Here is a 57671-nt window from a genome sequence, read left to right on the forward strand (position 1 = left end):
AGGCTTGAGAATGCCCTCTTCTTTAAGCAAAGCCATAGAAGAACCCGCAAGACCCCATACTACTTCTGCACGAGGGTTGTTTTTCTCAGCCAATAATTTCGCCGTCATGATCCCGGTAGAATCACGCACCCATTTGATGTTGATGTCTGGGTTTTCACTTTCAAATGCGTTTTTGTACTTCGCTAAAATGTCAGTTTCAAAAGCGGTGTAAACCGTCACTTCCTGTGCTGCATAAGCATTACCAGCTAATAGAGTAACTAATGCTGCAAGTGATCCTTTCATAAAACGGTTTTTCATCATTTTCTCCAGTCAGGCTCAATGCCAAGGTTAGAAGTTAGAAGCCTTAAAAAGCACCTATATCCATAAATTCATTTAGGTTGTTAGCACACACTCTCAACTTGGTATGTACCAGATAACGAGTATTAACCTAATCGACTTTTGTGACGGTTAAATGAACAAAAAATGGCAGTTTCAAGATCGAAAGCTTTCTCAAGATAAGTGACAGATTTGAATATGAAGCTTTTGTGAAAATGATGTTTAGGCTATTTACGACCGTTTAAATTGGTTGTTAAAGTAGCCCTGAATATTGGTATAGTCCAAAATGACAATCACGAGAATTGAACATGAGAAACGAATACTTACTACTGACACCGGGTCCTCTATCTACTTCTGAAACCGTTCGCCAAGCGATGCTAAAAGACTGGTGTACTTGGGATGATGAATACAACAAAGACGTTGTTGAAGTGATTCGTAGCAAGCTAGTGACTTTAGCCACCAAGCAACCGGGCTACACAAGCGTATTAATGCAAGGTAGCGGTACGGCTTCAGTTGAAGCAACGATTGGTAGTGTTATCTCTAACAGCGGTAAGCTTCTGGTTGTTGATAACGGCGCGTATGGTGCTCGTATTGCTCAAATCACAGAATATTTAAACATTCCATGCCATGTCGTTTCTCCAGGTGAAACATCACAGCCTGACTTGAACGAAATGGAAACGGCATTGGCCATGGATTCAGACATTACTCACGTGGCGATTGTGCACTGTGAGACCACCACTGGCATGCTGAATCCAATTGAAGAGATTGCCAAATTGGCAAAACAACACAACAAAACCGTCATTCTTGACGCGATGTCGAGCTTTGGCGGTATTCCTATGGATATTGCTGACTTAGGTATCGATTACATGATCAGCTCAGCAAACAAGTGCATTCAAGGTGTACCTGGATTCGGCTTTGTTATTGCTAAACAATCGGATCTCGAGAAGTGTAAAGGCCAAGCTCGATCATTAAGCCTTGATTTGTTTGACCAATGGCACTGCATGGAAAGCAACCATGGTAAATGGCGCTTCACCTCTCCGACTCACACGGTACGTGCTTTCTACCAAGCCCTACTTGAACTAGAACAAGAAGGCGGCATTGAAGCTCGTCACAATCGCTACCAAACCAATCAAACCACATTGGTTACTGGCATGCGCTCTCTTGGTTTTGAACCACTGCTTAATGATGACCTTCATTCACCTATCATCACCTCTTTCTACTCTCCAACTCATAGTGATTACCAATTCAAGGAATTCTATGATCGTTTGAAAGAACAAGGTTTTGTGATTTATCCGGGCAAGGTTTCAAACGCAAACTGCTTCCGTATCGGCAACATCGGTGAGGTTTACCCGTCAGACATTGAAGCCCTCATTGGTGCGGTGAAAAACGCTATGTACTGGGACATCAAATAATGACGACGACCAATCAAGAGCCAGTTCTGAAAGCGACGCACTTTCGAAGCGAAGGCGATGTGAACACCACGCCAGCGCGTGAGAAATGGAATGAGTCGCTAAACGATGATGCGACACAAGTGATGTTAAAGCGTGACTCTGACGTGTTTCTTCATCAAGCGATGTCAACGCCTTGTCTAGACACACTTGAAGCCGCTGAAGGCATCTATATTCAAGATGCGACGGGCAAGAAATACATGGACTTTCACGGCAACAATGTCCATCAGTTAGGTTATGGCCACCCACACATCATCAATAAAGTGACTCAGCAAATGGCGTCATTGCCGTTTTCACCGCGTCGCTTTACCAATGAAACTGCCGTTCAATGCGCAGAAAAGCTTACGCAGATCTGTGGTGGCGATTTAAACCGTGTTTTGTTTGCGCCAGGTGGTACATCGGTTATCGGTATGGCACTCAAACTGGCTCGACATGTCACCAACAACTTCAAAGTCGTTTCATTGTGGGATTCCTTCCATGGTGCGTCGCTGGATGCAATTTCAGTGGGTGGTGAAGCCTGTTTCCGCGAAGGTATGGGGCCGTTAATGGCTGGCGTAGAACGTATCCCACCAGCAGTCTCTTATCGTGGTGCTTTCCCCCTTAATGGCTCTATATCGCTTCACGGGCAAAGCGCAGGCGATAACAATGAGACTGCATGTGATGTGCACTATGCCGATTACCTTGAGTACGTCATTGAAAAAGAAGGTGGCATTGGAGCCTTCATTGCTGAAGCAGTTCGCAACACCGACGTTCAAGTGCCAAGTAAGGCTTATTGGAAGCGCATTCGTGAGATCTGTGACAAACACAACGTCATGTTGATCATCGACGACATCCCAAATGGCATGGGGCGTAGCGGCGAGTGGTTCACTCACCAATCGTTTGATATCGAACCTGACATCCTATGTATCGGTAAAGGTTTTGGCGGCGGCTTGGTTCCAATTGCAGCCATGGTCACCAAAGATAAATACAACACGGCAGCGCAAGTATCACTGGGTCACTACACCCATGAGAAAAGCCCTATTGGCTGCGCGGCAGCACTGGCCACCATGGAAGTGATTGAACAAGAAAATCTACTTGAAAAAGTGCAAGCAGACAGCGTATTCGTGCGTGAACAACTGCTTCTAATGAAAGAGAAATACCCAGTCATTGGTGACGTGCGCGGCATCGGGCTGCTATGGGGGGTTGAGTTGGTCACCGACCATATCACCAAAACCCGAGCGTTCGATGAAGCAGAAGCCGTACTTTACCAATGCCTGAACGATGGCCTGAACTTTAAGGTGTCACAAGGTAACGTGATTCAGTTGAGCCCACCATTGATCATCAGCCGCAGCGAACTAGAAGTCGCTCTGTCTGTCTTCGAAAAAGCGATAGCAAAAGTCTGCAAAGATTTTGAATATCTTTAATTCATTCTCTAAATCAACATTTTAACCAATAACCTAAAACAATCATTCGTCCTTCCAATAACTTGAACTGGGAAGTGACACACAATAGGACACGATTATGAACACAACATCACCTATCCAAGCGGTTATCTTTGACTGGGCTGGCACTATCGTTGATTTCGGCTCGTTTGCTCCAACCAGTATTTTTGTTGAAGCATTCAAGCAAGGTTTCGACTTTGATATTGTTCTAGCAGAAGCACGTGAACCTATGGGTATCGGCAAATGGGATCACATCCAAGCGGTGGGTCGAATTCCAGCTGTTGACGCTCGTTGGAATGCTCAATTCGGGCGCTCAATGACCAGTGAAGACGTTGATGCGATCTACGCGGCATTCATGCCTCTTCAGAAAGCAAAAGTAGCAGACCACGCAGCACCAATTTTAAACGCCATTGAAGTGGTAAATAACCTAAAAGAGAAGAATGTAAAAATCGGCTCTTGTTCTGGTTACCCACGTGAAGTGATGGACGTACTGATTCCAGCTGCAGCAGATTACGGTTATCTTCCTGACAACGTAGTAGCGACTGATGACTTACCGCAAGGCGGTCGCCCCGCTCCATTCATGGCGCTTAAAAACGCCATTGACTTAGGTGTGACGAACGTCGCTGCGTGTGTGAAAGTGGATGACGCTGCTCCAGGTATCGATGAAGGCCACAACGCAGGCATGTGGACAGTAGGCCTTGTACTATCGGGCAACGAAGCAGGCTTAACCTACCAAGAATATGTGGATGCCGACGAAGCGACACTTGCAGCTGCACGAGAAAAAGCAAGCATTAAGCTAAACAAATCAAACCCGCACTACCTGATCGATACTATTGCCGACTTACCTAGCGTGATCGCCGATATCGAGAAACGTTTACTATCGGGTGAGCGTCCATAAACAAAGTCGAGCTACTCGCATGATGTAAAGTGCGCGAAAAACATCTCTGATCGTTCTAATTCAAATCCCTATCCAATCATGTACTCATTCGAGTTAAACATATTGGGTGGGGATTTTTGCTTTATAAGCATGATAAAGAGCAAGTTTTTGACCTATTCCCCTTTGAGCCACTGGTAAATGGACGAGGCTAGGCTATAGCTTAAATATAAGCATTCCAACAAATGATAAAATCAACAATAAAGGCATCTTAAATATATAATTTTTAACAATTTCATTGACTCCAATACGCAATCAGATTAACAATATAAGTACTGAGAAAGAAATAGGTTCACCTGAACCAACACCTTGATTTACTTATTATAAGCAGTGTCGTAACTCAATAAGTGATCGTTTTACTGGTAAGTTCAGATAAAAATAAGAGTTAATCCAAGGAAAAGATTATGAAAAAATTGTCAAAAATCATGTGTGCTGTTGTAGCCGCTTCAGGCTTAGCAGCAGCTCCTTCTATTGCTGCAACGACTTACGTGGGTGCAAAAGTGGGCGTGGGCTGGCTAGACAGCGCATGCGTAAGCGGTGAAAAGTGTGATGATGATGCAATTGGTGCTGGCATCTACTCTGGTTACAATTTTAATGACAAGTTTGGTATTGAGCTAAGCTCAGACTTCCTTGGCGACTACAAGACAAGCTTTTCAAAGAACGGCACAACAGCTGCGTTCAGCGATCCACTGATCGCAATCTCTCTAACTCCAATGTACCGTCTACCAGTACAACAAGAGTTTGACGTATTCTTCAAAGCGGGGCCTGCATACATTTCACACGGTGGCGAAGATGACGTTGTTCTTTCTGCTGGTATCGGTGTAGAGAAGCAACTGTCTTCTGATTGGGCATTACGTGTTGAATACCAATACTTTGATGATTTCGACGACAACTTCGTTCAAGACCTAAACTCGAACCTACTTTCTGTTGGTGTTAGCTACAACTTCGGTACAGGTAACACAACTGCATCAGCGGCTGCAGCAGCAGCTTCTGCAGTAGCAGTGACTCAAGCGCCATCTGAGTCAATCACAGAGCCAGCAGTTGTTGTTGAAGAGAAAACAACAGTCGTTGTGACTAAAGCGCAAACAGAGAGCTACTCTCAAGAAATGTTCGCGACTAACAGCACTGAACTGTCTACAGACGGTAAGATTGCACTACAACCATTGGTTGAAGTACTTAAAGCTCACCCTCAATCAAACGTTGTTGTTGTTGGTCACACTGACTCAACAGGTGCAGCTGAATACAACATGATGATCTCTAAGAAACGTGCTGCTGCAGTCGCTGCACACATCGAAGAGCAAGGCATTGCTGCTGACCGCATCACTGCAACAGGTGAAGGCGAAGAAAACCCAGTTGCATCGAATGATACAGCTGAAGGCCGTGCTCAAAACCGTCGTGTTGACGCAACGATCCCTGGTTTTGAATACCAGCAAGAAGTGAAAGTTGAAGAAGTTATCGTAGAAGCTGCCGAATAATAGCACTCTACCTTAGCTAAAATAATAAGGGCGGAGCACTTGAAAGTGCTCCGCCCTTTTCTTCATCTGGCTCTGCCTATAAACCGTAAGCATTAAGCCTTAAGCCGCAAAAATCAGCCTCATACCTGCTGTACAATCAGCAGACTAGATGATTTCCCAGCTGTGGGTCATCTCTACGCCCGCGCCCAGCATTAGGCATACTGAACAGTATTTCTCTAACGAATCCGCACAGACCTTAGCAACCAACTCAGGATCAAGGTTGTCACCAGATACTTCAAAATGAATATTAATCACAGTGAAGATTTTTGGCGCCGTTTCACGACGTGTGGTTTCAAGTTTTGCATTACAGCCTGTGATGTTCTGGCCTGCCGATTTCAAACCATCTACGACATCAACAGAGCTACAACCACCAGCGGCCATCAGCACCATCTCCATAGGGCTTGGCGCTGTAGCACCACCGCTTCCGTCCATAACGATAGAATGGCCTGATTGAGATTGACCTAGGAATTTAAAGCCTTCGACCCATTTAACTTCTGCTTGCATGTTGTTCCTTAGATGTACGAAAACCGTCATCATTATTTGGTATTTTAATCAATGCCTACACCCTACTACTGGCAGCATTTATGAGCAAGATTTCTGTTTGAGATATTTATTTCATGAATTGTGCAATTTTTTCCATCTAAAACCTGTCTCTATTCGTACATTCAAAATCGAATGAAAAGAACGTCAAGATGAGGTATCTATGAATAAATTATCTAAAATATTGGTATCACTCGTGGTTGCGCTACCACTGATTTCGCTGTTTGTGAGCCAGACTGGCACTGCCAATACAATGGATAAAACGGCGAATTCAGGCAAAAGTGAAATCGCGACACTGGCCGGTGGTTGTTTTTGGTGTACAGAATCCGATCTGGAGAAGTTGACTGGCGTCACCGATGTTATCTCTGGGTATTCTGGTGGTGAATTAGAAAATCCAACCTACAAACAAGTTTCATCAGGTAAGTCTGGTCACATCGAAGTGATCAACGTGACTTATAACCCTGATGTGGTGAGTTACGAACAGGTGCTTGACCAATTCTTCAGACACATGGACCCAACTGATGACAAAGGTTCATTCGTTGACAGAGGCCCACAATATCGACCTGCGGTTTTCTATCATAACCAAGAGCAAAAAGACGTCGCTCAGAGCTTCATGATGGAAATCGATAAGGCTCAGATCTTTGGTGAACCACTAAAAACTGAACTGATTAAGTTTGAAAAGTTCTGGCCAGCAGAGGATTACCATCAAGATTATTACAAGAAGAGCAAGGTTCGTTACAACTACTACCGCTACGCTTCTGGTCGTGATCAGTACCTAGATAAAGTCTTCGGTGATGATAGAAAAGAAAACCCGAAAACGATCCGTCAGATCATCGATGGTAAGAATGCGACAGCCAATGCTAAGACATACAGCAAGCCGTCTGATGCAGAGATCAAAGCGTCTCTAACTTCACTGCAATACGATGTGACACAAGACGACGCAACAGAGCGCCCGTTTGACAACAAATACTGGGATAACAAGCAAGAAGGTATTTACGTCGACATCGTAACAGGTGAGCCTTTGTTCTCTTCAAAAGACAAATACAAATCAGGTACAGGTTGGCCGAGCTTTACACAGCCAATTAGCGAGGCTTATGTCGTAACGACTACTGACTACAAGCTGCTTTACCCAAGAACAGAGGTTCGCAGTAAATTTGGTGACTCTCATCTAGGACATGTCTTTAAAGATGGTCCAAAGCCAACAGGTTTACGCTACTGCATGAACTCAGCCGCTATGCGCTTTATCCCAGCAGATAAATTGGCTGAAGAAGGCTACGAAGAATATATTGAAATGTTCGAAGGCTAAGAGCTAGCAGCTAACAGCTAACAGCTAACAGCTAACAGCTAAGAAATTAGAGCTACACCTATAACAACAAAGCCAGCATATCGCTGGCTTTGTTATTACTGACAAAATGTGATTCATTAACCTGTTAACGTTATTTAACCCGTTAGCACAGTATCTTCGGGATATTTCAACAAGGAAGGTTCTGGACGAGCCAACATGTACGCCAAAGTCAAAGGACCAATACGCCCGATTACCATCACGACAATCATGATGTATTTACCCGGTTCCGTTAGGTTTGCTGTTAGTCCTGCCGTTAGTCCGACGGTTGCAAAGGCAGAAATCACCTCAAACATCACTCGGTCAAATGCGGCTTTTTCAGTAAGCATTAACAAAAACATTGCGGTGGTTAATAATGCTCCACTAACCACAATAATCGCCAATGACTTTGTTACCGCTTGCCAAGTAACGGTGCGCTTAAACATCACGACATGCTTTTTCTGACGCAGGAAGGTCCAAGTCGCGACAAATGCAACCGCAAAGGTCGAGACCTTAATACCACCACCAGTCGAAGTTGAACCAGCACCAATCAACATCAGTACAATCATCACCAACAATGCAGGTTGCGTATACTGAGACAAATCGACACTGTTGAAACCGGCAGTACGAGCACTCGCCGATTGGAAAAATGCCGCTAACCACTGGCCTTGGATAGAAAGTCCTTCCATCGTTGCAGAGTTATTTCTCTCCAATAACCAAAACATAACCGTACCCACCAACAACAAAGTTGGTGTCGCGGTCAGCATGATCTTGGTGTGTAAGTGCAGGTGTTGGAAGCCTTTACGCCAGTTACTCGATAAATCGCCGACTACCGTGAAACCTAATCCACCAAAGATGAACAAGCCCGCTAAGGTAAAGATCACCAATGGATCATCAACAAAACTCATCATACTGTCTGAGAATAGCGCAAAGCCTGCGTTATTGAATGCAGATATAGCGTGGAAGAGTGCATAAAAGCTTCCCGTTGCCCATCCCATTTCTGGAACCCAACGGAAACAGAGCAACACAAAACCGACAAACTCCGCCACCAATGCAAAGATGATGATCTTCTTCACTAACTTACGCAGGTTAATCTTACGATCTTGCCCAAGCGCTTCTTTCGCCAATGCTTGTTGTTTAAGACTTAATCGGACACCAAACATATAGAGCAGTACCGCAGACAGGGTCATTTGACCTAACCCACCGACTTGCATCAAAAACATCAGCAAGATTTTGCCCGCCAAAGTGAAGTGATCACCCGTGTCGACAACGCCCAAGCCTGTCACACTGATTGCAGATGTGGCAGTAAACAACGCATCTGTAAAGCTAAGACCTGTCACAGAGAAGACTGGCAGCGTCAGCAAGATTGCAGAAGGGATAAGAACACCTAGGAAACTCGTAAGGATAATCTTCGGCTCAGAGCCTTTGCGTGGCTTTTTATCTGTATTGAGCGTGTAGAAAGTACCTTTTCGTTTCAACGAATTCATACGGTTACCTTATTACCAGTTACGTAACTTTCTAGACAAGGTATCTTTCGGACCAGCGATGATCACCACATCACCGATCTCTAAACTGACATCAAGTTCAGGGGCTTTGGTTAGGTTCGGGCCGCGCTTGAAGCCAAGTACTTCAACCCCTACCTCTTTGCACAACTTTAGGTCGCGAAGTTGCTTACCTAATAACTTTGAGCCAATAACAATTTCTGTCATCGCTAAGCCACTACCTAGGTCGATAAATTCAAGAACGCGTCGGTCCAACATCTTACGCGCAACTCGGATCCCCATATCTCGCTCTGGCATTATGATATGGTCAGCGCCAATCTTAGCTAAGATCTTGCCGTGAAACTTATCGTTCGCCTTCACCCAAACAGCCTTAGCGCCAGACTCTTTCACTACCAACGTCGTTAGAATGCTTGAGTTAACATCAGAGCCAATCGACACCATTACCATGTCGTAATCGTCAAGCCTTAACTCTTTTACCGTTTCTTCGCTCGTGCAGTTCGCAACAATCGCTTGTGAAACAAAAGCCGCCGCTTCTTTCACTCGCTCTTCATCAATATCGACGGCTAATACTTGCGCCCCTGAGCTTTGCAGCTCTTTGCAGACAGATAGACCAAAACGCCCCAAGCCGATAACTGCATATTGTTTGTCGCTCATTTGAAATCCTGTTTAGAAATTTTAATTACACGGGATAGCCAAAGCTACATTAGTTTCTATCTCAAAAAAAGTTAGTTTTTCGATAATAAGGTTATACTAGTGTCATAATCGCTTGATTTATAAAGGTAGAGAACAACTCCAATTTCTGCTAATTTCCAATTCATAATTTCTGCGGCAGCACACACAATGAATGAATTCATCACCCAAGTACAAACCTACATCAACCAGAGCCATAGTGATTGGGGCAACAGCGTCCTGTTCATCACTATTGCAAGCTTTTTCGCTTGGGTTGCTTGGCGAATTATCCATAATCGCCTAGAAATCTTAGTCAAAAGAACCCCATTTCATTGGGATGACCTTTTATTAGAAGCCTTAAAAACGCCAGTTAGTACACTACTTTGGTGTTGGCCTGGTACTGTGTCGCTCGGGTTGATTCTTCAAGACCAATTTGGCAATGAAATCAACTGGCTAAGAACACTTAAGCATATTCTGATTATATGTACCTTTGTTTGGTTCACTCTGAGAATGATCACGAACTCAGAGGCCTATGTTTTAAAGCAGAAGACCAGAGACGAAACCACCGTTCAGGCTATCGCGAAAGTCGCTCGCTTGTTCTTCATGGTGATGGGTGGCCTCACAATCATGCAGGCATTCGGCCTCAGCCTTTCAGGTTTGCTGACATTCGGTGGCGTGGGTGGCTTAATCGTCGGTTTGGCGGCTAAAGACTTACTGTCGAACTTCTTTGGTGGGATGATGATTTACTTCGACCGTCCTTTTAAAGTCGGAGATTGGATTCGCTCACCAGATCGTCAAATTGAAGGAACTGTTGAACGTATTGGCTGGCGCATGACCATCATTCGTACCTTTGATAAGCGCCCTTTGTACGTGCCAAATTCCGTGTTCAGTAACATTGTGGTAGAAAACCCATCAAGAATGCTGAACCGCAGAATCAATGAAACTTTTGGGCTTCGCTATCAAGATGCAAACAAACTGGCTCTGATTGTGAATGACGTAAAAGCCATGCTCGAAACGCACCCTGACATTGATGCTAAGCAGACGTTGATCGTTAACTTTGATAAGTTTGGCCCATCAACGCTCAACTTCTTTATCTACACCTTCACAAAAACGGTCAATTGGGTGAGATACCACGAAGTTAAACAGGACGTTCTATTACAAGTGTTAGCGATTATTCATAAGCACAATGCTGATATCGCCTTCCCAACACAAACACTTAAGATCGATCCTCAAGGTTTTAACGAAGCTCAAGCTATCGTCACTTCCAATCCAGAAGCTCATCAATAACTGCGCCGATATTGCTTATCGTTGAATCAATTTCTTGTTCATAAGTAAATTGGTTTGCGGTAAGTAAACTGGTTATCGATAAGCAAACAAGGTGAAGCGTGGTAACATAGTGCCAGTATTTTAATGCACCCAATTACCACTCTATGATTTTACCTGTCATTCTAGCTGGCGGCTCTGGTAGCCGCCTCTGGCCACTGTCTCGAGAGCTCTACCCTAAGCAGTTCCTCAACATTGCTGGCGAACAGTCAATGCTTCAGCAGACCCTTCAACGCCTGCAAGGCCTTGAAGGTCACCTAAATAGTAGTGAATGTGCTGATCCTTTAATCATCTGCAATGAAGAGCATCGCTTTATTGCTGCGGAACAAGCTCGATCGGCTAACATCCAACACAGTGGTATTTTGCTAGAGCCTGTCGGTCGAAACACGGCTCCAGCCATTGCATTAGCGGCATTACAAGCTTTAGGTAAATCAACCCATAATGAGCAAAATTCATCAGACCCGATCTTATTAGTACTGGCTGCTGATCATCACATCGCTAACACCTCTGAATTCCAACAAGTGATCAGTCGCGGTGTTGATTACGCGAAGCAAGGCAAACTGGTGACATTCGGCATCACACCCAACGCTCCAGAAACGGGTTATGGCTATATCAAACAAGGGGAACCTCTTTCCCCTCTCGTGCAAACTGATACCAATGCTAAAGAGCAGTCTGCGCATCATGCTTACGCTATTGAATGCTTCGTTGAGAAACCCGATCAAGCGACAGCAGCAGAGTACATTCGCTCAGAGCTGTACTTATGGAACAGTGGCATGTTCATGTTTAAAGCATCTCGCTACCTTGAAGAACTTGCTGAACATCACCCAGATATCTTAGCCGCTTGCAAACTCGCTCTTTCAAAGCAAAATACCGACCTCGACTTCATCCGTATCGACGCTGACGCGTTTAAAAACAGCCCAAGCGATTCTATCGATTATGCCGTGATGGAAAAGACCTCACACGCCGCAGTGATCCCGATGGATGTTGGTTGGAATGATATTGGCTCGTGGTCAGCTATCTGGGATGTCAGTGATAAAGATGAGCATAACAACGTCATTGAAGGTGATGTGTTAACCGTCGATTCTCAACACAACTACATTCATGCAGAAAATAAGCTGGTCGCGACGGTAGGCGTCGAAAACCTCATTATTGTCGAAACCAAAGATGCAATATTGGTTGCGAGTAAAGATAAAGTGCAGGGCGTGAAATCGATTGTTAGCCAACTGAATCAAGCAGGTCGAACTGAACACATTTACCACCGAGAAGTCTTTAGGCCTTGGGGTAAATACGATGTGATCGATCTAGGCAAGCGCGACAAAGTGAAGCGCATTACAGTCAACGCTGGTCATAGGCTTTCGCTGCAAATGCATCACCATAGGGCTGAACATTGGGTGGTAGTGGCAGGTACTGCGAAGGTAACCAACGACGATAAAACATATCTAATCGAAGAAGACCAATCGACTTACATTCCGCTAGGTCATATTCACAGCCTAGAGAACCCCGGAGAAGTACCTCTCGAGATGATCGAAGTACAAACCGGTAGCCATTTAAGTGAAGACGATATCATTCGATATCAAGACAGCTATGGGCGAGACGTTCGAAACCAAGAAACTGATTCATCTCAAAACAACAAATCGAAATAAAGCGGCGACAATCAAGTGAAACCAACATTAGACCTTAGCTGCTTTAAGAACAACGATATTCGCGGCCTCATTGGTGAGCAAATCAATGGGTATTTTGCCTACCTGCTCGGCAAAGCATTTGGCGAATACGTCCTATCCGCGACACCTGAAACTTCATTCGATGGCTTGGCTCAAGTGGTGATTGGCCGTGATAACCGAGAAACGTCCCTTTCATTACAAGAAGCCATGACCAAAGGCTTAATCGAGTCTGGGATCGCCGTCATAGACCTAGGTACGACTGGCACTGAAGAGATCTACTTTGCAACTCGCCACCTAGAAGCGGTTGGTGGAGTCCAAATTACGGCAAGCCATAATCCAATCAATTACAACGGAATGAAATTAGTTGGTTTGGACGCTAGTCCGATAAGTAAAAACAGTGGTTTAGATAAAGTCAAACAACGTATTGCAGATCTAGATCAAGAGTTGAACAACGACTTACCTATCAGTCATGTACAACCAAATAACTCTAGTAGATCGACCAGCATTATCGCCCCTTATGTAGATCACCTACTCTCGTATTTTAACCCGTCAAAGTTATCACCAATGAAGATTGTAGTTAATTCTGGCAACGGTGTTGCAGGGCATGTTATCGATGCTTTAGAGAGTCGTTTCAGCGAATTCAGTGTTCCTATCACCTTCATCAAGGTTCACCATGCTCCAGACGGAAAATTTCCCAATGGCATTCCCAACCCATTGATTAAAGAAAACCAAACAGCGACTCGAAATGCAATCTTAGAGCATTCCGCTGATCTAGGCATTGCCTGGGATGGTGATTTTGACCGCTGTTTTTTCTTTGACGAAAAAGGCAATTACATTGAGGGTTATTATATTGTCGGATTGCTTGCTGAAGCGTTCTTACTAAAAGAACCGAATGCAACCGTATTACACGATATGCGTATGACATGGAACACGATTGAAGTCGCCAACAAACTTGGTGGGAAGGCTATTGCTGTCAAAGCTGGACATGCTCTCATCAAAGAGAAGATGAGAGAATTAAATGCGGTGTACGGTGGTGAAATGAGTGCGCACCATTATTTCCGTGATTTTGGGTATTGCGATTCAGGAATGATTCCTTGGCTCTTAGTGATTGAACTGATCAGCGAGACTCAACAATCTCTTCATCAATTGACCAGCTCGAGTATGGATAGATTCCCTTCTTCAGGAGAGATCAATCGTAAGGTTTCAGAACCAGAACAAGTCATGGCTTATGTGTTGTCACACTATCAAGTTGATGCCGTTGAGATCGATCACACAGACGGGCTCAGCATGAATATGGGCACGTGGCGCTTTAACTTAAGAAAGTCCAATACAGAGCCGCTGATACGCCTCAACGTAGAAACCAAGCAAGATAGAACTTTGCTGTCACAAAAAGTGGAAGAGCTACTTAACCTAATCTGTACTAATTCAGGCCTAATCAAATAAACTTGTGTTGTCATTTACTAGGTAAACAAAAGCCGCAAATAATTGCGGCTTTCTCATGTCAGTAAACTGTACTATTTGAGCTGTCGAGCGGTATAGCTTTCACTGGTGACTCCAGAGCCTTTACGCTTTTTCATTGTGACTTTGACTGAACGCTTAGCATCAGCAACATCATAGCGAATAGCTTGCCCTAAGAACTTGTCGTTGCGCTTGAGTTCTCTGGCTTCTAACTTAATCGTTTTGTTACCGCGGTTCACATCACAACGGTAATCCCAATCGTTATTGCCATCTTTCAAACTAAGTAGAATACGCTGATTGCTTTTTCCTGACGTCGCTTTAATACCACGAGGTTGCTTGTCAATCGCTAGAGCAAGACCAGCTTTACATAGTTGCTCAGCGTTAAAGCCAGTTGCGGCTTGTACATTTGATATAGAAAACGTGTTTACTGCAATTAATACGACACTCGCCAATACTGCTTTCATTGATACGACTCTTCAGTTTATGGAACACCACACCATTTAACCATTCACTATACGATAAGTAAATAAACTTATAGTATGACAACCCTTAAATTTGCAAGTCCACAAAGAAGCCCTTACTAGCAACGGCTAATAAGGGCTTGGAATTTTCAGTCGCTTAGTCGCTGACTGTAATTAGTCTATTTGTTGCGGCGAGCTTCAACAGCGTCTGCCAACTGGCGAAGTACTGTTTCAGTATCTTCCCAACCAATACATGCATCAGTAACAGATTGGCCGTAAGTTGCAGCTTTACCATCAACAAGATCTTGGCGACCTTCAACAAGGTGAGATTCAATCATCACACCAAAGATAGCTTTGTCGCCGCCAGAGATTTGAGCACTAACGTCATCAGATACATTCATTTGACGCTTAAACTGCTTAGAGCTGTTTGCGTGGCTGAAATCAATCATTACCTTTTGTGGAAGGCCTGACGCCGCTAGTTCTTCTTTGATTTTACCTACATGCTCAGCGCTGTAGTTTGGCTCTTTACCGCCACGTAAAATGATATGACAGTCAGGGTTACCCACTGTTTCAATAATTGCTGAGTGTCCGTACTTAGTTACAGATAAGAAGTGGTGCGAAGCACTTGCCGAACGAATCGCGTCTGTTGCGATCTTGATGTTGCCATCAGTACCGTTCTTAAAGCCAACTGGGCAAGATAAGCCAGAAGCCAATTCACGGTGAACTTGAGATTCTGTCGTACGTGCGCCGATTGCACCCCAGCTGATTAGGTCTGCTACGTATTGAGGTGTGATCATATCTAGGAATTCACTTGCCGTAGGCATTCCCATATCAGTTAGGTCAAGCAGAAGCTTACGTCCAAGACGAAGACCGTCATTTAGCTTGAACGTATCGTTCATGTACGGGTCGTTGATTAGGCCTTTCCAACCAACAGTTGTACGTGGTTTTTCAAAGTAAACACGCATTACGATTTCAAGGTTATCGCCTAGTTCGTCGCGTAGTACTTTCAAACGTTTACCATACTCAAGCGCAGCTTCTGTGTCATGAATAGAACATGGGCCAACAATAACAAGCAAGCGGTCGTCGCTTTCTTCTAGAATATTGTGGATCGCTTTGCGGCTTTCAAAGGTTGTAGAAGAAGCAACTTCTGTCGCTGGAAACTTTTCTAAAACAGCAACAGGTGGTAATAACTCTTTTACTTTGTTAATTCTTACATCATCAGTCTGGAACATTGCTTACTTCTTCCTTTTTTCTATCCTTGAGCTGAATGTACGTTGTCTCACGTAACTTTCTATCAGCACTAATCTTCTTGTTCCCTGTAACTTAACTAGTAAAAACTCTAGTTTCAATCACTAATTGAAAATAAACGCAATTTTTTTTGTGTTTTATATTTAAAACACCCTGTATACCATTGTTTACACGCTATCGATTGCGTAATTTATGACAGGTTAAGAACGGTTATACTTCAAGCTTCACCATACATGTAAATTTGCAGAACTTGAAAATAAAAAAGCTCACGTGATTAACATGAGCTTTTAACTAATTACATTCTTTTCAATGGCTTGACAACGCTATCAAGCCCTTCAATTTTTAATGCTAAACACAGCTTGAGTAAGTCACCTAACTCGCCAGAGGGAAAGCCTTTCTTATCAAACCACAGTAAGTATTCCTCCGGCAGATCGATCAATATACGACCAGCGTATTTACCAAATGGCATATGCATTCTAGCAAGTTTAATTAGGTTCTCTTTCTCTAGCATTACAGGCTCTTTCTAGGCTTTTTCTATTCTTTGTAGAGTATCACCTAAACGCTCAACCCAATAGTTGATTGCATCTTTGGCATCATCCAGTGAATCAATCATTGTCGAGAAATCTTTATTGCCGGCTTCACGGTCGATGGCTGCAAACAATGGCGTGCCCTCTTGAGCATCACTTACCAAGAGCTCAACACTGGCGCTTCCCACATTGGTATGCTCACCGGTCGTGACCTTAGATATGGTAGACATCGCAAGGCCAAACGGCAGTACACTACTGGTCACGGCTAAGATGGGGTTGGGTGTTTCAACGTTGCTCAACGCGATACTTAGGCGCAGCGTATTCCCGGTAGGCTCATCGACAATCGTTTTATGGGGCGATATTTTCTCTTCCAAACGCGCAACCATGTGATCAGTGAGTTCCTGAATGTCTTCCTGCTCTAACGACCCCTCTTCTGCCAGTACAAAGATTTGGTCGATCACCACTGAATCATACTCATCGAGTTTGGCTTTCAGGCGTTGTGAATCACGTAACCCTATCCTTGCCCATACTAGATCGACGCCTCCATCAGGACCGGCGCTAAAATCTTCATAGCTGGTGAATTTGGTTGCGGTTTTAATTGGGCCGCCTGCACAACCAAACAAAAAGATGCTGGTTGCAACAAGCAAGAGAAGTTTTAAAGGTGTCATAGCGCACTTCGGTTAAATTTAGGACTCTAAATAAGTATGCCATACCCTATGTGAAAAGGTTGTAGAAAAAAGGGTTAAAACTCAGAGCTATCTCTAAAATTAGTCATGTTGCACAGTGTGGGCATACTCGACAATCACTTGATTACCTTCAATGTAAGCATTTTGAATCTCACCATCCACACTCATTCGGCTTTTCAAATACACCACTTTAGGACCATTCTCTCGACCTTCTTTCAACGACGGGAAGACATTCCTTGGTTCTAAATGAAGTAAACGACAAAAGTGACTAATGAAAGACATCGTTAATGGCGTCTCGCCTCTCAACACTCTAGAGAAATCAAGCTGGTTCATTCCAAGCTTTTTTGAAAACTCCATCTGCGTAATTCGCATTCGCGATTTTTGTGACATCCAAGTTTGATACAGCGCGTCTCTATCTTGTTCTGTGAATTCCATACTGCTTCCTTTATATAACTTATACCAATCAATTGTCCGGCTTTTCATACATGGCGTGTCAGGGTTTGGTTAGTGGAAACCAAAGGTTTGGTTTTGATATGCGCGCAATTGTCGTACAGAACAAAACACAACAGCTAAAATCATTCACAAAAACGATTAGAGCAAATACTTTCTTCATTTATATCAATAATTTATACGTTGACGAACTAAACATATAGCAAGTTAATTTGTATTAAGAATTAAAAGTTCGAGATTAGCATTCCACATTTCAATCGATTGATTCGCATTTATAAAACTGGTTGGCTACATTCCGCTTGCTTAAACGCACTTCTGGCAAACTATTTGAAAGAATAGGACGCAAAGCCACCGGTCTGTCGACAAATATTCTGTCTATGATAGCGGGGCCGCCACTTAATAGGATTTAAGTGTCAATGCATGCCCGAGTGTTCTCTTTTTTGTCGGCCAAATACAGTAAGGACAAATAATGAAACAACTCCCTAAAAAATCACTCATAGCTCTATCACTACTTAGCGTAAGCGGTGCAAGCTTCGGTCACGGTTATGTTTCGGCATACGATAATGGCGTAGCAGAAAGCCGTGTCGCGCTATGTAAATTCCCCGCGAGTGATACACAAGAGAAAAACACCAACTGTGGCGGTATCCAATACGAGCCACAAAGTGTGGAAGGCCCTGAAGGCTTCCCTGAAGTCGGCCCTGCCGATGGAAAGATCGCCAGTGCGCAATCGTCTTTAGCGGCAGCGCTTGACGAGCAGACGGCAGATCGCTGGGTTAAACGTCCTATCAAATCGGGCTCTCAATATTTTGAGTGGACGTTCACAGCGAACCACAAGACTAACGACTGGAAGTACTACATTACTCAACCAGACTGGAATCCAAACCAACCTTTGGCACGCAGTTCTTTTGATTTAACGCCATTCTGTGTTGTTGAAGGCAACATGGAACAACCACCTATGCAAGTAAGCCACTTGTGTAATGTACCGGAACGCGAAGGTTATCACGTGATCCTTGCGGTATGGGATGTGGGTGACACTGCTGCAGCTTTCTACAACGTTATCGACGTGAAATTTGATGGCGACGGCCCTATCATCCCGGATTGGGATCAAGGCGGTCAAATCAACCCAACTCAAGACCTCAACATTGGTGATGCGGTTTACACTCGTGTCTTCGATCAATCTGGTGAGAACGCTTCATACAGTACTGAGCTTGTCATTGAGAGCAACGAGCAAGGCAAAGCAAATAACTGGTCTTACGCGCTTGCGGCTAAGATCAACAAAGAACAAACGCAAATCAAAGCAGGTCAGCTGAACAACCAAGGCGATTTCGCACCCATTTACGGCGCGAACCCTGTGTACCTAAAAGCAGGTTCAGGCTTTAATAGCGTAGAGATCGGTTACAAGATTGATACTCCAGAACCGGATCATGAGCTAGCAGTGACAGGCCTAGAGTCTGAATACATTATTGATGAAAGCCAGCCTACGCAGCTTGATCTGACATTGGCGGCCACTGGCGATATTCAAGCAGAACTGACGGTGTACAACCATCACCGCGAAGCACTTGCCTCTCAGAAATCTGAATTAGCAGACGGACAAGTGGAAGATGTTCAACTAACGTTGTCTAAATCAGAAGCTGGCCACCACATGCTTGTGGTTGTGACGAAAGATGACCAAGGTAACTTAGTGGATCAGAACACGCTTGATTTCCATCTAATGGACGAGCAAACACCTCCACCTGCTGGCGATTACGACTTCGTATTCCCTGAAAGCATTGAGTCTTACACTGCAGGAACTAAAGTGCTGAGCAGCGATGGTAGCGTTTATCAGTGTAAAGAGTTCCCATACTCTGGTTACTGTGTTCAATGGGCACCAACAGCAACTCAGTACGAACCAGGTGTAGGTTCACACTGGCAAGATGCTTGGAACAAAGTGGACTAATTACTAGCCAGTTACTTACTTTCTAGTAGGTAGGTTCTAGTAATCAGCAAAACAAAAACGGATGCCTAGAGCATCCGTTTTCTTATTCTGTAACAGCAGAGCATCAGTTATCAAAGTAGGTAGTGGTCCGCCAACAAAGCGACAAACAAAATCATAAGATGATAAATGGAGAACTTGAATGTCTTCATCGCCATATTAGGCTCGTCACGATACTTAAGTACCCAAGCGTGATAAACAAAACCACCGTTTAACACCAAAGAAGCGCTCAAATATATCCAGCTACTCATACCGACCAACACAGGCAATATACATACGATGCTTAGCAGCAAGGTATAGAGCAGAATCGATGTTTTGGTGTAGGCAATACCATGAGTCACAGGCAACATCGGAATGTTCACCTTAGCGTATTCATCACGACGATGAATCGCCAATGCCCAGAAGTGCGGAGGCGTCCAGATAAAGATGATCATCACCAACAACCAAGCGTTTGAATGCAGTTCATTAGTGACCGCAGTCCAGCCCAATAACGGAGGCATTGCCCCAGCGATTCCTGCAATTACGATGTTTTGCGGCGTAGCCCGCTTCAGGTACATGGTATAAATCACCGCATACCCTAATAAGCTCGCAAAGGTTAACCAAGCTGTCAGTTGGTTAACCCACACCACTAACGTGACAAAGCCAAGCAAGCCAATACCAGCAGCAAAGCTAAACACACGCACGCTGCTGAGTTCTCCTGACGGCAATGGACGTCGGTTTGTTCGAGTCATCTGCCCATCGATCTTTTTATCGATCAAATGGTTAAACGCAGCCGCTGAGCCCGCCATTAATCCTATTCCGATCATTCCAAACAGAGTTTGCTGTAAAGGTAATCCGTTAGGCACCGCCAAACACATCCCAACTAGTGCGGTCAGCAACATCAAAGCCACGACCTTAGGTTTAGTCAACGTTAAATAGACCTTCCAAGTGGCTTTGTTTTTCGAGACCAGCTCATTTTTTAGAGCAGTTTCACCGTTGGTTGCTATCTCTTGACTGGCAGCTATCTCTTGGCTAGCAACTACCTCCTGGCCTGAAGCTGCACCTTGAAGCACCACTCTATGTTGTGTTGATGTTCTAGTGACCATGATTACCTCCTTGTAATACATCGTTCTTCATCAAGTACTCACTCGATTGACGTTGCCAAACCACAAAGTTTGTAACAACCATGGTGACAAGTAACAAAGCGGCCACCAAATTATGCAAAACGGCTACCGAGATCGGTAGGTGAAACCATACATTGCTGATCCCTAAACTGACCTGAGCAAACAACACTATCGCCAAAGTGAGAGCCAGCTTTTTTTGCGGTCCTTTTTCAAGCTTCCAAAGCTGATAAACAATCATCAACACCGTAAGTGTTGCGACGATCGCTCCGAACCGGTGCATGACATGTATGGTTAATCTCGCAGGATATTCCAACACACCAAACTCATAGTTATCATGGCCGTGTTGAGCAAAATCGAAGGCGTTCTTGAAATCTAAATAGCTTGTCCAATTCCCTTCGCAGATCGGTAATTGGGTACACACCAAAGCGGCATAATTAGACGACGTCCATCCACCAAGTAATATCTGGCCAACCACAACGATTAACCCAAACAATGCCCAAGCTTTGAGAGATGAATGAGAAATAGACTCACTAAAGTGATGTTGGACATTAGACAGGCGACAATAGAGTAAACAGAGTAGTGACAGTAGCGTGAACCCGCCCATAAGGTGTGCCATTACCACAACAGGCATCAGCTTTAGAGTAACCGTCCACATACCTAACAGGGCCTGAAAAATCACAGTGGCAGAAATAACCAGAGGAAGTCCAACAGAGGTGATGTTCTTTTTGATACACCAAGCGACAACAACGAAGATAAGTAACCCGAGCGAGCCAGCAAAGTAGCGATGTATCATCTCTATCCATGCTTTGTCTGCTTCAAGAGCTCGTTCTGGGAATTGGAGATTAGCTTCACTGATTGCTGTGGCATTGGATGGTACGGCAAGATTGCCATAACATCCTGGCCAATCAGGGCAGCCAAGACCAGCATCCGACAAACGAGTATAAGCGCCAAGCACAATAACGGTGAGTGTCAGTAAAATAGTCAGCCTCATGATTACCATGAGTACTTTGGGCGCTCCATTTTGCATCGCTTATCTCCCTTCTCGAATCACTGACAACGAATCATCACATCTTCGCTAATCCCAATATTTGTCTATTTAGTCAGCATTACCACTGATTAACCCACACGTGATAATTTGAGTAACTTCCTTAGGTCGTGGATCATCCCTTTGGATTGGCTAACTAGCTGAGACGGTTCAGAAACGCTCTTATACTCCATAACAAGCTGACCCAGTGGGTCAATAATCACAATCGATGCAGGAGCAAATTCGCCTCTCAATTGATCTCCACCAGCGAGAAACTCTAAATCAGGCTTGTTAATGGTTCCCTTCAGAGAAACTCCCTCAGCCACAAAAACCACCGCAGTGACTCGCTCTTTGTTCTTACCCAAAGCCAAGTAACTTTGATTGAGATAATGTAGTTGTTGTTCGCATAAGCTTTCGCAATCTGTCGGGGCGATATATCCGACCAACCAACCTTCTTCAGCCACAGGCAACGTGATACCAAAATCTTGCAAGGTCACCCTTGGTTCAACGAGTTCTCCGGAATTGGTAACACCTGCTGTGTACCAATGCTGATCCAGCACGGTTTTAGCAATAATGGCGGGCAAAGCAAAAATCAGAATCAGCCCTATCAACATCAGACGACCTTTCGAGCGACGCTTTTGCAATAACCGCGTTTCTTCTTCTGTTTTGCTTAAAGCTTGAGGTTTATTCATGTTAGTCCCTTACCTTGGGTGTCCCTTTCATATACCGATAACCAATTAACACCATCAAAAACAAAAGTACCGCTGCCATTACAAACCATTGAAATGAGTAACCGAAGTGCTTCTCAGGTTTCATTGCCGTCGGTCGCCATAACAACTCATAAGGCCACGATTCTAAGCTTTGCGGTTGGAAGACAAAGGGCAAAACGTCTTGTCCTGTGTACTCTGATAACGCTGTTATGTTGATGTTTTGAATTCTTTTAGGCATTGTGTTTTCTAAACCCAACTCATGACTTAGAGGATTCACTGAACGAGTGTACAAACGCCCTGACATATTGGTTGGTAGTGTTATGTTTCCTAGTTGTGGAAGCTCTCTTCTGTCATTACTTGCCGCAACGAACCCCAGATCGATCAATAACTGCTTTTCGGCCACTAAAGACTCGTTTTCATCTTTAAAGCGAACCTCACCCAACATGTAAATCACATACCCCACCGCTCCTTGGTTAACCTGATTGTCTAACAAGACCACTAAACCACTTGGTGTTTCCAATTCCACATCAACCTTCAAACCATTTAAAGACAGCTGTTCAGATGCACCTTGCGCTTGTATACGCGAGTCCTTCCATTCAGAGATAACCGTGTCCAATGACCTAGATGATTGCTGCGCTCTTTCTGATAGCTGTTGTTCATAACGCAATTTCTCGTTACCACGATCTAACTGCCACAAACCCAACTTGATTAAAATGCCGACTGAAACCACAGTTAAAACAACCGCTATCCAAAAACCTTTACTGCGGAATTTTTTTTCATCATGAATCAAGCGGTTTGGAGTTAGCACTATGATGTCATCAACCTTTGTCTTGTTATTTAATGTGGTTCTCGTTGTTCTGTTGCTGGTTATTGTTTTCAATCTAATGAAAGCACTTATCCAAATCGCGTCAGGTAAGCACAATGGAAAGCGACTGAGTCACTTCTTGGGTCGCCGAGTCATGCTATCAGCCATTGTCGTGCTGTTACTTCTGCTTGCTTTGGCTTCTGGGGTCATCACTCCTAACCCTCGTCCTTATTGATTCGACTTATACTCAGTGAATACCTAGTTCATGTTCTCACTAAAGCACGTACACAAACACGAACAACCCTAACCAAACCACATCAACAAAATGCCAATACCAACTCCCTGCCTGAAACGCAAAATGGTCTTTAGGAGAAAAGTGGTCTTTAGCAACCCTCGCCAACAGCACAATCAAAAAGATGGTACCCAAACACACATGCAGACCGTGGAACCCCGTCAGTAAGAAGAAGGTATTGCCATAAATCCCAGACTGGAGTGTTAACCCCATCTCTTGATAAGCATGAACATACTCTTCAACTTGGAAGAACAGGAAGAACCCAGCCAGCACAATGGTGATTTCTAGCCATACGATCAATGCCATGCGTTTATTTTGTTCGAGACTTAAATGCGCTAAGTGAAGGGTCACTGAAGAGATCAACAGGATAATGGTGTTTTTAAGCGGGATACCTTGCCACGACATCGCCTCTGTTGTGCCGCCATCAGGTGCTGTTGTTAAAGGCCAAATAGATTGGAACATCGGCCACAACACCTCATGAGTCATCTCGTTGTTTCCTGCTCCACCAATCCATGGCACAGAAATCATCCGAGCGTAGAAAAGCGCACCAAAGAAAGCGCCGAAGAACATGATTTCAGAGAAAATAAACCAGCTCATCCCCTGTCTAAAGGATCGAGATATTTGCTCAGAATAGAGCCCACTTAATGATTCTGTGATGACGTTGCTAAACCAACCTGCGAGCATATACAGCAGCACAGCAAAACCAACGAACAGCACTACTTTCCCAAACACACCACCAGCAGAGTCGGTCTCCATGTGTTGCACCGTTAAGCCCGCGCCAACCGCGACGAGAAACAGAGCAATAGCCCCGACCAGAGGCCAGTGACTTTGATGTGGAACGAAATAAACTTCCTTTTTAGAACTCATCGCTCAACTCCTTATGTTGATACTGGTTCTGTAAATCCCTAATTACTTGCGAGTGTCTCAGCTTGAACCTGACTCTTGTTCAAGCCAACATCACTCGTGATATTAAACAAGGTGTAAGAGAGAGTGAGCGTATGAATCGATTCTGGGATCTCAGGCTCAATGTAGAAGATCAGCCCCATCTCCGCGCTCTTGTGTCCTTCCAGAGGCTGCTGGTTAAAGCAGAAGCACTCCATTTTATTAAAATATGTCGCTCCATTTCCGGGAGACACCGATGGCACCGCTTGCCCAACTAACGAAAGACCCGATAAGTTTTGCGCTAAGTAGTTCGTTTGAACCACTTCCCCAGGGTGAACCTCTAACACTCGAGTTTCAGGTATAAACTGCCATGGCATATCTGGCTTAATGTGCGACATGAACTCCACTCGAACCGTACGAGAATAATCAGGTTGCATTCCTTGAGGCTGAACAGCTGATACCGTGTTGGTTTTCCCGTTGATCCCCAAGGCTTCACACATCACGTCATACAGAGGAACCAGAGCGAAACCAAAACCAAACATGCCAATCACGCTCAGCACTAAGTAACCCGTCAACGTCTTTGTCGAACGTTTCGGTGATGGCTGGTTATCGCTGTCTTGTTGGTGGTTTTTGTTATCGCTCATACTCGTTTCCCTTAATCAATTTTAGGTGGATGAGTAAAGGTGTGATGAGGCGCTGGACTTGGCACTGTCCACTCAAGGCCTTCCGCTCTGTCCCATGGTTTACTTGGGGCAGGCTCTCCGCCTCTGACGCACTTGATAGCCAACCATAAGAAAATCAATTGGGACAAGCCAAAGGCGAAACCACCAATCGATACCACTTGGTTAACGTCAGCAAACTGAATCGCGTAGTCAGGGATTCGGCGAGGCATACCCGCTAAACCCAAAAAGTGCATAGGGAAGAACAATACATTGACCGATATGACTGATGTCCAGAAATGCCACAGGCTAAGTTTGTGATCGTACATATGCCCCGTCCATTTCGGCAGCCAATAATAAGCCGCAGCCATGATGGAGAACACAGCCCCCGTCACCAACACATAATGGAAGTGAGCCACCACAAAATAAGTATCGTGGTATTGGAAATCAGCAGGCACTATCGCCAACATCAGCCCAGATAAACCACCAATCGTAAACAGAACAATAAAGGCAATCGCAAACAGCATTGGGGTTTCAAACGTCAAAGCCCCTCGCCACATCGTGGCCACCCAGTTGAATACTTTCACCCCAGTGGGCACTGCGATCAGCATGGTGCAATACATGAAGAACAACTCTGCAAATACCGGCATCCCGGTGGTAAACATGTGATGCGCCCAAACCAAGAACGACAACAATGCGATACTACAAGTGGCATAAACCATCGAGTGGTAACCAAACAGACGCTTGCCACTGAATGCGGGAATAATCGCGGAAATGATACCGAACGAGGGTAAAATCATGATGTACACTTCGGGGTGTCCAAAGAACCAGAATATGTGCTGGAACATCACAGGATCCCCCCCACCCGCAGCATCAAAGAAGCTTGTTCCAAAGTATTTGTCGGTTAACACCATAGTGACCGCGCCCGCCAAAACGGGCATGACGGCGATAAGCAAGAAAGCCGTAATCAACCAAGTCCACACAAACATAGGCAACTTAAACCAAGTCATTCCCGGCGCGCGCATGTTCACGATGGTGACGATGACGTTAATCGCTCCCATGATCGAACTGATCCCCATAATATGGACGGAGAAAACAAACAGAGCCGTACTATCTGGGCCGTAAGTTGTTGAAAGCGGCGCATAGAATGTCCAACCAAAGTTTGGCCCACCACCTTCTGTAAACAAAGAGCCAATCAAGATCAAAAATGCAAAAGGCAGGATCCAAAAACTCAAGTTATTCATACGAGGTAACGCCATATCTGGAGCGCCAATCATCATCGGGATCATCCAGTTCGCCAAACCCGTAAATGCAGGCATCACGGCACCAAATACCATGATCAAACCGTGTACCGTGGTCATTTGATTAAAGAAGTCTGGCTCAACAAGCTGCAGTCCCGGTTGGAATAGCTCAGCTCGGATCACCATTGCCATCGCGCCACCCGTTAAAAACATCGCAAAGCTAAACCAAAGGTAAAGGGTGCCGATATCTTTGTGATTGGTTGAGTACAACCAACGAGCCCAGCCTTTTGGTGCCGCGTGATAGTCATGATCATCAGTGATGGTATCGGTGTCACCTAAAACGCCTTCGCTTACATGGCTCAACGCTTGCTCGTCAGCGGGAGCCGATTTTACAGGTTTATCGATTGGTGAACTCATAACTGCTCCTTAGCATCACTTTGTGCTTCATCCGTTGAGCTTTCTGATCCGCCTGACTGTTTAACCTTGTAAGCGTTAATATCTGAAGCCTGAACAACATCACCAGTATCATTACCCCACGCGTTTCTTTGGTACGTCACAACCGCCGCAATCTCTTTCTCTGTTAACTGGTTATCGAATGCTTGCATCGCCGTGCCTCCACGACCATAGACGATGGTATCGATATGAACTCCAACATCACCCAACGCAACTGGGCTTCCTTTGATGGCAGGAAATGCCCCAGGGATACCTTCACCATTCACTTGGTGACAAACCGCGCATCGAGTTTTATAAACGTCTTCACCTAATACATTCAACTCGTCCAAAGAAAGTGACGCGTCTAATGCATCTTTCGCCGCTTGCTGTGCGGTTAATTGCAATTCTTTTTGCTCAGCTAACCATGAATCAAATTCTTGCTCTTCCATTGCATGTACCACTATCGGCATAAAACCGTGCGCCCGACCACACAACTCCGCACACTGGCCTCTGTATACACCCGGTTCATCTATTTTGGTCCACGCTTCATTAATGAATCCGGGAACCGTATCTTTCTTAACCGCGAACGCAGGCACCCACCACGAGTGAATGACATCGTCTGATGTCATCAAGAAGCGAACTTTGCGATTAATCGGCAAGACCAATGGCTTATCCACTTCAAGTAGGTAATGAGCGCCTTTGGTCTCTATCCCTTCTATTTCTTTATCGCTGGTTGCAAGCAAGCTAAAGAACTCAACATCTTCACCAAAATAGCTGTAATGCCATTTCCATTGTGAGCCAGTAATTTTGATGGTTAGGTCTGATTGAGAGGTGTCTTCCATCGCTATTAAGGTTTTCGTTGCCGGAATGGCCATAGCGATAAGAATAATGATGGGGATTACGGTCCAAAGGATTTCTACTTTCGTACTTTCGTGGAAATGGGCAGCAACCGCGCCCTTCGACTTTCGATGCCTAAGAATGGAATAGAACATAACTCCAAATACAATGAACGCTATCGCGCAACAGATGTAGAAGATCAACATATGAAGTTCATACACCTGACCGCTTATATCTGTTACCCCACGCGTCATGTTGTATTCGCTACTTGCGCTAACTAAAGGGGAAACAAAAGCCATAACAAAACTATTCAACAGCCACGCTAGCCTGACCAGTAATCTCTTCAAAAGATCTCTCCTTATCCATCCTAATTGGATACTTGCGACCTATATGTCGTTGTTTATCTAACGACACTCATTGTTAATCCGACTACACATGAAAGGTTGAATCCGAAGCTACACATCACGTAGCGTTTAACCTCAATTCGCCAGTTCGTATCAAAAAATCATACGAACTTATACGGTTCAAAAACGTTCAAGGTTTTAACCAAAGATTCAAATACGACGAAATTGTTAGTTTTTGTTATATTTATGTAAAAGGCTAGTTAGTGATATCCAATTGTTCAAGGTAAGTTTACTTACTAAACAGTCAATTATTTGAAGTCGCTTGACCTATAAGCCCTTCCTCTTCCCTTGCCGTTGGAATTTATTTTAAATTGAGTTTTACGATTGCCTTAATAGAAATAATAATCAATATCACTTAAGTTAAATCAACAGTAAGTCATCCCGACATTAAAAGGTTTAGTGATTATGCAAGATGCTATGAACTGGTTAGCGAGAGACCCAGATCCAAGAACTCGTGAAGAGCTTCAACATCTCATCGATAAGAAAATGCACGCCGAGATCGAAGATCGTTTTACACAACGATTAGAATTCGGTACTGCAGGCCTGCGCGGCAAAGTAGGATGCGGCCCAAATAGAATGAACCGTTTGGTAATACAAGAAACGGCGACAGGGCTTGGCCATTACTTAATTGAACATGTCGCTAATGCGGCTATTCGTGGTGTGGTGGTTGGTTATGACGGACGTCTAGATTCTAAACAATTCGCCATCGATACCGCTTCGGTACTGACGGCCTTAGGTATTAAGGTTTATTTGACCGCAAACGTCGCAGCGACACCCATTGTTGCCTTTGGTATTGAACACTTCAACGCAGCAGCGGCTGTCGTTGTGACAGCCAGCCACAATCCACCTGAATATAATGGGTTTAAGGTCTACTGGGAGAATGGAGCTCAAATCATTCCACCACATGATGCGGGCATCGCTGATGAAATTGACGTCGCTTCAACTAAACCAATCCCACTAATCAGCCTCAGTGACGCAGAAAAGCAAGGGAACTTAGTTTGGTTAACCGAGGGTTACTACCAAACTTATCGCGCTGCAATTAACCAAAGCCCTTATGTGCGCAACGACATCGATTCAGCGCATACCACCGTGACCTACACGGCAATGCATGGTGTCGGTGCACAAATGGCAGAAGATCTTCTGCACGACGGTGGATTCCATAAAGTATTCAGCGTGGCGGAGCAAAGAGAGCCCGATGGTCACTTCCCGACGGTTAATTTCCCCAACCCAGAAGAAAAAGGCGCGATGGATCTCGTCGTCAATTTAGCGAAAAGTGTCGATGCCGACATCGCTTGCGCCAACGATCCGGATGCAGACCGATTCGCCGTTGCCGTTAGAACTGAAGATACAGTTAGAACCAATGATGCTTCCTATAAGATGCTGACCGGTGATCAAGTCGGTGTGTTATTTGCTCATTACTTGCTATCGAAGCCTCATACCAAAAACCAATTGGTTGGTAACAGTATTGTCTCTTCGACCTTGCTCGAAAAGGTCGCTAACTCTCATGGTGCTACCTACTTCCAAACACTGACCGGCTTTAAATGGTTAGCGAATATCGGGATGCAGTTGGAAGATGAACAGAATGAATTCTTATTTGCCTATGAAGAAGCACTGGGCTACACGATTGGTACTCAAGTTCGCGACAAAGATGGACTTTCTGCACTGGTAGTATTTGCTCAACTGGTTGAAGAGCTGAAATCTCAAGGTCGAACCGTTTGGGATCTTCTTGCTCAAATTTCTTTGGAGCACGGTGTGCATACCAATGCTCAACGCACTATCGCCCTTGATCCAGATTCACCGTCGATAGGTTCAAAACTTAGATCAGCACAACCTAAAACCATTGGTGGCGTAACTGTCTCGGTAATTGAAGATCTGCAATCTTCTCTGCGATACATCGTTGGTGGCGATACTGAAACCATTAACTTACCAACGAGTGACGTATTGATTTATCACTTGGAGGATGGTTCTCGAATTATCGTTCGACCTTCTGGTACAGAACCAAAAGTAAAAGTCTATTATGAGACGGTGACAAAGTTTGAGGGTTCAGAAACGTACGATGAAGCTCGTCAACGTGGAGAAGAGTATACAAATAACTTGATTAAACAACATCAGCAAGAACTCAGTGCTTAAGCAAAGCCCAACGTGAGGCTTATATCTACTGAGATAAAGTAGTCGGTTAAACTACAAACCATCAAAACAAAAATGGACGCTCATTAGCGTCCGTTTTTCGTCTTATTTACACTGCAACTAACCGATGAAGGAAGATAGCATCCAAATCGCTAAAACGATGAATACAGCGCCCATCACCTTCTGTTGATAGGTACGAAACTTTGCGTTTTCAACCAAAGATTTACCAACCGTACCCACTAAAGCAACCAACAAGAAGTTGAATGTTAAACCTAGAACATTCAGTAATAAACCGAGCATCAACATCTGCTCACCCGAAGTCGCTTCAATATTGGTAGACACAAACTGAGGTAAGAACATAACGAAGAAAATCAGAGCCTTCGGGTTAAGCAAGTTGCTAATCAATGCTCTTTGGTAGTAGGTTTTCGCGGCAGAATTATCGCTGAGTTCAGGCGCATTCCCCTGCTCAGTTCGCAGGCAATCCCAACCCATCTTTAATAGATAGGCACCACCCAACAAATTCAGGGCTTTTAAGGCAATAGGACTCATGGCGATCAGCGCCGATACACCCATGGCTGCCAATACCGTCAGAATAATTCCAGAGGTTGCATTGCCTAGGCTTGCGAATACACCGACTTTTCGGCCATAACTCATACTAGAGCTGGCAATAAGTAACATATCAGGGCCAGGTAAAAGAAGAAGTGCAACAACGGCAGTAAGGTAGACGGGTAATATAGCTAAATCGATCATGGGTTTCAGTATTGATAAAAACGGAGGCGGATTTTATATCAATTACCAACACCCTTCCAGATGCAATCAGTTGTCATGAGCGAATTATTTCGAATTAAACACCACTATTCATCAATGAAGCCAATTTATTAACTGCAAAAATCAGACTAACTAGCTCGCGACCCATTCGATCTCAATCAATGTAGCTTCACCGCACTTTAGACGACCGAGGAATATGTCACCTCGATGAACTTCACCAACACCCTTAGGAGTGCCCGTCATCACCACATCACCGTTTAACAGCGTGGTATAAGACGAAAGTTCTTCCAAGATAGTCGAAGGTGAGTACAGCATTTGCTCTACGTGTCCTTTTTGCACACGGACACAGTTGATAAATAGCTCTAGATTTAGATCCGACAAATCCAGCCCATCAGTCGGTACGAAACGGCTCAAGACGGCCGAACCATCAAATGCTTTGGCACGTTCCCAAGGCAAGCCCTTCCCTTTTAAATGGCTTTGTAGCTCTCGTTTAGTAAGATCTAACCCTAGCCCTACTGCAGAATATTGACCGTTTTCAACAATGAAGCAGATCTCAGCTTCGTAATGCAGAGCTTCTTGATGGAAGGAACTTAGAGAGGAGGTAACGCTGGTGCTCGGCTTGTTGAACACCACCATAGCGTCAGGGATAGCATTGTTGAGTTCTTCAATATGGTCCACGTAATTGCGCCCAACACATAATACTTTTGTTGGTACTGCCGTTCGCTTGGAGTTCATCAACTGTTCTTGATCTACAACGCTGCTCATAGTTTATCCCTGAACTATTTTTAGGAGTTCAGAGTTTAACGCATCATAAAGACAGAATCTTTGACAAGATGGTGGCGAAGTTCAAATTTCTGATCATGAGCTCAATTTGTTGATTTGGTTAATTTTAGACGGTTATCGATGCAAGGGACATCTAATATTTTAGGGAGGAAATCACTAATTTCGAACAACTCGATAAATTGATAGTTCTAATCACAAGATTGTATTGATTCTATTTTACGTAGAACAAAACGAAAAATGCCCTCTCCAATCAAAAGATCAGAGAGGGCTTAGCATGGTGCCTAGGACAGTATCCTAAAAGGTAAGTTTAAGGAGTAAACACTATGCTAAATCAGTCTGCGACTTATAGGTAGTAACGAGCACCAAGTAGCCATTGGTCGTCAGCTTTTTCTTTGTAAACGCCTGAACCTTGTAGATCGAATTGGTAACCAGCAAAGCCTACGAACTGAGAAGTAAAGTTGTATTCAGCTTGTAGAGCAGTTGTGCTGAATACTGTTTCGCTCTTCTTGTCGTCTTCTACAGCTTCGTAGTTAACGCTTAGGTTAAGGCTGTTAGACAGTGCGTAAGAAGCTAGCAATTCAATAGCAACTGACTCTTCAAGAATCTGGTTATTACCAGAGTTCATGTAGTTGTTCATTGCGTATACACCAGCAAGGTAAAGACCTTCAGCGCCGTATGAACCGTAAGTTGCACTTACTACGTGTGAATCAGCAGTTTGTGAACCAGCAAGAGCGTAAGTTACGTCACCTGTGTTGTATGCGTAGTTTGCAGTGAAATCAGCAATTGCATAGTTCAAAGCGATTTGACCACGGTTACCGTATTCGTTCGCGCCATCAGCTTTACGACCTTGCCATGCAACCGCTGCGTTTAGAGAACCAGCGTTGCCGAAGTCGATAGCGTTGCCGTAGCTCACCATTTCTTCGCCACGACCAGTACCTAGGTTACCGTGATCTTCGTAGATGAAGTCATTCGCGAATGCGATTGGCATATCTGCTACACCAGCAACGTTGTAGTAAGGTGCCCATTGAGTACCTACTGCTGCACGACCGTAATCGTCGTGAGAAAGACCAACGTAACCAAGACGAGTTGTAAATGACTCATCACCACCGTCAAGCATGTTTAGCGCCCATTCACCTTTAGCATCAGCAGTAAAGCCGTTACCAAGATCGTGAGTTGCACCGAAGTTGATACGTGGAGAAACAGACTCTACACCGATGTCATCGCTGTTAAGACGGTCATCGCTGTTTACATCACCAACAGCAACTGAAACGTGACCGCCAACTGAGAATGTTGTGCCGTCTTCGTTGTAAAGCTCTACTGCAACTGCCTGTGTACCAAATACTGCACCAGAAATTGCTAGCGCTAAAAGTTTCTTATTCATTGTCATATCCATTATGTAACTGGGTGAGTTATTCACTAACAACCTCGTGCTTACGGAGAAGTTGTTACCTGCATTTAACAAGTAGGAAAACACTAATCTATGAATGTCGAAAAAGTTGCATTAAAATATATAAAATAAAAAAAACAATACTATAAAAAACAAAAATCACCTTTAAAACATAAACTTAAAATAACAATGATAGTGAATTTTTGTGTTTTATTTATATCTATCAAAATGATTTTTTGTTTTTAAAATCATAATAAGAGCATTAAAAGTCAAATTAAAAATAAACTCATCAGACCATCAAATAACTCACAGTGGCAAATGAAACATCCTGTAACATTCGGAATCCGCTGGAAATCTTTAAAGGCGTAAAATAAGCCCCCTACTTCGAATTCAAAGTAGATCTTTAAGCAACGACACAAACACTGAATACAAACACTGGATACAAAAAAGGGTAATCAGCCCAAGACTCATTACCCTTATAAATCACTTAACTTGTTGTTTTATTGAACGGGTTTATTTAAAGCAAACCTCAGCCCAACGCGCCAAACCTGCAGTTACCGAACCGAAGTAGTTTCCACTAACGATTGGAACATTCGGCACTGCTTGCTCTACAGCTTCACGCAGTATTGGAGAACGAGCAGAACCACCCGTCATATAGATAACGTCTGGCTTTTTCTGGCCTTGTTGGATTGCTTCTTTCACCAACTCAATCATTTTAGATTTTGGAGTTTCGATTGCATCCACCATCTGCTCAACTGAAATATCGACTTCTACGAGCTCAGAAGCAACATTAATCGCAGCTCGATACTGAGCGCACTCTGCCAACGCAATCTTAGCTTCTTCCGCTCGGCGCACAATACTGTAGCCTAACGTGTCGTGATAAACCTTCATCAAGCGATCCAACTTTTGTGGCTCTGACGCTTCTTTACGAAGTAACTTCAAAGCTGCAAGGTTTTCTCGAGAATAGAAGTTCTTCTGAGCTTCAACGTTATTGATTGCGATCGGATTCCAGAACTGGGTCAACGGCATATCGATACCAGAAACCCCTTTACTGCCGATGCCAAAAGGTGACATCAATTGTTTGAAAGCAAGATAGATATCGAGGTCATTACCACCGACTCGCTGACCACTGTGTGCCAACAGACTTTGAGTTCGATCAGCTTTACCCGACCAGGTCGGCCCCATTTCAAGCAATGAGCAATCCGTCGTACCACCACCAATATCGACAACTAATACGGTTTGGTCTTGAGTCAGTGTACTTTCGTAATCAAGCCCCGCAGCAACGGGTTCAAACTGAAACGCGATATCTTGGAAGCCAGCACGCTTCGCCGCGCGAGACAAAATATGCTCAGCTTGTCTGTTTGCTTCTTCCCCGCCACGTCCATGGAAGTTAATCGGTCGACCGATAACGGCTTGTTTGATCTGCTCTTGGGTCGTCAGCTCGGCTTGATTTTTAATATTCGCCATCATGGCGCACACTAAATCTTCGAAGAAGCTCACCTGAACATCATGTAAGCCACTAGCACCAAGGAAAGACTTAGGAGACTTAACATAATAAACGTCACGAGGGTCTTCTAAATAGAGGTTCAACGCAGCCTGACCAAATGCCATGTCTTCCGGCACCAGATCGATACTCTCTTCGCGGTTCAATGCAATCGCGCGTCGTAACACCTGCTCACCGATAGCATCACTGGGCTTGATGTTTAAGTGACGAAATAGATGCTCAGAAACACTTTCTCGAGTCGGTGCAAACACGGTTGAGGGAATATAATGACTCTTACCTTCTAACGGTAACAAGCTAGGTTCTCCATCAACCATAGCTGCAACGGAACAGTTAGCTGTTCCATAATCAAATCCAATAAACATAATATCCCCCACTCAACAAAAGGGGCGAGATGCTACATGAAAAGCCTAAAAATTACGAGGTCATTTCTCAATTTAACTGAGTAATTTCTTAGCTTAACGGCTCTTCAAGAAGAAACAAATGTGCTACATTTCAGCACAAATGAATGACGGGTCAAATTGATGAAAACACCTTGCTTAGCGGCTTGTAAAAATAATGGTGGCATATGCAGCGGCTGCCACAGAACGATGGATGAGATTATCGGTTGGAAAGGCTTGTCTGAAAGCGAAAGAGATTCGGTGATGGATAGCCTCAGCGGTGCGAGTTCAACTCATCAGTGCCCACAGTGTAATGCACCTGCTCAGTGTGATATCAGCGCAGGAAAAGAAACCTGTTGGTGCTTTGAGCTAGAAAAACGCGATACTAGCAGTATTCCTAAAGGCGGTGTTTGTATGTGTCGCAAGTGCTTGTCTGCACTGCCTATTCAATAGAGAGTAAACCTGTCTCAACATCGAGAACATAAAGGAAGCGAGATACTATTTTCTCGCTTCAGAATACGAATGTTAGCCTAGTACGTGTTTACTTTGCTTTCGCAATCAGCGCAGACTGAGAAAACTGTACACCACTCCAACCATGAATCATAAAGTTACGAATGTTTTGATGGTCGGTATTCTCGGGAAAACCTAATACATCATTGCGATAAAACTGCCCAAAACAAGCCAGTGTTTGCTCGGGAGAAAGATCTTGAGCTAAACCAAAAGCAAAGATCTTACACGAACCATTGTTCTGTCCCGCGACATTCACTACATCACCGTTACGAAATTCACTCTCAGAAAAGTCATAGTTCGCCTCAATCACCTGCATTGTATCTTCAAATTGAATGCTTTCTGGGGCTTGAGTCAGCGTATTGAGTAAAGTTTCCAGTTCCATTTAATATTTCTCCATCAGTACATGATTAACGACAGCAGTGTATCGTGTTTTGAGGTAAGAGTAAGCTGAGTTTTCGTTTTGGAAAGCCATTCACTTTTTGACTCAACTTTTACAATTACTTAAATGAAACTAATGACATATATTTATCAGGCCGTTATATTATTTGGACAGATGATTAACATTGTTCATTGAAGCATATGCATAAAGATAAAAACTTAGAACTGTTCAGATACCTAAAACCCGGTACAAGAACAGCAGGTGTGTTGGAATTTGGCCCGGATGACTCAATTCAGATAAGCACGCTTTACATAGGACACAAACAAGATCAGTACTTGATTCTGGAGCTTTCACAAAAAGCCACGGAAGCATTAACGCTAAGAAAGCTTAATAACGTCGACATCATTGTTCGTGCAATTACCGATACCGAACTTGGTCACATTGTCGCGTTTAAGACCAATGTACTGGCTCATATCACCTCGCCTGCACACCTTATCTTCCTTCGCCCACCCTCAAGCTTTGCAACAAAACCCATTCGTGAGCACGAAAGATACAAGGTACGACTGGAATGTGAAGTCACCTTTGATACCTTGTCATTGGATGCAACTTTAGTGGATTTTTCTGCATCAGGCTGCGGCATCTATCTTACCCAGCAATCGGATATCGATATCGGCTGGAAGATTAAGGCCAACTCTATCTTGAGTGAGTACTTAGACAGCGAACTTGTCTACAAGGTAGTGAGTAAAAAAAGACAAGGCCAAGGTTGGTTGTTGGGGATACAGTTCCCTGAACATATAGAGATGAACGACGAATTGAGAACGTTATTGTTGGAGCAAGCCTTTACCGCTGGTTCTTTATAAAGACAAGAACGCGCTATTCGCTCCTGTCTTTATCACAATCTCACTTTCATCGTCATGAGAAACTCGGCTTGGCTTAGTTGATTAATTGTTTGATTAGCTTTATTGATCAGCTCGGTTGATCCGTGTCACCCGAGTATACGTTTTTGAAATGCACAAAAGCTTGGTGTAACGATTCCTCTTTGATCGGTTTAACGATTACATAGTTGGCTCCAGCCGCCATAAAACTGTCTCGTGTCGACTGTTGTGCATCGGCTGTACAGGCATAAATCGGTGTTGATATTCCAATTTCGCTTCTTAATTGCTGAGTCGTTTCCACGCCACCTAAGTTAGGCAGCTGGTTATCCATCAAGATAAGATCAAACGTCTCTGCTTTCGCCAACTCTATCGCTTCTAAACCATCTTTAGCCCAAGTCACGGCCATCCCATACTTCTTACAGAAAGCTTGTGCGATAAATGCGTTCGTGTGGTTATCTTCCACCAGCAATACTTTAAGAGAGTGGCTAAACAGCGCATGAGGATCAATGTGAGGTTGCTGCGGAGAACCTAATAACGGTTGTGAAGATAACTCCACTGGAATCTCGATAACAAACTCGGAGCCTTCTCCTTTAGCACTTCGAACTTGGATATCACCTTCCAGCATATCGACAAGGTTCTTAACAATGGTAAGCCCTAAACCAGTGCCGCCATACTCTCGAGTCGTCGTCTCATCTTCTTGAACAAAAGGTTCAAAAACAGCATCAATTTTACTGCTGTCAATGCCAATGCCGGTATCTTTAACCCGAACAATTAAGCTCGCTTGGTCTGAATTAAAAATGCTTTCAAGTTCGAAACTCACCGAAATTCGCCCTTGATGAGTAAACTTAAGGGCATTGCTCAACAAGTTAAACATGATCTGATTGAGGCGCACTTGGTCTGTGCTTATTTCAATATCACTCGCCAAATGGTTATCAATACAAAAAACGACCGACTTATCTTCACACAACGGACGATAGATACTGTCTAGCGTGTTAACGAGCTCAACTAAGCGGAAGTTTTTCTTTTGAATATTGAACTGTCCCTGCTCTATTTTTGAGAAATCCAAAATATCATTGAGCACCGCAAGTAAATGTTCTGCACTGTTACAAAGCACATCGACTTGATCTCTGTTGTCTTCACTCTGTATCGATCGTTTCATTAGCTGAGAGACGCCGAGAATACCGTTTAACGGAGTGCGAATCTCATGGCTCATCTTGGCTAAGAAATCAGCACGCACATTTGCAAGGTGTTCAGCTTCCTCACGAGCTCGATCGGCTTGTCGCTCCGCTTCGATTAGCTTGGTGATATCTTGCCCTTGAACTACCACACCCGTAATGCCGTGCTCAACTCTGATTGCCGACATATTCCAACGAAACACCTTATCCCCGATTGGCACATTAATACCCGTCAGCTTCGATCCTTGGACCACCATCTGAATATTAGGCAGCATTCGTTGCTCAAATTCCTGAGCAATCACACCATAGTTATCATCTTCATCAAACAAAGCCATGCGAGCTGCCGGGTTCATCTGAATCAAATCGCCTTTGTCAGACCAAACCAATATCGGTGAATGAGCAAAGTTAAACAGGTCTTGGAATTTTTGGTTTTGTTCAGACAGCCGTTCAAAAGTATCTTCTAACGTGCAACCAATATGGTGGAATTCGAAGATGTTGGAGCCATCAAATTTGTTGTAGTCTTCGCTGCCACTTGCTGAGCGGGTAAAGTCCATTAACTTATCGAGTTCAGCCGCGACCTTTCTCTGAATCCAAGCTTTAGCAAAGAAGGATACGAGTATGATCACGACAACGACGACAATGATTGCACGTTCGTAGTTTTCTTCTAACGCAATAAAGTTAGTGTTCTTTTGCACGGCGCGGATAATGAGTGGCGTATCGACCGCATTGATCTTAATCGTCGCAATAGTCACAAAATGACTAGGAAGCTGATCATGCTGTTTGTAATTGAGAATGTCCGTGAGCGTATAACTTTCATCTCCACTGAAGGTAGAGGTAACAGGCGTACCGTGCGCCTCTATTACAATGTTCTCGCAGTTACTTCCCTGTTGAATCGATTCCGCGAGCGAGAAGTTATTATCCAGCACAATTGCGATATACAATTGTCCCAGAACTTCACCGGTTTCGTTATCAACAACTGGCGTGCGTCGAGCCAACAGGTGGCGATCTCCTATCTCCGTCGTCAGCTTTAAAAAATGCCAATTACTGCTGAACGCGACCTCATCAGAAATGTTTTCCAGATTGGTATAATCCAAACCGTAAAACTGACCATTGCCATCGTCCCAAACGACACCATCGTGAGTCACGACAAAGCGTAAATCTGGGGCATGATTCGGTTCACGTTGGTCAACACCAAAGAAAAAATAACTCAGCGCTTCTTCGTCATTGGTATCAAAGTACTGCCTCAACACCGCACTGTGCGAACTGCTGTCTTGATGAATCTGTAATACCGACAAACGGTAATCAAACATGTTCTGTATCAAGCTAGAAGTCTGCTGAACCGTCCGATTTGTTTCTTGCTTTACAATGCTACTGCTGGTTTCATAATTATGAATAAGCACGCCAAGCGCCATAACCCCTATCACTAAAATAACGATACGGGTAATTAATTTGGCTAGAGTGTTTCTCGGTGTACTGGCGTAGCTTTTCTTCATTATTGACCTGAGTATCTAAATGCCCGCTGTTTGAGTTCAGAAATACGTTCGGGAGAGTCTTCTTTGGTGACCAATTCAAAATCACCAGAATATACGGTAGGCACTTCTAAACCAGCCAAATCCCATTTAATGGCTTCTGCCATCGCAATGCCAGTGTCGTCATTCATCCGCATCACAGTCACGTCTAGATCACCTCTTTCGATAGCTTCAAGTTCGGCAGAACCGCCTCCCCAACCATTAAGAAGAATATCTCGGCCTGATTCGCGAATCGCATCTGCAGCACCCAATGCCACATCAGTTGCACATGCATAAATAAAGTCTAGGTCTTTATCTTTCTCTATGCTGATTTTCGCCGCTTGGTAGCCGCTTTCTTTGTCTGACTTAGTGTAAAAGGAAGACTTGAGTGCGAAGTTTGTATCGGTGTTCACTTCGTGGATAAAAGTATCACCGCGAGCATCACTGATATAGCCTTCTGAGCGGTACAAAACCGAATATTGGCTGTCTGATTTACTGTTATTCTTAAAGTACTCCGCCAGCTTTAAGCTGCCTGTCGCATGGTCGAAACCCACGTACATGAATGGCTGTCTGTCATCCCACGCTCGAACTGGTGTAGTGATATTTTGCAGAATCAACTTGGTATCCGTTGACGTCAAAACATGTTCAATAAATTTACGATGGCGAGTGGTATCGAGAGTAAAAATCAAGTAGTCGGTTTTGTTTTCGATGGCTTCTTGTAATGAAATACTTTGCTGGGTGATATCAGCATTAACTCGTGTAAAGACCTGATTGATCTGATAATTAATTCTCAGCCTATCGAGCCTTTTTTCGAAAGCTTCGATATTGCGAACCCAATAATCTGAGATCTGTTGTCCCGGATACACCACAGAGATTGTGATGGGTTCATTTTGAGTCTTTCTTAGAGGAACGGGGTGATTTTGCACGGCTTCAACCATTTTATCGGTCAGTGCTTTTTGCTCTGGAAATTTAGAAAGGTAATCTTGGTATTCCCAGTAACCATTGAGGACATGGGTACCATGGGAGAGAGCGGACGCAGAAAATACGGCAAGTCCCAACAACATCAGTAAACGTTTCATATTTTTCTCGTTTTATATGAGCTACTTTGGCTCATTTTTTGACCTAGCATGACACCATATCTTTGTATGGCTACGAGATATTATGTAGGACAACGATGATAAATGATAGCGCCTAACGCTAATTAGAACGACATTCTAAATGTGCAATATGTCAATTTGGAAGAGAGATTGTAATCAGTGAGTTCTACGATGCGTTTAGGTCAATCCGAAACTAACCAATTACACCTTACATTCAATAACTTAACATTGATTCATAAGGAAAAATACATTATTAAGATTTAATCAATAACGAACGTTTTAGCTATGAATTATGAGACTTCGATATATTGAATTTGGTCTTCTTGCCACTCAATGATTAGTTTGAGTGATACCAGTTTTTCTTTGCGAGGCTTAGGTAATTGTTTGATCGCGTATTCGGTTTTCAATGCCTCACTTTTTGACCTAACATCAAAACTCCAAACCAGTTCAAGTGGGCCTTTACCTTTAAGGGCTTTTGCTCCTTTACCGGTTTGATGTTGTTCAAATCGGCGTTCTAAATTATTCGTTACACCGCAATAAAGTGCGTTATGACGATTGCGGATCAAGTACACCACCCAACCCGCATTTTTATCTAAGCTAGACATCTAAAGTAGTGATTCAACCATTTCTTTAAGCTCAGCAACTTCCGCTTTCAGGTTCGCGACTTCGGTTTCCAACTCTTCAAGTCTTCCGCTATTCGCGGTTGGTTGAGAAGCTCCTAAAGACGAAGTTGCAAAAGACTCAACATCCACTTCACCACTCAGTAAATGTTGGTAACGAGATTCACGTTTGCCCGCTTCACGTGGCAGTTTCACCACCAAAGCACCCGCTTCTCTTACGGCTAATTTATCGAGTGTTGCTTCCACTTCCTTAACATCGCTGAAATTTGCAAGACGACCTGTTCTGGTGCGCAGTTCGCCAGGCGTTTGTGCGCCGCGAAGCAGCATACAACAGATGATCGCACGCTCTTGCTCAGTAAATTGCAGATCACCAAATTCAGTATTGCAAAAGCGGTGCTGATACTTATTCACGCGACTATTGAAGCTGCTTTCGTCACTCACTAAACGACGCGCTATTAATCCATCAACGGCATCTAATACTTCAGATTCAGACAGAGAGAGTACAGGCTCACGGTTACTCTTTTGATTACATGCCGTCGTTAAGCTGTTTAACGTTAACGGATAATGATCAGGCGTGGTGACTTCTTTCTCGATCAAACAACCGATAATTCTCGCTTCAATTAGGGAAAGTACTGTGTTCATCATTTTTCCTTTTTATTATTTTGATTAATCCGTCTCAACACTGAAGAATGCAGCCAATGATGGCTAGTGCTCAGACAAAATAGGTACTCTTTTCTTTCGGCCTTGTTCATCAATCATTATGATTTTAGAACGATTTAGCTCTATTTCCACGACTTCAAGGTAAGTACGTTCTTTCACATACGCCTCTCGAAGCTTGCTTTGTTCTGCTGAAGATTCGGTAACACTTTCTACCAGATCGTCGGTTTCTAATTGTTGTTGATTCATTTCACATTTCGTATCAATGAAGTATCTATACTGGATACTAACTTGAACTCTTAGATAAAAACAATCGCACTTAAGCGAGAGTGCCGAATAATTATACAACCTTACTTTTGCTTTGATCTAAAGACTGTTACAACACCAACTGATGTGCTTTAATCAGAAGCAGACAACGTATTTGACGATTAGGAAAAGGAATCTATGAGCAGCGTATTTGAAATTGTTAACCAAGCACGACGTAAGAACAAACTTAAGCGTGAACTTTTAGACAACGAAAAGAAAGTTCGTGACAACCGTAAGCGTGTCGACCTTCTTGATAACCTACTTGACTACGTCAAGCCAGAAATGACTCATGACGAGATCCTAGGCATTATCAAAAATATGAAAGCTGACTACGAAGATCGTGTCGATGACCACATCATCAAGAGCGCAGAGATTTCTAAAGCTCGCCGTGACATCAGCCGTCGCATTCGTGAACTGACAGAAGAAGACAAGCAAATCCAAGGTAAGAAGTAATCTAACCTCGCTAATTTACTTGTAACAATGTTAGTAACCCACTCTTAGTAGTGGGTTTTTTTATGCCCAAATTCTAGCGTCTATACTTAAACGATCGTAAAACTGAGCAACTGTAAACCTAACGAACTAACGAACTAACGAACTAACGAACTAGCGTAAGCAATGGAGTGACCTATGTACGAAAGTATTCTGATTACCTTAGCGCTATCAACAACTCAACCCTATCCTGAAGAATTTGAAAGACTGTTTACCGAAGAAACTGAAATCACCTACGACGATCTCGTGGTGGATGTTCATGGCTACAAGGTTCCGACTCGGTCGGCATTTCGAGGCTGGATGCTGCTGAATCACGCAGAAGACAAAGTAAGAGAGATTGGGCAACAGCTCAAAGAAGCAGGCATTACGCAAAGCATGCCTTTGCACTTAGTGCTACTTCAAGGGACAGACTGGGCAATGAGCAACACGACCTTGTTTACCCTTCCCAATAAGAAACACGTGCCTAATATGATCAACACCTTGAAATACATTCAGCAATACATCGAGCCTGAAATCGGTGTTGTTATTCCTGTTTCTGGAGAACGTTCAAAGCTCTACAATCAGCAAGCTGGCGGTGCACTGCGAAGTAAGCACTTAGAATTTTGTGCCTTAGACCTGGTTCCTGCCAACGGTATTTCTCGAGAAGACCTGCACGTTAAACTTAAAAAAGTTCATGCCGAGTTTGGACAAAAACATAACGTCGGACTGGGCTTATACGCTGGCGTGCGATTTCATATCGACACTTGTGGCTTTAGACAATGGTAAACACAAAAAGACACCAAAGAGTCAATTGGACACCACTAATCACCACGTCTTTTTGACTCAATAATTATGATAAAAATCATTATACCATTGAAAAATAACAATAAACAAAACTGGAACGCTAATTGCTATTAATAACTAGTCAGCATAATTATTAATAGGAATACAACATGAAGAACATGACTCAACGCTTTCAGACTCTACTTTCTGTTTCAAACTTCAGTTTAGCAATAACCGCTCTGGTTATGCTCCTTAGCATCATAGTGGCTTATCCTATGGCCGATCATTTTTCTCTGCCAATCCAAATCGTTGCGCACATCAGCACAATATTGGTGGCAGCCTTATTAAAGATAAGCTATGTCGGACGCTGTCTTGCTCAATATAATCTTGGGCTAGAAGTTAGATAGGAATAGCGAGTAACAGCATAAGTCAAATTCCACGCACCTCGGATCATTGAAGCACGCTCAACGACTTCATCAAAGAGGTGTCCGTTGGCTTATACGATATCTAAGCTACTGAAAAGGTCATACAATTGGTGGGATTTATAAGGTTTAGGCAAGTAAGCATTCATACCCGCTTCAAAGCAGTCTTTAATGTCCTCGTCCAACACGCTAGCTGTCAGGGCAATGATCGGTAACGGCGTAACGCCCTGCTCTGTTTCCCAATCTCGGATGGCTCTAGTGGCGGTAATGCCATCCATGACAGGCATCATGCAGTCCATTAGAATCGCATCAAACTGAGCGCCTTGAGTAATCACATCGACCGCTTCTTGGCCATTGCTAGCAATTAGGTATTCATAACCTGCTTTCTCAAGAAAGAAGCTCGCTATCTTTTGGTTCATCAAGTTATCTTCGACAATCAATATGCGTCGATTCAACGACCGAACCTCTTCCGTTTCAAACTCCTCTTGCTCAACCTCTTCTTCGCCAATGTCGAGCGACAATAGGCTATTTAAAAATCGTTTCCCTAAGAAGGGTAAAGTATGCGTGGAATGAACAGGCTCCGTGATTAAGTTCGTCTTAAATAGGTGATGTTGGCACACGATCACACGAGAAAGAGGATAGAGCTCCTTGAGCGCAGCAAGATCTTTATCCATAGAGTGATGTAACGTGTGGCAATAGAGTATGAAGTCACTCTCCGTGATACTTGCATCGAGTTCAACGATGGATGGAACCACCTGCGCTCGAATACTAAAACGCTCACACTCTTTGACCAACTGATCTAAATAGCTGAAAGAATTTGAGACTATCGTTGCATGGCTTAGGTTCTCAAAGGTTTGAACATGGCTTTCTATAATATCGACGTACAAACAAAACGAGAACGTGGAGCCCTCGCCTTTCACCGATTGTGCACTGATATACCCACCCATTAAATCAACAAGCTGTCGACAGATCGCGAGCCCTAAACCTGTACCTCCAAACTGTCGAGTAATACTGCCATCTTCTTGTGTGAAAGGTTCGAAGATCGATTCTAGTTTCTCGGGTTCAATGCCGATACCGGTATCAGTCACTGTGCAATCAAGCTTTCCTCGGCCTAATGACATGGGTGTATAAGCAATATCTGTGGTGATTGAGCCTTTAGATGTAAATTTAATGGCATTCGATAGCAAATTGGTGAGTACCTGCCTAACACGATACTCATCAAAGAAGAGCTGTGGTGGAGTTTGTGGGTCAATATTAATATCGAGTTCGATATCTTTGCTCATCGCTTTCGATAGAATCACACTCACCGAGTCATAAACAGCCTCTCGAAGGTCGGCATTATGTGGCGACAGCATCAAATTACCTGACTCTATTTTCGAAAGGTCGAGAATGTCATTCAGCAGAACCAGCAAGGAATGGGAAGACGACTCTATATCGCCCAAGACTTCTTGTTGATTAGCACTCAGTTGGCTTTGAGATAAAATCTCGGCCATACCGATAATCCCATTGAGCGGCGTACGTATTTCATGGGACATGTTCGCTAAAAAGGCACTTTTGGCTTTGTTTGCCGAAATCGCGTCTTCTTTGGCTTTGATTAACTCTTTGTTGTGATGGTAGTTACGTTCCATCACTCGATTTAGAGTCTCAGTGAACTCAGCAAGCTCATCGTTCCCTTGAATGTGAATCACCTTGGGCTTGCCATAGCTGTCTGCGCATTCCGATACCCCTTTAAGGATCGATGATAGGTTTCGGTTTAAACGCAGAGAGGTAGCGATACCGAGCCATAACAGAGCGCCTGAAGCGACCAGAATCAATAGAGTTATGACCAAGGTTTGTCGTTTTTGTAAAGCGATGTTCTTTGTCAGATCAGATTGTAATTGCTTGGTATAAGCACCAATTGCTTGTGAAATAGCGCGTTTTTTCAGCTCTAAGCCTTTCAAATGTTCATAGATTTCGGGTGACGAGAAGTCCCCTTTGAGGATTCGAGATGTGAAGCTGTCTTGCAGTTCATCTTTGGAGAAAGCGTTTAGCAGTGTTCTAATCTCTGGAGAGCGACTGCCCGATCGAAAAAACGAATCCAACAACTGTTGCTGCCTTTCCAAAGCACCAACATAGCTCAGTAGATACTGATTCTTCAATTCTGGGGAGCGATACAAGCTGTAGCTTAGCCATGCTTCCCTCTGGGTCCAAAACACGTAATTAGTAAGATGGACAAACATCGCATCAGCTTCGCCGATATCTTCATCCACTAAGATCATTTGATATTCAGACAGTTCCATCAACACGTCTTTCAGCAAGTCAAAAGCACGTTCAGTTAACAGTGTGTTGTCAGTAGTTTCTGGCGCTTGAGCAAGGCTAATCAACACGTTTTTAAGTTCGACCAACTGTGGCTCAACACTCCAGTTAGCGTCGAACTGTTGAAGTCGAATCTCATATTGCGTAAGCCTATCCAGTTCTGATTGCAGCGTTAAAAGCAGCTGACCTTTCTCAGGGGAGTCATTAGACAGAACCAACCATCGATAAGCATTACTTGAAATAGTATTAAAAGATTGAAGCGCTTCGACCTTAATACGTGTTGTTTCAAGGTGGTTCATCTTCTTATCGTTCTTTAGCACTTCATTGACTGTAAAACCAAACATAATGATTACAGAAACCGTGGAAAGAAAAATAAGACGCCATCTAATTGACATGTTTATCATTTTTATAATGACTCCCTTCCCGAAAGTAATTTTACCTAGCCCACGTTAAGGATAGGACATTAACAGAGGTTATTGATCAAATTGGATATGAACTGACGATACTCTGAGCCCAGAATAGACATTTATATTAACTGGCATCGCTTTCGATGCTTTAAGGGTTTATTTGAGTCAGTGAGGTGTAAACCCATGAGGTCTACTCAAGAGAGGTACAAACAAGTGAAGTGAAACTAGATTGATCGAGTTATTATCACTCGCATAACAAGTGAAAAAGAAAGCTTATCGGCTCTGCAAGGCAGCGAGTAACGACTCTAGACATTAATAAAGTCGACAATTAGGTGAAATTTGTGAGATCTAATCGTTTGCGTCATGCACTTTTCGCACTCTATCTTAGCTTGTGCCAAGATCGAACAGGAAAAACGGTCGATTAGCCTATCTGTTGTTTACCATTTACGTGTAACTTGAGTTAATGATCACATCTTTTATGATCACTATGACCTGAATTACACATCATATTTTGAGTTGAGTATTTTTTGGCGAGAATTAAGTGCTACAGATTGTTAAAGTCAATAGCCTTTATTGACGCTAAAAGCTTGATTTATGACTAATATAAAGCCAAGTTTCAGATAATTTATCTGCATTTATTTTTCCTAGCAGAATAACCCGTCGTACCTTACAATCCTGCCACATAAAAATTACAAGTTACACACAAGGCATATCAAGCGCATTTTAAGTGGCGTTAAAGACCACAAAAGCTTAGATAGCTCAACTCCCCCCATGCACTCATGGCTACCCTACATTCGCTATGATTGCAGAAATTAACGTGAAAGGTCCCGAGTAAAGATGAGTCCCGAAAAGCACCTCCTAGACTGGCAAACTAGTCAAACTATTGCTGAATCAATCGCTCCTACTTTAGGTCAGTTGTACCGCCAAAAAGGCGTTGAAGTTATCCTGTTCGGTAAAACACTGGTTAACGCGACAACTATCGACATCATCAAAGCTCACCGCATCGCAAAACGTTACACAGGTTCTCCGCTTACAGCAGAGCAGACTCAACCAATCATTCAACACCTTCTCACTATGGACTTGTCTCCATGTCGTATCGATGTTGGTCGCCTTGCTCATACATTCTGGCAAGATCGCGAAGACACACACGGGTTGGATGATTTCCTACAAACTGCACTTTTAGAATCGCTTGAAGGCGATGCGATGACAGAACCTCGCGATGTTGTTTTGTACGGTTTTGGTCGTATTGGCCGCTTGTTGACTCGTCTATTGATCGAGAAAAGTGGCCCAGGTTACCCACTACGTTTACGTGCAATTGTTGTTCGTGGCGGTAAAGATGGTGACTTAGAAAAACGTGCAAGCTTGCTACGTCGTGACTCTGTTCATGGCCAATTCAACGGCAGCATCGTTGTAGACCAAGAACGTAAAGCGATCATCGTTAACGGTAACTTCATCCAAGTTATCTACGCAAACAAGCCAGCAGAAGTGGATTACACCGCTTACGGTATCGAGAATGCACTTGTCGTTGATAACACAGGTGTGTGGCGTGACGCTGAAGGCCTAAGCCAACACGTTGCGTGCAATGGTGCGAAGAAGGTTCTACTGACTGCGCCAGGTAAAGGTGAAATCAAGAACGTCGTATTTGGTGTAAACCAAAATGACATTCAACCAGAAGATACAATCATCTCTGCTGCAAGCTGTACAACAAATGCAATTACGCCAGTATTAAAAGCGGTTCACGACAAGTTTGGTGTCCTATCGGGTCACATCGAAACGGTTCATTCATTTACCAATGACCAAAACTTGATCGACAACTTCCACTCTGGTGATCGTCGTGGTCGTGCTGCTTCATTGAACATGGTACTAACATCAACAGGTGCTGCAAAAGCAGTATCAAAAGCGATGCCAGAAATGGAAGGTAAGTTAACAGGTAATGCGATTCGTGTACCGACGCCAAACGTTTCAATGGCAGTAGCAAACCTAAACCTTGAGAAAGGCACAAACAAAGAAGAGTTGAACGAATACCTGCGTGAAATGGCGCTATCTTCGACTTTATCTGCACAGATTGATTACACCGACTCAACTGAGATTGTATCTACAGACTTAGTAGGCTCTCGCCACCCTGGTGTGGTTGACGGTGTTGCAACTATCGCGCAAGACAACCGCGCTGTTCTCTACATTTGGTACGACAACGAGTTTGGCTACAGCTGCCAAGTTGTTCACTGTATGGAACAGATGATGGGCGTTCGTTACAAGACATACCCTGAAGTTTAAACGACTTCGATCTTGTAACTAACTCAGCGCAACCAGCTCCACAACATAATAACTATATCTGCGAAGTCTGTTATAGGCTTCGCAACCCCTTTTGTTTTGCTCCCCCGTATAAACAATAGGGTTGCCACTTAGATCTGCTCTCTCTAACGATCTAAGTGGCCTTTTTATATCTGCTACACGCTATGTCTTCTAAACACGGTGTCTTCCACACGAACAAAGCTCCGTTCTCACGTGCTTCATTCTTGCCTGTAGAGCTTCATTCTTTCCTGTATAAAATGGCTACAACTCAACTTCAACGTCTGACTGAATCGTACTTGAGCACGCCAACACGTACCCCTGCTCTATTTCTTCGGCTGTCAGTGTCTCTTGACTGCTCGATTCCACCGAACCTTTGGTCACTTTGCATTTGCACGAACCACAAATACCGCTGCGACAGGCGATGATAATTGGAACGCCTGCATTTTCTAATGAATCTGCCAGTGGCGTGCCTGCGTCGGCTTCCACTTCTTTACCAAATGCAGGTACGAAGACTTTTACAGAACCACCATCATTCGCCTCAGCATTGTTCACATCCGCTTCTACGGCTTGCTGCGTGTCTTTAGAAACTGGCGTGAAGCTCTCTTGATAAAAGTTATCCATGTTGAACTCTAGTTCTTTCAGGTAACTTTCTATGTCTTGCATGAACCCAACCGGGCCACAAAGATAAACGGTTCTGTCTAAGATATCTGGGCTCAGTTTCACCAACCAATTCTTATCCAATCGACCTTGAGGCGCCGTTGTTCCTTCGTTATCTTTCAGCAGCAGTTTTAGGTTGAAATTAGTATGTGTTTCGTCGAGCTGATGAAGTTCTTGAAAGTAGATAGTCTCAAGCTTATTACGTGCCATATGAACGAAATCTATTTCCATCTCGCTATCTTGAGACAACCAATACTTCACCATCGCCATAACCGGTGTGATCCCGCAACCCGCGCTAACCAGCGTCACTTTCTTGCTCGTAGTAGGCATGCAATCAATGCAGTTAAAGCCACCAGCCGGCTTTAAAACAGAAACCTCATCACCTTCATCAAGCTCATCGACAATAAAGTTAGAAACCAACCCACCTTCCACACGCTTTACTGTCAGCTTTATGCGATTGTCTTCAGGACAAGAAGCCACAGAATACGCGCGATAATCGGTTTTTGTCGGCATGTCCAAACCCAGCGTAATGAACTGGCCTGGCTTAAAGTTGAAATGGAGGTCTTGTGGAATACTGCCAAGCTCAAAGCTGACCGTATCTGGCGTCTCGTGCCATTTCTTTAAACACACTAAATTGATTGAATCGCTATCCGACCATGCATACATAGTTCACACACCTTGCTGATGACTAATTGATTAAATGACTGAAGATTTAAATCTAAAAAGCCCCGACATTACCAACTCTAAGAGAACAGCAACAAAGGGGCTTAGGAGTGCGCTTAAATTAAGCCGCTAAGATTGTTTTAAGATCTTGCTCTGGCGTTGAGATAGAACGCATGTCGAACTCGTCTTGCATAATCTTAAGTAGGTTCTCAGTTAGGAACGCAGGCGCTGTAGGGCCTGTGTAAATACCTTTCACACCTAGAGCGAACAAAGTCAGCAGGATAACGATCGCTTTTTGCTCGAACCAAGATAGAACCAGCGTTAGCGGAAGTTCGTTGATGCCACAATCAAACTCTTGAGACAGCGCGATAGCAAGCTGAATAGCAGAGTAAGCATCGTTACATTGGCCAACATCGAGTAGACGTGGGATACCGTTAATGTCACCAAATTGGTTCTTATTGAAACGGAATTTACCACATGCCAATGTCAGGATTACTGAATCTTCTGGCGCTTGAGCTGTGAAGTCTGTGTAGTAGCTACGCTCAGATTTGTCACCGTCACAACCACCGACTAGGAAGAAGTGCTTGATGTTGCCTTCTTTCACTTGCTCAACAACCGCAGGTGCCGCTTCCATCAGTGCGTTACGACCGAAGCCGACAGTGATCATTTGCTCGATCTCGTCGTGTTTGAAGCCTTCTTGCGCCAGTGCACAATCAATTACTGCGCTGAAATCGTCGCCTTCAAGGTGATCAACACCTGGCCAACCTACGATGCTACGTGTAAATAGACGGTCTGCGTAAGAACCTACATCAGGGTTAAGCAGGCAGTTAGACGTCATTACAATTGCGCCAGGGAAGTTAGCGAATTCTTTTTGCTGGTTCTGCCAAGCGCTACCGTAGTTACCCGCAAGGTGTGGGTACTTGTTTAGCTCAGGGTAACCGTGTGCAGGTAACATCTCGCCGTTAGTGTAAACATTGATGCCCTTGCCTTCGGTTTGTTGAAGGATCTTTTCTAGATCATGCAAGTCGTGGCCAGAAACAAGGATACAGTGACCTTGCTTAGTCTTCACATTGACCGTTGTTGGTTGCGGGTGACCGAAGGTATCTGTCTCGCCTTTGTCTAGCATTTCCATTACTTTGTAGTTCATCAAGCCAATCTGCATTGATGTATCAAGTAACTGTTTTAGGTCTGATGGGTCAGTACCTAGGAACGCCATGATTTCATGGTATTCAGCGAAAATAGCGTTGTCAGTTTGGCCAAGAACACGAGCGTGCTCCATGTAAGCCGCAGCGCCTTTTAGACCGTATAGGCAAAGAAGACGAAGGCCAATCACATCTTCATGTTGAGAGTCGTGACCACGGTTAACCGCGGCTTGTGGTGCAAGTGCCAATAGCTCTGAAGAATCAGTTGGAAGATCGAACTGCGCTGCTGCAGAAAGCGTTGGGATTTCAAAGCCAATCAAAGTCGCTGCTGCGCGAACTTGTTGCTCTAAACGCTGTTTGAATTCGTGAGATTGCTGTGCAAATTCGATGATACGAGCAGGGTCGAAGTTAACGTTGGTGAGAGTTGCGAAAAACGCTTTTGGCGCCCACTCATCAATTTCAGTATCAATAACATCGCAAGTGCGACCTAAATTTGCCCAAAAAGAGACACCTTGGAGAGAATGCACCAACACATCTTGAAGGTCGGATACTTCCGAAGTTTTGCCACACATACCTTGTGCGAAAGAACAGCCTTTTACAGTGGGTGTTTGAATTGTTTGTTCACATTGAATACAGAACATATAGGGGCTCCAGTAATTTTTTATTAGCTGTAAGTACTTTGCTTACAGTGACTTATTCCAAACCCTATAGAGCATCAAGCGTGCCAACTTTTAAGTTATTGATTTTAAAAGACTTGATTAAATTCCATATTTTTAGTGCGTGTTTATGACTACATATAAACCCGCAAACCACACACACCTGTGTCATAGTGACTCTTGAAGAATATTTAACGACGTTCATGTTTCGTTCAGAATAGAAGCGATAAAGTAACAACATAGAAAGAGAGGAATGAATATGAAAAATATATTAGTTACGATTATTGCATTGTTTACTGGCCTTTTGGCGCTATTCACAAGCTTGATTCTTGCTATTCCTTTGGCTATTGCAGCTTTAATTACTGGCAAGCGCATTCAGAATCAAATGAAGAAACAAGGTTTCGCAGCTCATATGAACACTCGTCAGTCATCAACCAATGATGCCGGTGTTATTGAAGGTGAATACGAAGACCTTTCAAGCAAGAAGTAGTCAAAAAAATAAGTAGTGAGTAACAAGTGATAAGTAATCTAAGCTGTTTACTGAAGACAACTTAAAACATGACAGAGACAAGATTAAAAAATGCATAGCAAGACCATTCTAACGCTACTCGCTTTAACGACTTTAAGTCTCGTTGGGTGCTCCAACGAGACCATAGCCCCCGCTTACGAAACATCTCCTAACTTGCCTGAATATCAGCAAGACAGCTTTGACGCCTACGTGAACGACACTCAAGATTGGTTACTGAAAAACCGTGTGTTCATGACCAAAAATAAGCAGCTAGAGATTCAACTCAATTCACCCACCGAATATCAGCCTGAGAAGCCAAATGGCAAGGCCGTTTTATTGGTTCATGGATTGGGCGATTCTCCCTACTCATTCAAAGACATCGCGACACATTTAGCCGAACAAGGTTACCTAGTGAGAACGGTATTACTACCCGGTCACGGCAGTCGTGTTGGTGACTTAATGCAGCCAAACTTAGAAGATTGGCAGGGCGTGGTGGCTCACCACACTAAGTTGCTAGAGAAAGAGTATGATTCTGTGTGGCTTGGCGGTTATTCAACCGGTGCGAACCTCGTGACTTCACAGGCGATGAACGACCCTAAGATTTCTGGGTTACTTCTGTTCTCTCCTGCGTTCCAACCGAGTTCGTCTGCGGTTCAATATGCAGGGCTAGCAAGCTACTTTGTTACGTGGGCGGATCAAGATCCTGAAGACAACGTACTTCGCTACAACTCACTGCCAATGAATGGTGCCTCGGTTTACTACGAGACATCAGAAGTAGTTCGTGAAGACTTGCAAGATAAACACTTCGATAAGCCGGTGTTTATTATGATGAGTGAAGGCGACAGTGTGATTGACACTAGCTTCGTTCAGCAGGCGTTTACTGAGTCTATGCCCAACCCAAACAATGTGTTGGTTTGGCAAGGAGAAACCACACTCGACGATCCTCGCGCGGTTCAATATAGCATGAAGATCCCAGAGCAACGTATCTCGAACGGCTCTCACATGGGTTTACTGTTCTCGCCAAGCAATCCGTACTACGGAATCAATGGTAGCGAAAAGATCTGCTCTAATGGTCAGGCTGAAGGTTTTGAAGCCGAGTGTAACGCGACAAGTGAAGTGTGGTACTCGGCGTGGGGATATCGTGAAGAAGGTAAAAACCATGCGCGCTTGACCTACAACCCGTACTTTTCTGACTCGATGAAAAAGCTCGATGCGGTTCTGAATTCGGAAGGCTAACAAGCTCAAGTCTGTCGAAGCCAATCCCTAGAAGTCAAAAAGGCTCACTAGATAACGTCTAGTGAGCCTTTTTAATGGATGTCGTTTCTTGCCAGTATCTGGCCTACCGCTATATCGTCCACACCACGCGAACAGCAAGCAAGATTAAAACCACGCCAGACAATCGATCGATCAACTGCGCTTTTGCTCGAATGCGCTCTACGATCAACGGGCTAGAGAGCACCAAAGTAATGAAGGTATACCAAAGGCCATCAACAATCAGTGGCGTTGAGACAATAATCACCTGATTGCTGAGTTCGTTACCTAACGCCACAAATTGGCTAAATAGAGCGATAAAGAACAGCGCGATCTTTGGGCTCAAGATAGAGATCAAGAAAGCTTCGCGAGCAGACTGCATGTAGCTCATCTGTTCACCCGCTTCCAATTTCGCAGCAACACCACCTTTTGAGCGTAATGCATTCACACCAAGATAAAGTAGATACGCTGCACCCGCCAAACTGATGCCTTTAAAAATCATTGGCGATTGCTCAAGTAACACCGCTAAACCGACAATGGTTGCGAACGCGTAAATACCGATGCCAGCAGCATGTGACCAAGCCGCGATAAGCCCGTTCATACGGCCACCAGCCAAACTGTGTTTAGCGATCATCGCCAAGCTTGGGCCTGGAGACATTGCACCCAACAAGCAGATAGCTAATAAAGAAAACCAAATTGTTACTGTCATCATTCCATTCCTAGTAAAACCAAGCGTTCCAGCTGAACACTCTACAATTAATACTCAATACTTAGTGCTTACGATAATTCGCAAAAGGTATTAATTGAAATCAAAGATTATCATCATGTTTATGATTTTAAGTCATACTGATATTGTAACTCGACTTCTGCATCGCTTGGAATGCCTTTTCTCGCGCCCATTTGTGAGCAGAATCGTTGTCATACTTCGGGTGCCACATTAACCAATAGGTGTGCATCTCCGTTTCAAATGGCAACGAAAAGTAGGTCGTTTCAAGGTGTCGACCTAAGTTATAGGCGATATGTTCCGGAACGATCATCAGATAATCGTCTTGCATTAACACGGTACCAGCCGATGAAAAGAACGGAACCTGCAAAGCGACTCTGCGCTTATGCCCCAATTTCTTTAACGCAATATCAGAATAACTGTCTTTGTCTCCCCCACCAGTCACTTTAATGTGTGAGTAGCTGACGATATCTTCTGTACTCAAAGTCGATTGCTGAGCTAATGGATGGGACTTGCGCATCAAACACACCGACTTATCTTCGCCAAGTTTGATGCTAGAAACATGTTCTGGTTTCTTAGGGAAAATACTCGAAGCCAAGTGAATACCTGACTCATTCAGTGCTTCAAGGTAGTTTGGCTGCCACAAACGATACGCCAAATTGATATTTGGCGCTTCGGCAGACACCTCAGCAACAATCACAGGCAGAATATACTGAGCCACATAATCACTCGAAGACAACACCAACTCACCTTGCCAATCTTTCGGTTCGAACGGCTTATCATCTAATAAGTGATCAAACTCGCCCAACAAGTCATCGAGTTTGTCTTTTAACTGCAGCGCACGATTGGTCGGAACCAGCTTATTGCCATCACGAACTAACAGAGGGTCGCCACACAAGTCTCGTAGCTGGCTGAGCTGACGACTGACCGCAGACTGTGTGATGTGCAGGCGCTGAGCGGCACGGCTTACATGACACTCTTCAAGAAGTACATGCAGTGAGCGCAGCAGGTTTAAATTGATATTGCCTAACATGAATATACCGTCGGATTCAGTTTGTTAAAAAACTCAGTCAACACAGTATGAGTCACTAGGTGGCGCAGATCTGGATAGCTTTGCAGTTGATCGCGAACTTGGTTTAAATGCTCCATGCTTTCCACTTCAACGTACAGCATCATATCTGTCTCACCGCTGATAGAGTGGCACCATTGCACACCATCAATGCTCTGGATTCGTTGCGCATAAGACTCACAGCTATGGTCGCTGCTCGACATGTCGAACTTCAACAAGATGTAAGCGCACACATTCTTCGTTTGATTGGGCTCTGTCACTTGAGCGCAATAACCCGTAATCACTTTGTCGCTTTCCAGTTTCTTGATTCTGGCATTTACCGCCGAGCGCGAAAGGCTGACATCTCGGGCGATATCGCTCACTGAGCAACGTGCATTGGTTTTGAGAATATCTAAAATCTGGCGATCAAATTTATCCATGCTTCTGATTCGTTCCACTTATTGTTCTATTTATAGTGTCTAATTTGACACAACTTCCCTGCTTATAACAGTCGACGTTTATAACAGCCGACACTTTCACGTTTAATCAGATTAATACCGTTAAATTGACGGCCGCTTAAGACGTTTCGCTAGCTGTATTATTGATGTCGACAATGTATGCTTTCAGTCTCAGTCTCAGTCTCAGTCTCACAAGACGACACGTTAAAACCGACAGCACAGCCAATAGCTAGGAGAGCGAATGTCACAACTCAAACAAGAAATCACGCTAATGTCCGGAATTGGACAACTCTCTACGACCTTGCTGGGTACTGGGCTCTTTATGATTCCCGCTATTGCCGCTGGCATCGCAGGGCAGTTGTCACTACTCGCGTGGTTAATCCTGTTTATCGCTATTTGCCCGATCGCCCTAACCTTTGCAGCATTAGGGAAACGCTACCCTAATGCAGGAGGCACGGCCTATTTTGTGCGCCAAGCGTTCAGCGAGCGATTAGAAACGAGCGTTGCTTGGTTGTTTGTGAGTGTGATCCCTGTCGGCATTCCCGCTGCGATTGCATTGGCGGGCGGCTTTGCTCAACAACTGCTACCCGTACCACTCGACACACCTCTGGGTGCTCAATCCTTTACCGTCGCTCTGCTTATCGCCGTCAATTTGATGGGCAGTAAGTCTTCCGGCCGCTTACAAACCGTGATTGCATTGTCCATCTTTGCCTTAGTCAGCGCTTTTGTCTGGAAAGCCGACATCACTGCAGCTGACATAGCGGTTCCGACTATGACATCCGATTCAATGTGGTCTATTGGTGCGGCACTGGCGGTCATGTTTTGGTGCTTTGTCGGGATAGAAGCCTTTGCTCACATGGGAGAGGAATTTAAAAATCCACAACGTGACTTCCCAATCGCCATCATTGCAGGGTGTTTCGTCGCGGGCTTAGTGTACTGGGCTTGTTCAGTGGTTATTATCAAGCTAGGCGCTTATGGTTCACCTGAGTTTGATGCTGCCTCTATCCCTTGGGTGACAGAACAACTGTTTGGCAATGGCTTTAAAACCGTCATCAGTGTACTTGGCTTCTTTGCTTGTTTTGCGAGCCTAAACCTTTATACCCAAAGCTTGTCTCGCATGATTTGGGCTCAAGCTCGTCAGCACACCCCTACCAGTAAAATGGCGCAGCTTAATAGCCGTGGCGTACCACTTTATCCAACCTTGGCTATTGGCTTTATCGCGCTTATCTCGTGTGTGATTGGTGAGCTGTCGGATTTGGATCTCGAGTTCTTTCTTAAACTCGCCAATGGCATTTTTGTTTTGGTTTATCTGCTTGCGATGTTAGCAGCCTGCCGATTACTGACTGGCGCATCTAGATACACAGCCATGATCTCATTGGTCATCTGTACGCTGGTGTTTATCTGCCTAAGTTGGTCGATGCTTTATGCTGTGACTGTTTTTGTGACATTGTCACTCCCTTGGCGCAAATGGTTGGGTAAACCCACCGTCTCTATCGACAAGTTGTAGCTTGTCGATAAGTTATAAATAGCATCACCGCAGTTATTGATAAAAAAGCCGAGCGATCTGTTTGATCTTCGGCTTTATCTCGACCAATCGGATATTACCAAAGCCGAGGATCACGGCATTCCAATCGCGAATATTGGTTGATCCATACTCGTAAAAATCAAAAGGTCTGATTACGACATTTTCCTGCTCAGCCCGTCGGCTCCACTCGTGTTCAGATATCCCTTGGTACCACTTCACCGTTACATGTAATCCTGCGGCTTGGCTGATCACTTCAAGGTCTCCGTTAAACTCGCTTTGAATAGCGTCAATCATCGCTTCATATTTGAGTTTATATGAACGACGCATCTTTCTGATATGTCGTAGCAAGTCACCTTCATGGACGAAATCAGCCAGCGCTTCTTGTGTATGTGCAGCCGTGTCTCCGGTGAGCGCGTCTTTAATCTCGAGACACCTCGCAACCAAGTGTTCAGGTACAACT

The 57671-nt window shown here is 44.1% G+C and carries 54 protein-coding genes and 1 riboswitch (2 of these 55 running past the window's edge); of the genes, 20 read left to right on the plus strand and 34 right to left on the minus strand.

Going from position 1 to position 57671, the window contains the following annotated elements; all coding sequences use genetic code 11:
* Positions 1–300 carry the 5' portion of a putative 2-aminoethylphosphonate ABC transporter substrate-binding protein gene (locus QUF19_RS17640; protein WP_286301602.1) on the minus strand. 711 nt of this gene lie to the left of the window's left edge, so the window shows 300 of its 1011 coding nt (coding positions 1–300); its start codon is at positions 298–300; the stop codon falls past the left edge of the window.
* Positions 301–623: 323 nt separating this feature from the next.
* Between QUF19_RS17640 and phnW the strand changes: the two genes are divergently transcribed.
* The 4 genes from phnW (at position 624) to QUF19_RS17660 (ending at position 5593) form a co-directional block, all read left to right on the plus strand.
* On the plus strand, positions 624–1727 hold the full coding sequence (gene phnW, locus QUF19_RS17645; RefSeq protein WP_286301604.1) for a 2-aminoethylphosphonate--pyruvate transaminase: 1104 nt from the start codon (positions 624–626) through the stop codon (positions 1725–1727).
* Positions 1727–3166 carry an aspartate aminotransferase family protein gene (locus tag QUF19_RS17650; protein ID WP_286301606.1) on the plus strand — a complete coding sequence of 480 codons (1440 nt, stop codon included), beginning with the start codon at positions 1727–1729 and terminating at the stop codon, positions 3164–3166. Before phnW ends, QUF19_RS17650 begins: the two co-directional genes overlap by 1 nt.
* A gap of 97 nt (positions 3167–3263) precedes the next feature.
* Positions 3264–4082: a phosphonoacetaldehyde hydrolase gene (gene phnX, locus QUF19_RS17655; protein ID WP_286301607.1), complete on the plus strand. Its 819-nt coding sequence runs from the start codon at positions 3264–3266 to the stop codon at positions 4080–4082.
* Between the two features lie 440 nt (positions 4083–4522).
* A complete protein-coding gene (locus QUF19_RS17660) occupies positions 4523–5593 on the plus strand; it encodes an OmpA family protein (protein ID WP_286301610.1) in 1071 nt (356 codons plus the stop codon).
* Positions 5594–5737: 144 nt separating this feature from the next.
* Here the strand turns inward: QUF19_RS17660 and QUF19_RS17665 are convergent, their stop codons facing one another.
* A complete protein-coding gene (locus QUF19_RS17665; protein WP_102434180.1) occupies positions 5738–6136 on the minus strand; it encodes an OsmC family protein in 399 nt (132 codons plus the stop codon).
* A 199-nt stretch (positions 6137–6335) separates the two neighbouring features.
* Here QUF19_RS17665 and msrB point away from each other — a divergent pair, with 199 nt between their 5' ends.
* A complete protein-coding gene (msrB, locus tag QUF19_RS17670) occupies positions 6336–7478 on the plus strand; it encodes a peptide-methionine (R)-S-oxide reductase MsrB (protein ID WP_286301614.1) in 1143 nt (380 codons plus the stop codon).
* A 134-nt stretch (positions 7479–7612) separates the two neighbouring features.
* Here the strand turns inward: msrB and QUF19_RS17675 are convergent, their stop codons facing one another.
* Together QUF19_RS17675 and QUF19_RS17680 are read right to left on the minus strand one after the other, a co-directional pair.
* Positions 7613–8980 carry a TrkH family potassium uptake protein gene (locus QUF19_RS17675; RefSeq protein ID WP_286301615.1) on the minus strand — a complete coding sequence of 456 codons (1368 nt, stop codon included), beginning with the start codon at positions 8978–8980 and terminating at the stop codon, positions 7613–7615.
* Positions 8981–8992: 12 nt separating this feature from the next.
* Entirely contained in the window at positions 8993–9649 is a 657-nt protein-coding gene (locus QUF19_RS17680; protein ID WP_102434182.1) for a potassium channel family protein, read from the minus strand.
* Positions 9650–9835: 186 nt separating this feature from the next.
* Here QUF19_RS17680 and QUF19_RS17685 point away from each other — a divergent pair, with 186 nt between their 5' ends.
* The 3 genes from QUF19_RS17685 (at position 9836) to QUF19_RS17695 (ending at position 14091) form a co-directional block, all read left to right on the plus strand.
* Complete coding sequence (locus QUF19_RS17685) at positions 9836–10951, plus strand: mechanosensitive ion channel family protein (protein ID WP_286301618.1); 1116 nt, start codon at positions 9836–9838, stop codon at positions 10949–10951.
* A gap of 143 nt (positions 10952–11094) precedes the next feature.
* Positions 11095–12630, plus strand: coding sequence for a mannose-1-phosphate guanylyltransferase/mannose-6-phosphate isomerase (locus QUF19_RS17690; RefSeq protein WP_286301619.1), 1536 nt, complete (start codon positions 11095–11097; stop codon positions 12628–12630).
* 15 nt (positions 12631–12645) lie between these two features.
* Positions 12646–14091 carry a phosphohexomutase domain-containing protein gene (locus QUF19_RS17695; RefSeq protein WP_286301620.1) on the plus strand — a complete coding sequence of 482 codons (1446 nt, stop codon included), beginning with the start codon at positions 12646–12648 and terminating at the stop codon, positions 14089–14091.
* A 71-nt stretch (positions 14092–14162) separates the two neighbouring features.
* Here the strand turns inward: QUF19_RS17695 and QUF19_RS17700 are convergent, their stop codons facing one another.
* The 5 genes from QUF19_RS17700 to QUF19_RS17720 form a co-directional block, all read right to left on the minus strand.
* The gene (locus QUF19_RS17700; protein ID WP_128163751.1) at positions 14163–14570 is read right to left on the minus strand and encodes a hypothetical protein; all 408 of its coding nucleotides are present in this window, start codon (positions 14568–14570) and stop codon (positions 14163–14165) included.
* A 176-nt stretch (positions 14571–14746) separates the two neighbouring features.
* Positions 14747–15799: a 3-deoxy-7-phosphoheptulonate synthase AroG gene (gene aroG / locus QUF19_RS17705; protein WP_017106233.1), complete on the minus strand. Its 1053-nt coding sequence runs from the start codon at positions 15797–15799 to the stop codon at positions 14747–14749.
* A 311-nt stretch (positions 15800–16110) separates the two neighbouring features.
* Positions 16111–16326 carry a DUF3820 family protein gene (locus tag QUF19_RS17710; RefSeq protein ID WP_286301626.1) on the minus strand — a complete coding sequence of 72 codons (216 nt, stop codon included), beginning with the start codon at positions 16324–16326 and terminating at the stop codon, positions 16111–16113.
* A gap of 12 nt (positions 16327–16338) precedes the next feature.
* The gene (locus tag QUF19_RS17715) at positions 16339–17010 is read right to left on the minus strand and encodes a DUF3313 domain-containing protein (RefSeq protein WP_065112755.1); all 672 of its coding nucleotides are present in this window, start codon (positions 17008–17010) and stop codon (positions 16339–16341) included.
* 99 nt (positions 17011–17109) lie between these two features.
* Positions 17110–17463 carry a transcriptional regulator gene (locus tag QUF19_RS17720; protein WP_102434188.1) on the minus strand — a complete coding sequence of 118 codons (354 nt, stop codon included), beginning with the start codon at positions 17461–17463 and terminating at the stop codon, positions 17110–17112.
* 322 nt (positions 17464–17785) lie between these two features.
* Positions 17786–17875: riboswitch (cyclic di-GMP riboswitch) on the plus strand.
* Between the two features lie 72 nt (positions 17876–17947).
* Here QUF19_RS17720 and gbpA point away from each other — a divergent pair.
* The gene (gbpA, locus tag QUF19_RS17725) at positions 17948–19414 is read left to right on the plus strand and encodes an N-acetylglucosamine-binding protein GbpA (protein WP_286301631.1); all 1467 of its coding nucleotides are present in this window, start codon (positions 17948–17950) and stop codon (positions 19412–19414) included.
* Between the two features lie 110 nt (positions 19415–19524).
* Here the strand turns inward: gbpA and cyoE are convergent, their stop codons facing one another.
* The 4 genes from cyoE to QUF19_RS17745 form a co-directional block, all read right to left on the minus strand.
* Positions 19525–20535 (minus strand): heme o synthase, encoded by a 1011-nt coding sequence (gene cyoE, locus QUF19_RS17730; RefSeq protein WP_286301632.1) that lies wholly within the window; start codon positions 20533–20535, stop codon positions 19525–19527.
* Entirely contained in the window at positions 20525–21580 is a 1056-nt protein-coding gene (locus QUF19_RS17735; protein WP_286301633.1) for a COX15/CtaA family protein, read from the minus strand. The genes cyoE and QUF19_RS17735 overlap by 11 nt, the downstream gene beginning before the upstream one ends.
* Before the next feature lie 89 nt (positions 21581–21669).
* A complete protein-coding gene (locus QUF19_RS17740) occupies positions 21670–22269 on the minus strand; it encodes a redox-active disulfide-containing membrane protein (protein WP_286301634.1) in 600 nt (199 codons plus the stop codon).
* Between the two features lies 1 nt (position 22270).
* Positions 22271–23095 carry an SURF1 family protein gene (locus tag QUF19_RS17745; RefSeq protein ID WP_286301635.1) on the minus strand — a complete coding sequence of 275 codons (825 nt, stop codon included), beginning with the start codon at positions 23093–23095 and terminating at the stop codon, positions 22271–22273.
* Between the two features lies 1 nt (position 23096).
* Here QUF19_RS17745 and QUF19_RS17750 point away from each other — a divergent pair, with 1 nt between their 5' ends.
* Positions 23097–23327 (plus strand): DUF2909 family protein, encoded by a 231-nt coding sequence (locus QUF19_RS17750; RefSeq protein WP_286301637.1) that lies wholly within the window; start codon positions 23097–23099, stop codon positions 23325–23327.
* A 39-nt stretch (positions 23328–23366) separates the two neighbouring features.
* On the opposite strand, the gene QUF19_RS17755 is transcribed toward QUF19_RS17750, so the two are convergent.
* From QUF19_RS17755 to coxB, 4 genes are read right to left on the minus strand one after another with little or no spacing between them, the layout of a single operon-like run.
* On the minus strand, positions 23367–24251 hold the full coding sequence (locus QUF19_RS17755) for a cytochrome c oxidase subunit 3 (protein ID WP_102434195.1): 885 nt from the start codon (positions 24249–24251) through the stop codon (positions 23367–23369).
* Between the two features lie 38 nt (positions 24252–24289).
* Entirely contained in the window at positions 24290–24910 is a 621-nt protein-coding gene (locus tag QUF19_RS17760) for a cytochrome c oxidase assembly protein (protein ID WP_286301639.1), read from the minus strand.
* An 11-nt stretch (positions 24911–24921) separates the two neighbouring features.
* Complete coding sequence (gene ctaD, locus QUF19_RS17765; protein ID WP_286301641.1) at positions 24922–26583, minus strand: cytochrome c oxidase subunit I; 1662 nt, start codon at positions 26581–26583, stop codon at positions 24922–24924.
* Positions 26580–27782 (minus strand): cytochrome c oxidase subunit II, encoded by a 1203-nt coding sequence (gene coxB / locus QUF19_RS17770; protein WP_286301643.1) that lies wholly within the window; start codon positions 27780–27782, stop codon positions 26580–26582. Before coxB ends, ctaD begins: the two co-directional genes overlap by 4 nt.
* 462 nt (positions 27783–28244) lie before the next feature.
* On the opposite strand from coxB, the gene QUF19_RS17775 reads away from it, so the two are divergent.
* Positions 28245–29969 carry a phospho-sugar mutase gene (locus tag QUF19_RS17775; protein ID WP_286301646.1) on the plus strand — a complete coding sequence of 575 codons (1725 nt, stop codon included), beginning with the start codon at positions 28245–28247 and terminating at the stop codon, positions 29967–29969.
* A gap of 117 nt (positions 29970–30086) precedes the next feature.
* Here QUF19_RS17775 and QUF19_RS17780 read toward each other — a convergent pair whose 3' ends face one another.
* From QUF19_RS17780 to yegD, 4 genes are all read right to left on the minus strand, one after another.
* The gene (locus tag QUF19_RS17780) at positions 30087–30716 is read right to left on the minus strand and encodes a LysE family translocator (protein ID WP_017105314.1); all 630 of its coding nucleotides are present in this window, start codon (positions 30714–30716) and stop codon (positions 30087–30089) included.
* 150 nt (positions 30717–30866) lie between these two features.
* On the minus strand, positions 30867–31499 hold the full coding sequence (locus QUF19_RS17785; RefSeq protein WP_286301651.1) for a fumarylacetoacetate hydrolase family protein: 633 nt from the start codon (positions 31497–31499) through the stop codon (positions 30867–30869).
* A gap of 361 nt (positions 31500–31860) precedes the next feature.
* On the minus strand, positions 31861–32898 hold the full coding sequence (locus tag QUF19_RS17790; protein ID WP_286301653.1) for a porin: 1038 nt from the start codon (positions 32896–32898) through the stop codon (positions 31861–31863).
* A 519-nt stretch (positions 32899–33417) separates the two neighbouring features.
* The gene (gene yegD, locus QUF19_RS17795; protein WP_286301655.1) at positions 33418–34770 is read right to left on the minus strand and encodes a molecular chaperone; all 1353 of its coding nucleotides are present in this window, start codon (positions 34768–34770) and stop codon (positions 33418–33420) included.
* A 159-nt stretch (positions 34771–34929) separates the two neighbouring features.
* Here yegD and QUF19_RS17800 point away from each other — a divergent pair, with 159 nt between their 5' ends.
* A complete protein-coding gene (locus tag QUF19_RS17800; RefSeq protein ID WP_017111767.1) occupies positions 34930–35238 on the plus strand; it encodes a DUF1289 domain-containing protein in 309 nt (102 codons plus the stop codon).
* A gap of 88 nt (positions 35239–35326) precedes the next feature.
* On the opposite strand, the gene QUF19_RS17805 is transcribed toward QUF19_RS17800, so the two are convergent.
* On the minus strand, positions 35327–35677 hold the full coding sequence (locus tag QUF19_RS17805) for a HopJ type III effector protein (RefSeq protein ID WP_286301659.1): 351 nt from the start codon (positions 35675–35677) through the stop codon (positions 35327–35329).
* Positions 35678–35874: 197 nt separating this feature from the next.
* On the opposite strand from QUF19_RS17805, the gene QUF19_RS17810 reads away from it, so the two are divergent.
* The gene (locus QUF19_RS17810) at positions 35875–36534 is read left to right on the plus strand and encodes a PilZ domain-containing protein (RefSeq protein ID WP_286301661.1); all 660 of its coding nucleotides are present in this window, start codon (positions 35875–35877) and stop codon (positions 36532–36534) included.
* 106 nt (positions 36535–36640) lie between these two features.
* Here QUF19_RS17810 and luxQ read toward each other — a convergent pair whose 3' ends face one another.
* From luxQ to QUF19_RS17835, 5 genes are all read right to left on the minus strand, one after another.
* Positions 36641–39217, minus strand: coding sequence for a quorum-sensing autoinducer 2 sensor kinase/phosphatase LuxQ (gene luxQ, locus QUF19_RS17815; protein ID WP_286301663.1), 2577 nt, complete (start codon positions 39215–39217; stop codon positions 36641–36643).
* A complete protein-coding gene (locus tag QUF19_RS17820; protein ID WP_286301666.1) occupies positions 39217–40311 on the minus strand; it encodes an autoinducer 2-binding periplasmic protein LuxP in 1095 nt (364 codons plus the stop codon). Before QUF19_RS17820 ends, luxQ begins: the two co-directional genes overlap by 1 nt.
* 308 nt (positions 40312–40619) lie before the next feature.
* Positions 40620–40934 carry a GIY-YIG nuclease family protein gene (locus tag QUF19_RS17825; RefSeq protein ID WP_102434207.1) on the minus strand — a complete coding sequence of 105 codons (315 nt, stop codon included), beginning with the start codon at positions 40932–40934 and terminating at the stop codon, positions 40620–40622.
* Positions 40935–41591, minus strand: coding sequence for a YceH family protein (locus tag QUF19_RS17830; protein WP_286303316.1), 657 nt, complete (start codon positions 41589–41591; stop codon positions 40935–40937).
* 63 nt (positions 41592–41654) lie between these two features.
* A complete protein-coding gene (locus tag QUF19_RS17835; RefSeq protein WP_102434209.1) occupies positions 41655–41855 on the minus strand; it encodes a hypothetical protein in 201 nt (66 codons plus the stop codon).
* 195 nt (positions 41856–42050) lie between these two features.
* Here QUF19_RS17835 and QUF19_RS17840 point away from each other — a divergent pair, with 195 nt between their 5' ends.
* The 3 genes from QUF19_RS17840 (at position 42051) to QUF19_RS17850 (ending at position 43570) form a co-directional block, all read left to right on the plus strand.
* Positions 42051–42365, plus strand: a complete 315-nt coding sequence (locus QUF19_RS17840) for a DUF496 family protein (RefSeq protein WP_017105326.1) — start codon at positions 42051–42053, stop codon at positions 42363–42365.
* Between the two features lie 174 nt (positions 42366–42539).
* Positions 42540–43166 (plus strand): D-Ala-D-Ala carboxypeptidase family metallohydrolase, encoded by a 627-nt coding sequence (locus QUF19_RS17845; protein ID WP_286301673.1) that lies wholly within the window; start codon positions 42540–42542, stop codon positions 43164–43166.
* Between the two features lie 167 nt (positions 43167–43333).
* The gene (locus QUF19_RS17850) at positions 43334–43570 is read left to right on the plus strand and encodes an SMP domain-containing protein (protein ID WP_102434211.1); all 237 of its coding nucleotides are present in this window, start codon (positions 43334–43336) and stop codon (positions 43568–43570) included.
* Positions 43571–43659: 89 nt separating this feature from the next.
* On the opposite strand, the gene QUF19_RS17855 is transcribed toward QUF19_RS17850, so the two are convergent.
* Positions 43660–46224 (minus strand): hybrid sensor histidine kinase/response regulator, encoded by a 2565-nt coding sequence (locus QUF19_RS17855; protein ID WP_286303317.1) that lies wholly within the window; start codon positions 46222–46224, stop codon positions 43660–43662.
* 900 nt (positions 46225–47124) lie between these two features.
* Between QUF19_RS17855 and QUF19_RS17860 the strand changes: the two genes are divergently transcribed.
* Positions 47125–48561: a glyceraldehyde-3-phosphate dehydrogenase gene (locus QUF19_RS17860; RefSeq protein ID WP_286301675.1), complete on the plus strand. Its 1437-nt coding sequence runs from the start codon at positions 47125–47127 to the stop codon at positions 48559–48561.
* A gap of 279 nt (positions 48562–48840) precedes the next feature.
* On the opposite strand, the gene QUF19_RS17865 is transcribed toward QUF19_RS17860, so the two are convergent.
* Positions 48841–49902 (minus strand): FAD-binding oxidoreductase, encoded by a 1062-nt coding sequence (locus tag QUF19_RS17865; protein ID WP_286301677.1) that lies wholly within the window; start codon positions 49900–49902, stop codon positions 48841–48843.
* Between the two features lie 118 nt (positions 49903–50020).
* On the minus strand, positions 50021–51682 hold the full coding sequence (gene hcp, locus QUF19_RS17870; RefSeq protein ID WP_260811492.1) for a hydroxylamine reductase: 1662 nt from the start codon (positions 51680–51682) through the stop codon (positions 50021–50023).
* A 274-nt stretch (positions 51683–51956) separates the two neighbouring features.
* Between hcp and QUF19_RS17875 the strand changes: the two genes are divergently transcribed.
* Positions 51957–52187 (plus strand): hypothetical protein, encoded by a 231-nt coding sequence (locus QUF19_RS17875; protein WP_286301683.1) that lies wholly within the window; start codon positions 51957–51959, stop codon positions 52185–52187.
* A 90-nt stretch (positions 52188–52277) separates the two neighbouring features.
* Positions 52278–53441, plus strand: coding sequence for an alpha/beta hydrolase (locus QUF19_RS17880; RefSeq protein WP_286301685.1), 1164 nt, complete (start codon positions 52278–52280; stop codon positions 53439–53441).
* 109 nt (positions 53442–53550) lie between these two features.
* Here QUF19_RS17880 and QUF19_RS17885 read toward each other — a convergent pair whose 3' ends face one another.
* The 3 genes from QUF19_RS17885 to QUF19_RS17895 form a co-directional block, all read right to left on the minus strand.
* Positions 53551–54165, minus strand: coding sequence for a LysE family translocator (locus QUF19_RS17885; RefSeq protein ID WP_029223519.1), 615 nt, complete (start codon positions 54163–54165; stop codon positions 53551–53553).
* Positions 54166–54292: 127 nt separating this feature from the next.
* Positions 54293–55213 carry a LysR family transcriptional regulator gene (locus QUF19_RS17890; protein ID WP_102434158.1) on the minus strand — a complete coding sequence of 307 codons (921 nt, stop codon included), beginning with the start codon at positions 55211–55213 and terminating at the stop codon, positions 54293–54295.
* Positions 55207–55668 carry an Lrp/AsnC family transcriptional regulator gene (locus QUF19_RS17895; protein ID WP_102434157.1) on the minus strand — a complete coding sequence of 154 codons (462 nt, stop codon included), beginning with the start codon at positions 55666–55668 and terminating at the stop codon, positions 55207–55209. Before QUF19_RS17895 ends, QUF19_RS17890 begins: the two co-directional genes overlap by 7 nt.
* A 259-nt stretch (positions 55669–55927) precedes the next feature.
* Between QUF19_RS17895 and yjeH the strand changes: the two genes are divergently transcribed.
* Positions 55928–57193, plus strand: a complete 1266-nt coding sequence (gene yjeH / locus QUF19_RS17900) for an L-methionine/branched-chain amino acid transporter (RefSeq protein ID WP_286301690.1) — start codon at positions 55928–55930, stop codon at positions 57191–57193.
* 33 nt (positions 57194–57226) lie between these two features.
* Here yjeH and pdxR read toward each other — a convergent pair whose 3' ends face one another.
* Positions 57227–57671, minus strand: the 3' portion of a protein-coding gene (gene pdxR / locus QUF19_RS17905; RefSeq protein ID WP_286301691.1) for a MocR-like pyridoxine biosynthesis transcription factor PdxR. It continues 1016 nt past the right edge of the window; 445 of the gene's 1461 nt are visible here — the last part of the coding sequence; its start codon lies beyond the right edge, outside the window — the gene reads right to left on this strand; its stop codon occupies positions 57227–57229.

This window comes from Vibrio sp. FE10 (assembly GCF_030297155.1).
Classification (GTDB): domain Bacteria; phylum Pseudomonadota; class Gammaproteobacteria; order Enterobacterales; family Vibrionaceae; genus Vibrio; species Vibrio apostichopi.

Bases quoted from the DNA above. Each gene is read 5' to 3' on its own strand.
- QUF19_RS17660 (WP_286301610.1), top strand. From the start codon at position 4,523: ATGAAAAAATTGTCAAAAATCATGTGTGCTGTTGTAGCCGCTTCAGGC.
- phnX (WP_286301607.1), top strand. From the start codon at position 3,264: ATGAACACAACATCACCTATCCAAGCGGTTATCTTTGACTGGGCTGGC.
- QUF19_RS17690 (WP_286301619.1), top strand. From the start codon at position 11,095: ATGATTTTACCTGTCATTCTAGCTGGCGGCTCTGGTAGCCGCCTCTGG.
- hcp (WP_260811492.1), bottom strand. From the start codon at position 51,682: ATGTTCTGTATTCAATGTGAACAAACAATTCAAACACCCACTGTAAAA.
- QUF19_RS17875 (WP_286301683.1), top strand. From the start codon at position 51,957: ATGAAAAATATATTAGTTACGATTATTGCATTGTTTACTGGCCTTTTG.
- QUF19_RS17825 (WP_102434207.1), bottom strand. From the start codon at position 40,934: ATGTCTAGCTTAGATAAAAATGCGGGTTGGGTGGTGTACTTGATCCGC.
- QUF19_RS17830 (WP_286303316.1), bottom strand. From the start codon at position 41,591: ATGAACACAGTACTTTCCCTAATTGAAGCGAGAATTATCGGTTGTTTG.
- ctaD (WP_286301641.1), bottom strand. From the start codon at position 26,583: ATGAGTTCACCAATCGATAAACCTGTAAAATCGGCTCCCGCTGACGAG.
- QUF19_RS17880 (WP_286301685.1), top strand. From the start codon at position 52,278: ATGCATAGCAAGACCATTCTAACGCTACTCGCTTTAACGACTTTAAGT.
- QUF19_RS17685 (WP_286301618.1), top strand. From the start codon at position 9,836: ATGAATGAATTCATCACCCAAGTACAAACCTACATCAACCAGAGCCAT.
- QUF19_RS17710 (WP_286301626.1), bottom strand. From the start codon at position 16,326: ATGCTAGAGAAAGAGAACCTAATTAAACTTGCTAGAATGCATATGCCA.
- QUF19_RS17845 (WP_286301673.1), top strand. From the start codon at position 42,540: ATGTACGAAAGTATTCTGATTACCTTAGCGCTATCAACAACTCAACCC.
- luxQ (WP_286301663.1), bottom strand. From the start codon at position 39,217: ATGAAGAAAAGCTACGCCAGTACACCGAGAAACACTCTAGCCAAATTA.
- QUF19_RS17740 (WP_286301634.1), bottom strand. From the start codon at position 22,269: ATGAATAAACCTCAAGCTTTAAGCAAAACAGAAGAAGAAACGCGGTTA.
- QUF19_RS17700 (WP_128163751.1), bottom strand. From the start codon at position 14,570: ATGAAAGCAGTATTGGCGAGTGTCGTATTAATTGCAGTAAACACGTTT.
- QUF19_RS17810 (WP_286301661.1), top strand. From the start codon at position 35,875: ATGCATAAAGATAAAAACTTAGAACTGTTCAGATACCTAAAACCCGGT.
- QUF19_RS17790 (WP_286301653.1), bottom strand. From the start codon at position 32,898: ATGAATAAGAAACTTTTAGCGCTAGCAATTTCTGGTGCAGTATTTGGT.
- QUF19_RS17750 (WP_286301637.1), top strand. From the start codon at position 23,097: ATGATGTCATCAACCTTTGTCTTGTTATTTAATGTGGTTCTCGTTGTT.
- QUF19_RS17775 (WP_286301646.1), top strand. From the start codon at position 28,245: ATGCAAGATGCTATGAACTGGTTAGCGAGAGACCCAGATCCAAGAACT.
- aroG (WP_017106233.1), bottom strand. From the start codon at position 15,799: ATGTTCCAGACTGATGATGTAAGAATTAACAAAGTAAAAGAGTTATTA.
- QUF19_RS17895 (WP_102434157.1), bottom strand. From the start codon at position 55,668: ATGGATAAATTTGATCGCCAGATTTTAGATATTCTCAAAACCAATGCA.
- QUF19_RS17840 (WP_017105326.1), top strand. From the start codon at position 42,051: ATGAGCAGCGTATTTGAAATTGTTAACCAAGCACGACGTAAGAACAAA.
- msrB (WP_286301614.1), top strand. From the start codon at position 6,336: ATGAATAAATTATCTAAAATATTGGTATCACTCGTGGTTGCGCTACCA.
- QUF19_RS17885 (WP_029223519.1), bottom strand. From the start codon at position 54,165: ATGACAGTAACAATTTGGTTTTCTTTATTAGCTATCTGCTTGTTGGGT.
- yjeH (WP_286301690.1), top strand. From the start codon at position 55,928: ATGTCACAACTCAAACAAGAAATCACGCTAATGTCCGGAATTGGACAA.
- cyoE (WP_286301632.1), bottom strand. From the start codon at position 20,535: ATGGTCACTAGAACATCAACACAACATAGAGTGGTGCTTCAAGGTGCA.
- QUF19_RS17835 (WP_102434209.1), bottom strand. From the start codon at position 41,855: ATGAATCAACAACAATTAGAAACCGACGATCTGGTAGAAAGTGTTACC.
- QUF19_RS17860 (WP_286301675.1), top strand. From the start codon at position 47,125: ATGAGTCCCGAAAAGCACCTCCTAGACTGGCAAACTAGTCAAACTATT.
- QUF19_RS17780 (WP_017105314.1), bottom strand. From the start codon at position 30,716: ATGATCGATTTAGCTATATTACCCGTCTACCTTACTGCCGTTGTTGCA.
- QUF19_RS17805 (WP_286301659.1), bottom strand. From the start codon at position 35,677: ATGGAACTGGAAACTTTACTCAATACGCTGACTCAAGCCCCAGAAAGC.
- QUF19_RS17865 (WP_286301677.1), bottom strand. From the start codon at position 49,902: ATGTATGCATGGTCGGATAGCGATTCAATCAATTTAGTGTGTTTAAAG.
- QUF19_RS17735 (WP_286301633.1), bottom strand. From the start codon at position 21,580: ATGCAAAATGGAGCGCCCAAAGTACTCATGGTAATCATGAGGCTGACT.
- QUF19_RS17680 (WP_102434182.1), bottom strand. From the start codon at position 9,649: ATGAGCGACAAACAATATGCAGTTATCGGCTTGGGGCGTTTTGGTCTA.
- QUF19_RS17855 (WP_286303317.1), bottom strand. From the start codon at position 46,224: ATGTTTGGTTTTACAGTCAATGAAGTGCTAAAGAACGATAAGAAGATG.
- QUF19_RS17850 (WP_102434211.1), top strand. From the start codon at position 43,334: ATGAAGAACATGACTCAACGCTTTCAGACTCTACTTTCTGTTTCAAAC.
- gbpA (WP_286301631.1), top strand. From the start codon at position 17,948: ATGAAACAACTCCCTAAAAAATCACTCATAGCTCTATCACTACTTAGC.
- QUF19_RS17800 (WP_017111767.1), top strand. From the start codon at position 34,930: ATGAAAACACCTTGCTTAGCGGCTTGTAAAAATAATGGTGGCATATGC.
- QUF19_RS17675 (WP_286301615.1), bottom strand. From the start codon at position 8,980: ATGAATTCGTTGAAACGAAAAGGTACTTTCTACACGCTCAATACAGAT.
- yegD (WP_286301655.1), bottom strand. From the start codon at position 34,770: ATGTTTATTGGATTTGATTATGGAACAGCTAACTGTTCCGTTGCAGCT.
- QUF19_RS17665 (WP_102434180.1), bottom strand. From the start codon at position 6,136: ATGCAAGCAGAAGTTAAATGGGTCGAAGGCTTTAAATTCCTAGGTCAA.
- QUF19_RS17650 (WP_286301606.1), top strand. From the start codon at position 1,727: ATGACGACGACCAATCAAGAGCCAGTTCTGAAAGCGACGCACTTTCGA.
- QUF19_RS17820 (WP_286301666.1), bottom strand. From the start codon at position 40,311: ATGAAACGTTTACTGATGTTGTTGGGACTTGCCGTATTTTCTGCGTCC.
- QUF19_RS17785 (WP_286301651.1), bottom strand. From the start codon at position 31,499: ATGAGCAGCGTTGTAGATCAAGAACAGTTGATGAACTCCAAGCGAACG.
- QUF19_RS17760 (WP_286301639.1), bottom strand. From the start codon at position 24,910: ATGAGCGATAACAAAAACCACCAACAAGACAGCGATAACCAGCCATCA.
- phnW (WP_286301604.1), top strand. From the start codon at position 624: ATGAGAAACGAATACTTACTACTGACACCGGGTCCTCTATCTACTTCT.
- QUF19_RS17720 (WP_102434188.1), bottom strand. From the start codon at position 17,463: ATGGAATTCACAGAACAAGATAGAGACGCGCTGTATCAAACTTGGATG.
- QUF19_RS17715 (WP_065112755.1), bottom strand. From the start codon at position 17,010: ATGACACCTTTAAAACTTCTCTTGCTTGTTGCAACCAGCATCTTTTTG.
- QUF19_RS17755 (WP_102434195.1), bottom strand. From the start codon at position 24,251: ATGAGTTCTAAAAAGGAAGTTTATTTCGTTCCACATCAAAGTCACTGG.
- QUF19_RS17890 (WP_102434158.1), bottom strand. From the start codon at position 55,213: ATGTTAGGCAATATCAATTTAAACCTGCTGCGCTCACTGCATGTACTT.